The organism is Anaerococcus sp. HMSC068A02 (genome assembly GCF_001811125.1).
In the GTDB taxonomy this organism is placed as follows: Bacteria; Bacillota; Clostridia; order Tissierellales; family Peptoniphilaceae; genus Anaerococcus; species Anaerococcus vaginalis_C.
Genome location: NZ_KV803714.1, coordinates 160476 through 218146 on the forward strand (window position 1 = coordinate 160476; position 57671 = coordinate 218146).

At 27.2% G+C, this 57671-nt stretch carries 56 protein-coding genes (1 of these 56 only partly in view); 2 read left to right on the forward strand and 54 right to left on the reverse strand.

Going from position 1 to position 57671, the window contains the following annotated elements:
- A partial coding sequence (locus HMPREF2782_RS01955; protein ID WP_261668560.1) for a 1-deoxy-D-xylulose-5-phosphate synthase N-terminal domain-containing protein occupies positions 1–782 on the reverse strand: 782 nt, incomplete at its 3' end.
- Positions 782–1225, reverse strand: a complete 444-nt coding sequence (gene rpiB, locus HMPREF2782_RS01960; protein ID WP_019117649.1) for a ribose 5-phosphate isomerase B — start codon at positions 1223–1225, stop codon at positions 782–784. The genes HMPREF2782_RS01955 and rpiB, both read right to left, overlap by 1 nt.
- Positions 1226–1383: 158 nt before the next feature.
- Here rpiB and murC point away from each other — a divergent pair, with 158 nt between their 5' ends.
- Positions 1384–2775: a UDP-N-acetylmuramate--L-alanine ligase gene (gene murC / locus HMPREF2782_RS01965; RefSeq protein ID WP_070640517.1), complete on the forward strand. Its 1392-nt coding sequence runs from the start codon at positions 1384–1386 to the stop codon at positions 2773–2775.
- A 49-nt stretch (positions 2776–2824) separates the two neighbouring features.
- Here the strand turns inward: murC and HMPREF2782_RS01970 are convergent, their stop codons facing one another.
- From HMPREF2782_RS01970 to nth, 40 genes are all read right to left on the reverse strand, one after another.
- Positions 2825–3079 (reverse strand): MBL fold metallo-hydrolase, encoded by a 255-nt coding sequence (locus HMPREF2782_RS01970; protein ID WP_070640519.1) that lies wholly within the window; start codon positions 3077–3079, stop codon positions 2825–2827.
- The gene (locus HMPREF2782_RS01975) at positions 3079–3423 is read right to left on the reverse strand and encodes a type II toxin-antitoxin system PemK/MazF family toxin (protein WP_019117646.1); all 345 of its coding nucleotides are present in this window, start codon (positions 3421–3423) and stop codon (positions 3079–3081) included. Before HMPREF2782_RS01975 ends, HMPREF2782_RS01970 begins: the two co-directional genes overlap by 1 nt.
- The gene (alr, locus tag HMPREF2782_RS01980; RefSeq protein ID WP_070640622.1) at positions 3413–4516 is read right to left on the reverse strand and encodes an alanine racemase; all 1104 of its coding nucleotides are present in this window, start codon (positions 4514–4516) and stop codon (positions 3413–3415) included. Before alr ends, HMPREF2782_RS01975 begins: the two co-directional genes overlap by 11 nt.
- Positions 4517–4518: 2 nt before the next feature.
- Positions 4519–5706 carry an NAD(P)H-hydrate dehydratase gene (locus tag HMPREF2782_RS01985; RefSeq protein ID WP_070640521.1) on the reverse strand — a complete coding sequence of 396 codons (1188 nt, stop codon included), beginning with the start codon at positions 5704–5706 and terminating at the stop codon, positions 4519–4521.
- The gene (locus tag HMPREF2782_RS01990) at positions 5703–6983 is read right to left on the reverse strand and encodes an amidohydrolase (protein ID WP_070640523.1); all 1281 of its coding nucleotides are present in this window, start codon (positions 6981–6983) and stop codon (positions 5703–5705) included. The genes HMPREF2782_RS01985 and HMPREF2782_RS01990 overlap by 4 nt, the downstream gene beginning before the upstream one ends.
- A 30-nt stretch (positions 6984–7013) precedes the next feature.
- On the reverse strand, positions 7014–8435 hold the full coding sequence (gene gatB / locus HMPREF2782_RS01995; protein WP_070640525.1) for an Asp-tRNA(Asn)/Glu-tRNA(Gln) amidotransferase subunit GatB: 1422 nt from the start codon (positions 8433–8435) through the stop codon (positions 7014–7016).
- Positions 8425–9834, reverse strand: coding sequence for an Asp-tRNA(Asn)/Glu-tRNA(Gln) amidotransferase subunit GatA (gatA, locus tag HMPREF2782_RS02000; RefSeq protein WP_070640529.1), 1410 nt, complete (start codon positions 9832–9834; stop codon positions 8425–8427). The genes gatB and gatA overlap by 11 nt, the downstream gene beginning before the upstream one ends.
- A gap of 9 nt (positions 9835–9843) precedes the next feature.
- Complete coding sequence (gene gatC / locus HMPREF2782_RS02005; protein WP_004838849.1) at positions 9844–10122, reverse strand: Asp-tRNA(Asn)/Glu-tRNA(Gln) amidotransferase subunit GatC; 279 nt, start codon at positions 10120–10122, stop codon at positions 9844–9846.
- Complete coding sequence (ligA, locus tag HMPREF2782_RS02010; RefSeq protein ID WP_070640531.1) at positions 10123–12135, reverse strand: NAD-dependent DNA ligase LigA; 2013 nt, start codon at positions 12133–12135, stop codon at positions 10123–10125.
- Between the two features lie 2 nt (positions 12136–12137).
- On the reverse strand, positions 12138–14327 hold the full coding sequence (locus tag HMPREF2782_RS02015) for an ATP-dependent helicase (protein ID WP_070640533.1): 2190 nt from the start codon (positions 14325–14327) through the stop codon (positions 12138–12140).
- A 162-nt stretch (positions 14328–14489) separates the two neighbouring features.
- Entirely contained in the window at positions 14490–14810 is a 321-nt protein-coding gene (locus HMPREF2782_RS02020; protein WP_004838856.1) for a YerC/YecD family TrpR-related protein, read from the reverse strand.
- Between the two features lie 9 nt (positions 14811–14819).
- A complete protein-coding gene (locus HMPREF2782_RS02025; RefSeq protein ID WP_070640535.1) occupies positions 14820–16469 on the reverse strand; it encodes a formate--tetrahydrofolate ligase in 1650 nt (549 codons plus the stop codon).
- A 108-nt stretch (positions 16470–16577) separates the two neighbouring features.
- On the reverse strand, positions 16578–17228 hold the full coding sequence (locus HMPREF2782_RS02030; protein WP_070640537.1) for a type 1 glutamine amidotransferase: 651 nt from the start codon (positions 17226–17228) through the stop codon (positions 16578–16580).
- The gene (locus tag HMPREF2782_RS02035; RefSeq protein WP_070640539.1) at positions 17225–18556 is read right to left on the reverse strand and encodes a Mur ligase family protein; all 1332 of its coding nucleotides are present in this window, start codon (positions 18554–18556) and stop codon (positions 17225–17227) included. The genes HMPREF2782_RS02030 and HMPREF2782_RS02035 overlap by 4 nt, the downstream gene beginning before the upstream one ends.
- A 129-nt stretch (positions 18557–18685) precedes the next feature.
- Positions 18686–19387: a glucosaminidase domain-containing protein gene (locus tag HMPREF2782_RS02040; RefSeq protein WP_070640541.1), complete on the reverse strand. Its 702-nt coding sequence runs from the start codon at positions 19385–19387 to the stop codon at positions 18686–18688.
- An 82-nt stretch (positions 19388–19469) separates the two neighbouring features.
- The gene (gene pyrE, locus HMPREF2782_RS02045; RefSeq protein ID WP_070640543.1) at positions 19470–20039 is read right to left on the reverse strand and encodes an orotate phosphoribosyltransferase; all 570 of its coding nucleotides are present in this window, start codon (positions 20037–20039) and stop codon (positions 19470–19472) included.
- An 8-nt stretch (positions 20040–20047) separates the two neighbouring features.
- Positions 20048–20947, reverse strand: a complete 900-nt coding sequence (locus HMPREF2782_RS02050) for a dihydroorotate dehydrogenase (protein ID WP_070640545.1) — start codon at positions 20945–20947, stop codon at positions 20048–20050.
- On the reverse strand, positions 20947–21663 hold the full coding sequence (locus HMPREF2782_RS02055; protein ID WP_070640547.1) for a dihydroorotate dehydrogenase electron transfer subunit: 717 nt from the start codon (positions 21661–21663) through the stop codon (positions 20947–20949). The genes HMPREF2782_RS02050 and HMPREF2782_RS02055 overlap by 1 nt, the downstream gene beginning before the upstream one ends.
- Positions 21650–22516 (reverse strand): orotidine-5'-phosphate decarboxylase, encoded by an 867-nt coding sequence (gene pyrF / locus HMPREF2782_RS02060; RefSeq protein ID WP_070640549.1) that lies wholly within the window; start codon positions 22514–22516, stop codon positions 21650–21652. Before pyrF ends, HMPREF2782_RS02055 begins: the two co-directional genes overlap by 14 nt.
- Entirely contained in the window at positions 22491–23687 is a 1197-nt protein-coding gene (locus tag HMPREF2782_RS02065) for a dihydroorotase (protein WP_070640551.1), read from the reverse strand. Before HMPREF2782_RS02065 ends, pyrF begins: the two co-directional genes overlap by 26 nt.
- Entirely contained in the window at positions 23687–24115 is a 429-nt protein-coding gene (locus HMPREF2782_RS02070; protein ID WP_004838872.1) for an aspartate carbamoyltransferase regulatory subunit, read from the reverse strand. The genes HMPREF2782_RS02065 and HMPREF2782_RS02070 overlap by 1 nt, the downstream gene beginning before the upstream one ends.
- On the reverse strand, positions 24108–25037 hold the full coding sequence (pyrB, locus tag HMPREF2782_RS02075; protein ID WP_070640553.1) for an aspartate carbamoyltransferase: 930 nt from the start codon (positions 25035–25037) through the stop codon (positions 24108–24110). Before pyrB ends, HMPREF2782_RS02070 begins: the two co-directional genes overlap by 8 nt.
- Before the next feature lie 58 nt (positions 25038–25095).
- The gene (locus tag HMPREF2782_RS02080) at positions 25096–25629 is read right to left on the reverse strand and encodes a class IV adenylate cyclase (protein ID WP_070606974.1); all 534 of its coding nucleotides are present in this window, start codon (positions 25627–25629) and stop codon (positions 25096–25098) included.
- A complete protein-coding gene (locus HMPREF2782_RS02085) occupies positions 25629–26309 on the reverse strand; it encodes a metallophosphoesterase (RefSeq protein ID WP_004838875.1) in 681 nt (226 codons plus the stop codon). Before HMPREF2782_RS02085 ends, HMPREF2782_RS02080 begins: the two co-directional genes overlap by 1 nt.
- Entirely contained in the window at positions 26306–28216 is a 1911-nt protein-coding gene (locus HMPREF2782_RS02090) for an ATP-binding protein (RefSeq protein ID WP_070640555.1), read from the reverse strand. Before HMPREF2782_RS02090 ends, HMPREF2782_RS02085 begins: the two co-directional genes overlap by 4 nt.
- Positions 28197–29240, reverse strand: coding sequence for a metallophosphoesterase family protein (locus HMPREF2782_RS02095; RefSeq protein ID WP_070640557.1), 1044 nt, complete (start codon positions 29238–29240; stop codon positions 28197–28199). The genes HMPREF2782_RS02090 and HMPREF2782_RS02095 overlap by 20 nt, the downstream gene beginning before the upstream one ends.
- On the reverse strand, positions 29237–29806 hold the full coding sequence (locus tag HMPREF2782_RS02100; RefSeq protein WP_070640559.1) for a histidine phosphatase family protein: 570 nt from the start codon (positions 29804–29806) through the stop codon (positions 29237–29239). Before HMPREF2782_RS02100 ends, HMPREF2782_RS02095 begins: the two co-directional genes overlap by 4 nt.
- Before the next feature lie 51 nt (positions 29807–29857).
- The gene (locus tag HMPREF2782_RS02105) at positions 29858–33358 is read right to left on the reverse strand and encodes an FtsX-like permease family protein (protein WP_070640561.1); all 3501 of its coding nucleotides are present in this window, start codon (positions 33356–33358) and stop codon (positions 29858–29860) included.
- Position 33359: 1 nt separating this feature from the next.
- Positions 33360–34061: an ABC transporter ATP-binding protein gene (locus HMPREF2782_RS02110; RefSeq protein ID WP_070640563.1), complete on the reverse strand. Its 702-nt coding sequence runs from the start codon at positions 34059–34061 to the stop codon at positions 33360–33362.
- A gap of 4 nt (positions 34062–34065) precedes the next feature.
- Positions 34066–34509 (reverse strand): SsrA-binding protein SmpB, encoded by a 444-nt coding sequence (smpB, locus tag HMPREF2782_RS02115; RefSeq protein ID WP_004838881.1) that lies wholly within the window; start codon positions 34507–34509, stop codon positions 34066–34068.
- Positions 34493–36613 (reverse strand): ribonuclease R, encoded by a 2121-nt coding sequence (rnr, locus tag HMPREF2782_RS02120; RefSeq protein ID WP_070640565.1) that lies wholly within the window; start codon positions 36611–36613, stop codon positions 34493–34495. The genes smpB and rnr overlap by 17 nt, the downstream gene beginning before the upstream one ends.
- A gap of 77 nt (positions 36614–36690) precedes the next feature.
- Positions 36691–36918: a preprotein translocase subunit SecG gene (secG, locus tag HMPREF2782_RS02125; protein WP_004838883.1), complete on the reverse strand. Its 228-nt coding sequence runs from the start codon at positions 36916–36918 to the stop codon at positions 36691–36693.
- A 108-nt stretch (positions 36919–37026) separates the two neighbouring features.
- Positions 37027–38322: a phosphopyruvate hydratase gene (gene eno / locus HMPREF2782_RS09390; protein ID WP_019117622.1), complete on the reverse strand. Its 1296-nt coding sequence runs from the start codon at positions 38320–38322 to the stop codon at positions 37027–37029.
- A gap of 18 nt (positions 38323–38340) precedes the next feature.
- A complete protein-coding gene (tpiA, locus tag HMPREF2782_RS09395; RefSeq protein ID WP_019117621.1) occupies positions 38341–39093 on the reverse strand; it encodes a triose-phosphate isomerase in 753 nt (250 codons plus the stop codon).
- Between the two features lie 9 nt (positions 39094–39102).
- A complete protein-coding gene (locus HMPREF2782_RS02140) occupies positions 39103–40299 on the reverse strand; it encodes a phosphoglycerate kinase (RefSeq protein ID WP_019117620.1) in 1197 nt (398 codons plus the stop codon).
- A 47-nt stretch (positions 40300–40346) separates the two neighbouring features.
- Positions 40347–41354 (reverse strand): type I glyceraldehyde-3-phosphate dehydrogenase, encoded by a 1008-nt coding sequence (gene gap / locus HMPREF2782_RS02145; RefSeq protein WP_004838887.1) that lies wholly within the window; start codon positions 41352–41354, stop codon positions 40347–40349.
- Between the two features lie 77 nt (positions 41355–41431).
- The gene (gene trxB, locus HMPREF2782_RS02150) at positions 41432–42358 is read right to left on the reverse strand and encodes a thioredoxin-disulfide reductase (protein WP_019117619.1); all 927 of its coding nucleotides are present in this window, start codon (positions 42356–42358) and stop codon (positions 41432–41434) included.
- Positions 42359–42829, reverse strand: coding sequence for a tRNA (cytidine(34)-2'-O)-methyltransferase (locus HMPREF2782_RS02155; protein ID WP_019117618.1), 471 nt, complete (start codon positions 42827–42829; stop codon positions 42359–42361). It lies immediately after the preceding gene.
- Positions 42822–43655, reverse strand: coding sequence for a Cof-type HAD-IIB family hydrolase (locus HMPREF2782_RS02160; RefSeq protein WP_019117617.1), 834 nt, complete (start codon positions 43653–43655; stop codon positions 42822–42824). Before HMPREF2782_RS02160 ends, HMPREF2782_RS02155 begins: the two co-directional genes overlap by 8 nt.
- Positions 43652–44299, reverse strand: coding sequence for an endonuclease III (gene nth, locus HMPREF2782_RS02165; protein ID WP_019117616.1), 648 nt, complete (start codon positions 44297–44299; stop codon positions 43652–43654). Before nth ends, HMPREF2782_RS02160 begins: the two co-directional genes overlap by 4 nt.
- A gap of 97 nt (positions 44300–44396) precedes the next feature.
- Between nth and rodA the strand changes: the two genes are divergently transcribed.
- Positions 44397–45572: a rod shape-determining protein RodA gene (gene rodA / locus HMPREF2782_RS02170; protein ID WP_070640567.1), complete on the forward strand. Its 1176-nt coding sequence runs from the start codon at positions 44397–44399 to the stop codon at positions 45570–45572.
- 262 nt (positions 45573–45834) lie between these two features.
- Here the strand turns inward: rodA and HMPREF2782_RS02175 are convergent, their stop codons facing one another.
- From HMPREF2782_RS02175 to HMPREF2782_RS02230, 12 genes are all read right to left on the reverse strand, one after another.
- Positions 45835–46371, reverse strand: a complete 537-nt coding sequence (locus HMPREF2782_RS02175; protein WP_070640569.1) for a TIGR01440 family protein — start codon at positions 46369–46371, stop codon at positions 45835–45837.
- A gap of 69 nt (positions 46372–46440) precedes the next feature.
- Positions 46441–47064: a V-type ATP synthase subunit D gene (locus tag HMPREF2782_RS02180; protein ID WP_070640571.1), complete on the reverse strand. Its 624-nt coding sequence runs from the start codon at positions 47062–47064 to the stop codon at positions 46441–46443.
- Complete coding sequence (locus tag HMPREF2782_RS02185) at positions 47057–48430, reverse strand: V-type ATP synthase subunit B (protein WP_070640573.1); 1374 nt, start codon at positions 48428–48430, stop codon at positions 47057–47059. Before HMPREF2782_RS02185 ends, HMPREF2782_RS02180 begins: the two co-directional genes overlap by 8 nt.
- Positions 48427–50178, reverse strand: coding sequence for a V-type ATP synthase subunit A (locus HMPREF2782_RS02190; protein ID WP_070640575.1), 1752 nt, complete (start codon positions 50176–50178; stop codon positions 48427–48429). Before HMPREF2782_RS02190 ends, HMPREF2782_RS02185 begins: the two co-directional genes overlap by 4 nt.
- Positions 50162–50782 (reverse strand): hypothetical protein, encoded by a 621-nt coding sequence (locus HMPREF2782_RS02195; protein WP_070640578.1) that lies wholly within the window; start codon positions 50780–50782, stop codon positions 50162–50164. Before HMPREF2782_RS02195 ends, HMPREF2782_RS02190 begins: the two co-directional genes overlap by 17 nt.
- A 14-nt stretch (positions 50783–50796) precedes the next feature.
- The gene (locus HMPREF2782_RS02200) at positions 50797–51033 is read right to left on the reverse strand and encodes a V-type ATP synthase subunit F (protein WP_004838898.1); all 237 of its coding nucleotides are present in this window, start codon (positions 51031–51033) and stop codon (positions 50797–50799) included.
- A gap of 1 nt (position 51034) precedes the next feature.
- The gene (locus HMPREF2782_RS02205; protein WP_004838899.1) at positions 51035–51460 is read right to left on the reverse strand and encodes an ATP synthase subunit C; all 426 of its coding nucleotides are present in this window, start codon (positions 51458–51460) and stop codon (positions 51035–51037) included.
- 10 nt (positions 51461–51470) lie between these two features.
- A complete protein-coding gene (locus tag HMPREF2782_RS02210) occupies positions 51471–52886 on the reverse strand; it encodes a V-type ATP synthase subunit I (RefSeq protein ID WP_070640579.1) in 1416 nt (471 codons plus the stop codon).
- Positions 52887–52898: 12 nt separating this feature from the next.
- Positions 52899–53771 (reverse strand): V-type ATP synthase subunit I domain-containing protein, encoded by an 873-nt coding sequence (locus HMPREF2782_RS02215; RefSeq protein WP_070640581.1) that lies wholly within the window; start codon positions 53769–53771, stop codon positions 52899–52901.
- A 4-nt stretch (positions 53772–53775) separates the two neighbouring features.
- Positions 53776–54753, reverse strand: coding sequence for a V0D/AC39 family V-type ATPase subunit (locus HMPREF2782_RS02220; RefSeq protein WP_070640583.1), 978 nt, complete (start codon positions 54751–54753; stop codon positions 53776–53778).
- A 20-nt stretch (positions 54754–54773) separates the two neighbouring features.
- Positions 54774–56132 (reverse strand): tRNA (N6-isopentenyl adenosine(37)-C2)-methylthiotransferase MiaB, encoded by a 1359-nt coding sequence (gene miaB, locus HMPREF2782_RS02225; RefSeq protein ID WP_070640585.1) that lies wholly within the window; start codon positions 56130–56132, stop codon positions 54774–54776.
- A gap of 71 nt (positions 56133–56203) precedes the next feature.
- Positions 56204–57671 carry the 3' portion of a bifunctional 4-hydroxy-3-methylbut-2-enyl diphosphate reductase/30S ribosomal protein S1 gene (locus tag HMPREF2782_RS02230; protein WP_070640587.1) on the reverse strand. 608 nt of this gene lie beyond the right edge of the window, so only the last 1468 of its 2076 coding nucleotides appear in the window; its start codon lies beyond the right edge, outside the window; its stop codon occupies positions 56204–56206.

Below are 57671 nucleotides of genomic sequence, written 5' to 3' on the forward strand. Positions count from 1 at the left end.
ACTTTATTTGTTCCTTGATTTTTTGAACCATAACCAATAACTGTTTTTACTTCTATAAAAGTTGGACCATTTTTATTTTCTTTTGCTTTATTAATTGCATCATAAATTTCTTCAAGATTATTTCCATCTGAAACTTTAATATAATTCCAATTTTGAGCCTTAACTCTTTGTTCAATATTTTCTGAAAAAGATGTATTTAAATTTCCATCCAAACAAATATCATTTGAATCATGAAGAATTATTAATTTATTTAAATTTAAATGACCTGCTAAAGACATTGATTCATATGAAATTCCTTCCATCAAATCTCCATCTCCACATATTGCATAAGTATAATGATCAACTATATTAAATCCATCTTTGTTATACATTGCAGCCAAGTGTTTTTCTGCTATTGCAAATCCAACTGCATTTGCAATTCCTTGGCCCAAAGGACCAGTTGTTACTTCAACACCATCTGTATGTTTTCTTTCTGGATGACCTGGAGTTTTTGAGCCAATTTGTCTGAAATTTTTCAAATCATCAATACTCAAATCATAGCCTGATAAATGTAATAGAGAGTAAAGCATAGCTGAACCATGGCCAGCTGACAAAACAAATCTATCTCTGTTGTGCCAATTGCTTTTTTTAGGATTAACATTCATTATTTTATTCCACAAAACATAAGCCATAGGACTTGCTCCCATTGGAAGACCTGGATGGCCACTATTTGCTTTTTCAATTTGTGCTATTGATAAACATCTTATTGCATTTACAGCTTTTAAATCTTTTTTATCAAACATTAATTATTCTCCTCAATTTCTTTGATTTTATTTACTCTTTTAAGATGACGTCCGCCTTCAAATTCTGTTGTAGCAAAAATCTCTACAATCATTTTTGCAACTTCTGAGCCAATTACTCTTGAACCTATGCACAAAACATTACTATTATTGTGCGCTCTAGACATTTTTGCAGAATATGTCTCAGACACGCAAGCTGCTCTTATACCTTTAAATTTATTGGCAGCAAGACTCATTCCTATTCCTGTCCCACAAATTAAAACAGCAAAATCAGCTTCTTTGTTTAAAACTTTTTCGCATGCAATTTTTGCAAAATCTGAATAATCACAAGATTCTTTTGTAAATGTTCCAACTTTTTCAACTTCATATCCAAGTTCTAAAAGTTTTTCTTCTACGCTATCAACTAGATCAATACCACCATGATCATTTCCTATTATATATTTCATTAAAAACCTCTCTAACTATTTGCTTATAAATAAAGATTATCATTTTATGACTTTACTGTCAATTTAGTAAAAGTTGTTAGAAATATCAAATTAATGGTCTTTGTATAAATTTTATGGTATAATAGTTAGGCAAAAAATATAAAAACAAAGGAGCATCAATGTTCGAATTTAATATAAATGATTATAAATATAAAAATATACATATGATAGGAATTGGTGGAATTTCCATGAGTGGTATTGCTATTTTATTAAATAATAATGGTTATAAGGTTACAGGATCTGACATTTCAATTTCTGAAACAAGCAAACATTTAGATAAAAATGGAATTAAATATACAATTGGACAAAAAAAAGAAAATATTAAAAATCCAGATTTAGTTATATATACAGACGCAATCGCCGAAAATAATGAAGAATTAGTTGCAGCTAGAAAACTTGATATTCCTGTAGTAAGTCGTGGAGTTTTCTTGGGTGGTTTGATGAAAAATTACAAAAATTCTATCGCAGTTTCTGGTTCTCATGGAAAAAGCACAACTACAAGTATGATTTCTAAAATTCTTATGAATTCTACAAAAAATCCTACTATTTTATTGGGTGGAGATCTTGATGAAATTGAAGGAAATGTACATGTTGGCGATAAGGATATATTAGTAACAGAAGCATGTGAATATAAAGGAAATATAAGATATTATTACCCTTCAATTGGAATAATTTTAAATATTGACGAAGATCATCTTGATTATTATAAAGACATAAATGACATAGTTGAAACTTTTAAATTTTACTTGAGAAATCAAAGTAAAGATTCAAAAACAATTTTGAATTTAAATGAAGAAAATAATAAATTAGTTATAGACGCAGTTCAAGGAGAATTGATTACCTATGGACAAGATAATCCTGATGCTGATTATAATGCTACAAATATAAGCTTTGATGAAAGTGGTAAGCCTAGATTTGATTTGATAATGAAAAATGGAGATGTTGAACATTTTGAGCTAGCAATTCTTGGTAGACATAATATAAATAATGCTTGTGCATCAATTATTGCTACTTTAGAAAGTGGTGTTGACATAAAAACGATCAAAAAAAATATTCAAGCCTACACTGGTCTTGAAAGAAGAATGCAATTAATAGGAAATGTTAATGATTGCAATATTATTTTAGATTATGGTCACCATCCTTCAGAGATTCAAGTTAATTTAAACGCCTTGGCTGAACACACAAAAGGAAGACTTATTTGTGTATGGCAACCTCATACTTACACTAGGACTAAGAGATTATTTAATGAATTTGTTAAATGTTTTGATGAAGCTGATGAAGTTATAATTACTGATATTTTTGCAGCACGTGAACCATTTGATCCAAGTATATCTAGTAAAGATGTAGTTGATGCTCTAATTAAAACTGGAAAAAGTGCAAAATATATTCCTACATTTGAAAAGGTAAAAGAATACTTATTGTCTGATATTAAAAAAGATGATCAAGTTATAGTTACAGGCAGCGGAGATTCAGATCGTTTAGCTAGAATGATAGCAGGTGTTAGTGAATAAAAGAAATTAAAAAGCAAGTTAAAGAAAATTCTTAATTAAAAGATTTTCTTTAACTTGCTATTTTTTTATGATTTTTATTTTTAATATAAGTATAATAATATCTACTATTAGACCTGTTTCCCCCATCTATTAATAGACTTTTGTCCTTTGTTTTTACTAAAACTGCATTTCCTTGACCTACGTCTATATAAGTAATTTCTAATTCATCTAAATTTGTATATGTATTTTCTTTTTTGTTAACAAGCAAAAAAATTAAAATTGCTGACAGGAATACTATTAATAAGTTTTTAAAACTTATTTTCATTAATCTATTCCCACAGATATGGCAATTGCCGCATCAATTTTTAACATTACCGACTTATCAAAAGAACCTAATTTATCTCTTAGCCTTCTTTTATCGATTGTTCTTAGTTGTTCAAGAAGAGCAACACTATTTTTTGGCAAACCAAATTGATTTGCACTTAAAGAAACATGGGTTGGCAATTTTGATTTTTTTAATTGACTTGTAACAGGAACTACTATAATTGTTGGAGAATATTTATTTCCCATATCATTTTGCACAACAATTACAGGTCTTACTCCTCCCTGTTCGCTCCCTACAACAGGAGAAAGATCTGCATAAAATAAATCTCCTCTTTTAACTTTCATTATTTTCTCCTATAAATTTAGAATTGCATTTATAAATCCTAGGAACTCTTTTTGAAATTGAAGTCATTAATTCGTAAGGGATAGTATTAATTTTATTTGCCTCTTTGTAAATATCTGGATAAATTGTAATATAATCTCCTATTTTACAATCAATATCACTTACATCAATCATCATTTGATCCATACAAACTCTTCCAACAACTCTTGCTAGTTTTCCATTTACTAAAACTTCTCCTATATTTGAAAATGCTCTTTTAAATCCATCTGCATAACCTATTGCAACTGTAGCAACTTTCATATCTTTACTAGCAGTAAAGCTTCTGCCATAAGAAATGCTTGTTCCTTTTTTTACATTTTTTACAAAAGATATTTGTGCTTTAAATTCAAAAGACTGTTCTAATTTGATCTTTGAAATTTCTTTTATATAATCAGATGGATAAATGCCATACAAAGAAATACCCACCCTCAACAAGTCTGATTTAAAATCATATTCCATTGATGCAGCAGAATTTGCAATATGAACTAGATTTAAATCAAAATCATCTTTGATTTTATCTATTATATATGTAAATTTTTTATATTGTTCATTTGTATAAGTTAAATCTTTCTCATCAGCTGTTGCAAAATGAGAAAAAGCTCCTATGAAATTTAAATTTTCAAGCTCTTTTAATTTTTTTATTTTTTCTATTTCAAAATCTCTAAAACCAATTCTTGTATGTCCTGTATCAAGCCCAATATGACAATTTATTTTCGAATTTAATTTACTATTTATTTCTTTAGCATAATCTAAATCATAAATTACTACATCAATATCTAATTTTCCACATTGATCATATTTATCAATAGGCAAATATCCTAATATTAAAATAGGAGTATTAATTCCATTGTCTCTTAAATATTTTGCCTCTTTAAATTGAGCTACAGCTATGTAATCTATGTAATTTTTTATGTAATTTGCAACTTCTAAAGAACCTAGCCCATAAGCATCAGCCTTTAAAACTGCACAAAATTTTGAATTTTGAGATTTTTCTTTTATTGATTTGATATTATTTAATATTTTGTCTAAATCAACTAATAAATAATTTTCTTCCATCATTAACACCTCATTAATTTATAGGTCTTTGGTAAATTTTTTATAATATCACTAGCAATTAGTGAATCTTGAGAATTTTCTAAAGAATAAATATCTCCAGCAAGCCCGTGAATATAAACAGATAAAACAGCCGCATCATACGGTTTCATAATAGCTAAATTTGAAAGTAAAATTCCTGTCAAAACATCTCCACTACCAGCTGTCGCCATTCCATTATTTCCAGATTCATTTATGTAAATATTTACACCATCTGTAACAATTGTATTTTTTCCTTTCAAAACCAAAACAATATTATGTTTTTTTGCAAATTCAAAAGAAGCTTTTTCCCTATTATTTTTTATATAAGATAAAGGCAAATTTGAAATTCTAGAAAATTCCATTTCATGTGGAGTTAAAACAATATTTTCTTTCTTATCTATTATATCAATATTTTCTTTCAAAGCATTTAGTCCATCTGCATCAATTAATAGATTTTTATCAAAATTTTGAATAATTTTTTCTATTAATTTATAAAGATTTTTTCCCTTGCCCATACCAGGACCAATTCCTATTGCATCTTTATTTTTTATTAGTGATAAAATTTTATTGCTTATTTTTTCTGAATAATAAAAATAATCACAATCCACCTCATTTATTATACTTTCTGTAGATTTTATTTGTAAAATATCAGAAATAGATGAAGGACAAATAATATAAGAAAGACCACATCCCGAACGTAAAGATGCACAAGATGACAAATAAACAGAACCAGCCATTCCTTTTTGTCCACCAATTATTGCAACTTTTCCAAAATCTCCCTTGTGTCCATCTTTTGGTCTATCTTTTAATAATTTTTTTACAGATTTATTTATTTCAATATAATTTTCATTTTTTGAGCAAATAGCAAGAGCATAATTTCCGTCATGGCTTATACTCAAATTTAATTGTGCTTTATTTTTATCAATAAAAACAATCGGTTTATTACCTATATGTTTGATTTCTATTTTTTTTCTCAATATGTAGGCTAAATTAAAACCACAAGCCTTAATAATAGCTTCTTTTGCTGCAAAAATTCCAGCAAAAGTTTGTAATGAATTTTTATTTTTTTTAGAATAATGAATTTCATTATCAGTAAATATTTTACTCTCAAAATCTTTTTTTTCTAATTTTTCTTTAAATTTTTCAATATTTACTATATCAATACCTATCATTTTCTATTCCTCAATTTTTTAAATGATTCTTCTGCATTTTTAATTATTTCTTTCTCATTTAAATAAACAAATTTTTTATCATCATACACAAGATCACCATTAATTATTACATAAGAAACATCTTTATCAAAAGTTGAATAAGGCAAGGATGAAATCAAATTATTTTGTGGTGTATGGTTAGGATTATTTAAATCAATTAAAATAATATCTGCAAGTTTGCCTTCTTCCAAAGTTCCAATTTTATCATCAAGTCCCAATGCCTTAGCCCCATTTATTGTAGCCATTTTTAAAACATCATAAGCTTTTAAATTTTGAGGATTATTATATTTTGATACAAGAGATGTTAAAGAAATTTCTTTTATCATTGATAAATTATTATTGCTTGCAGATGAATCTGTACCCATAGCTAAATTTATTTTCTTATTAATCACTCTTGTACAATCTAAAAATCCCGATGAAAGTTTCAAATTACTTGAAGGATTGTGAACTACGCTAACATCATATTTTGATAAAATATCTAAATCTTTATCTGATAAATAAACTCCATGAGCTGCTATTGTTTTATTTTCAAAAATTCCACATTCTTCAAAAACTTCAGTAGGACTTTGATTAAATCTTTTCATACAATCTGTGTTTTCTGTTTTTGTTTCAGATAAATGAATATGAATTGGCATCTTATATTTTTTTGCGTATTTATTTATTTCTTTTAAGTAATTTTTATCTGTAGTGTAGACTGCGTGAGGTCCAAAAGCTATATTTATTCTACCATCTTGACTATTTTCATATTTATTAAAAAGATCAATATTTTCTTTTATTTTTGTACAGTCTTTATCTTCAAGAGTAAGTCCTCTTGAAATTTGCGCTCTCATTTTTGATTTTTCTAGGGCTTTTATAGTTTGATCTTCAAAATAATACATATCTGCAAAACTTGTTGTTCCTGTCATAATCATTTCAGCATGTGATAGAAGCGATGCCCAATAAACATCTTCTGCAATTAATTTATCTTCCAAGGGCCAAATTTTTTCATTCAGCCAAGTCATTAATTCCACATCATCGCTAAAATTTCTAAACAAACTCATTCCAACATGGGTGTGAGCATTTACAAAACCAGGCATAGCAAGATAATTTTTGCCATCTATTTTTTTATCATAAGAAAAATCAATTTTATCATTTGTAATCTTTTTTATTTTTTCATTTTCTATATAAATATTTCCATTTTTTATTACTTCCCCATCTGCCATTGTGAGGATTTTTACATTTTCTATAAGTATATTCATAATAAATAAGAGTAGCTAAAAAGCTTACTCTTATAATTCTCCTATTCTTTCTTTTAATAAGGTATTTATTTGTTGTGGATTAGCCTTTCCTTTAGTTTTTTTCATACATTGACCAACTAAAAATCCAAAAGCTCTATCTTTACCATTTTTTATATCTTCAATTGATTGAGAATTTTCGCTTAAAACTTCTTTAACTACATCTTCTAAGAAATTTTCATCATTAATTTGAAGAAGATTTCTATCTTTAGCAAGTTTTTCTGGATCTTCATTTGATTCGAAAATTTCTCTTAAAAGTTTTTTACCAACATTATTGTTAATTTTATTAGACAAAACTAAATTTATTAATTTAGAGAAATTTTCTACAGATAAATTCATTTGATCTGCTTCAATTTCACTTTCATTTAGCCTTCTTGAAAGCTCACTTAATATCCAGTTTGAAACTTCCTTGGGATTTTTTACCAAATCATTTGTTTTTTCAAATAAATTTGCAAGATTTCTATCGTTTGACAAAAGTCCTGCATCATATTCTGAAAGTTTATATTCTTGCATATATCTTTTTGCTTTTGCTTCAGGCAATTCTGGTAAATTTTCTTTTATTTCATTAATAAATTCTTTGCTAAGCTCAATTCTTGGTATATCTGCTTCTATAGAAAATCTATAATCATTAGCAGTTTCTTTAGTTCTCATAGAAATTGTAGTTTGAGAATCGTCATCCCATCTTCTAGTTTCTTTTACAGATTTTTTACCTTCTTTAAGCATTTTTTTATGTCTATCAGTTTCAAATAAAAGAGCATCTTCGATTGCTTTTATTGAATTTAGATTTTTAATCTCAGATATTGCTGTTTTTTCACCATTATCAAGATTTTCTAAATTTATGTTTACATCACAACGCATTTGACCTTCTGCCATTATACAATCTGAAACTTCCAAAAATCTCAAAGTTTGAGATAATTTTTCTACAAATTCTCTAGCTTGCTTAGCAGATTTTAAATCTGGTTCTGTAACAATTTCAATTAGAGGAAGCCCTGCTCTGTTATAATCCATTAGGGTGTTATTACTTTCATCGTGATTAGATTTTGCAGTATCTTCTTCCATGTGAATAGAATTTAGTCTAATTTCATCTCCATCGCTTAAAATAATATGTCCACCAACAGCATAAGGCTCGTCTTGTTGGGTTATTTGGTATCCCTTTACAAGGTCTGGATAAAAATATTTTTTTCTATCCATTTTCATTGATTCTCTTATTTCACAATCTAGAGCAAGACCTGCTTTTATTGCATATCTTACAGCTTCTTTATTTATTAAAGGCAATGTTCCTGGGTGTCCTAAGCAAATTGGACAAGTGTTTGTGTTTGGAACAGCTCCAAATTCATTTTTACAGGAACAAAACATTTTGGTTTTTGTAGATAATTCAACGTGAATTTCTAATCCTATAATAGTTCTAGTTTTCATTTATTTTCCTTTCGAAAGTTTCGCAAGCATTTATTATATCTTTATCCTTAAATCTATCTCCAATAATTTGAATACTTCCAGATATTCCATCTCTTACTGGAAAAGAAATTCCGCAAGAACCTGTTAGATTTACACAAACATTAAATATATCTGAAGAAAAATCTTTAAGCGGATTATCTGTATAAACTCCTAATTTAGAAGGTAAATCTACAGTTGTTGGAGTAATGAATAAATCATGATTTTCAAAAATATTCTTAAACTCTTCTATGATTAATGTTCTTAATTTTAAACCTTGTTTATAAATTTTTTGATCATCTTCACTTGATAAATACATAGTTCCAAGTGCAATTCTTCTTTGAACATTTTCTCCAAAACCTTCAGACCTATTTTTTATAAATAATTCTTCAACATTCTTATACTCATCAGTTTGGTGACCATATCTAATTCCATCAAATCTTGAAAGATTGCTTGATACTTCAGAGCTCATTACAACATTATAAACTTCGTTTGCGTATTTAGAATATTTTAAACCTATTGGACAAATTTCTGCACCCAATTCTTTTAAAATATTTATTGCATAATTGTAATCATCTTCTACTTCCTTATCTAAATTATAAATATTAGCTTCGTTTTTTATCACTGCAATTTTTTTACCAGAAAAATCAAAATTTTCTTTTTCAAAATTATAAAAATCTAGGCAAGAAGTCATATCTAACTTGTCAGGCGATTGACTTGCATTAGCAATTATTCTCAAATCTTCTACATTTTTTGCAAATAATGAAACTTGATCTAAGCTATTTGCCATAGAAACAACACCATACCTACTCATAAGTGAATATGTAGGTTTATAGCCAATAATACTACAATAACTTGCAGGTTGTCTTACTGACCCACCTGTATCAGTTCCAAGAGAAACTAAAACATCTCCTTTTGCAACACTAACAGCAGAGCCTGATGAAGAACCACCTGGAATTAAACTTTCATCTAAAGGATTTTTTATTGGGCCAAAATATGAAGTTTCTCCAGAGCCTCCCATTGCAAACTCATCCATATTTGTTTTTGCAATAATAATAGCATCTTCTTTTAATAGATTTTCTACAACAGTTGCATTATAAACTGGCTCGAAATCTTCTAACATTTTTGATGCACAAGTTAGTTTCATATTTTTATACGAAATATTATCTTTTACACTTACAGGAATTCCAAATAAAGCTCCAATTTTTTCGCCTTTATTTAATTTTTCATCTAAATATTTTGCTCTATCCAAACTATCTTGTTCATTAAAAGAAATATAAGCATTTAAATTATCATTTTTAATTTTTTCTAATACATTTTTTGTATTTTCATAGACTGAAATTTCTTTATTTATAAATTTATCTATAGTATTTTTAATATCCATAATAGCTCCTTATAATTTCCAATTCAATCTAAAATAACCATATTCTGTATCTTTTGCATTTTTTAGAGCATCTTGTCTATCTAAAGATTTTCCTTCAATATCTTCTCTTAATACAGCCTTATGATTATCTAACATTTCAGTCATTTTTACATCTTCACAATCCACATCAAAAATATGGTCAATAAAATCTAAAATTTTATTATATTTATCAGAAATTATATCAATATCTTGATTTGATAAATCAAGATTTGCTAATTTATAAATTCTTATAACTTCATTTTTGTCCATTTATTCCTCCTCTAATTTTTTTAAAAATTCAAATAATTCTTGATTTTCTAAAATTTTTACACCCAATTTTTCTGCTTTTTCTTTTTTACTTCCAGGTTTTTCGCCACACAAAACCAAATCAGTATTTTTTGATACCGAAGAAGTAACATCTCCATTATTTTTTATAATTAAATTTTTAATATCATTTCTTTTGTAATTTTCTATTGTACCAGTTATAACAATTTTCATTCCATCAAGTGAATTAGATTTTTCGCTAGTGTCAATTGCTTTAATTTTAATCCCCTTAGATAATAAAATATCTAATGATTTTTTGATATTAGAGTCGTTGAAAAAATCAACTATGTCCTCTGCTGTTTTTTCCCCTATATCTTCAATCTCGATTAAGTCCTCTTGCTTAGTTTCTCTAAGTTTATCAAAACTTTTATATTTTTCTGCCAAATCTCTTGCAGTTTTTATCCCTACATTTGGAATTCCAATTGCGTGGATAAAATGATTTAATTCGCAAGATTTGCTATTTTCAATGGCATTTAATAAATTATTGGTCTTTTTTTCTTTAAAAGATTCCAAATTAATCAAATCTTCATAAGTAATATCATAAAGGTCATAGATTTCTTTAATGCCTAATTTATTTATAAATAATTCAATGGTTTTTTCAGACAAACCTTCTATATCCATTGCATCTCTTGATGCAAAATGTACCATTCTAGCTTTTAATTGAGGAGTACATGAAATTGAATTTGGACAATAGATATGAACATTTCCCTCAATTAATTCACTGTGACAATAAGGACATTTATCCGGTTTTTCTATTTCTTTTGTGTTTTCTTGATTTTCATCAACAACTCCCAAAATTTCAGGAATTACATCATTTGATCTTCTAATAAAAACTTTTGAACCAATTTTTACTTTTTTTCTTAAAATATCATCGTAATTATTAAGGGTAGCTCTTTGGACAGTCACTCCAGAAAAGTCAACAGGCTCAAGGATTGCTGACGGTGTAACTTTTCCTGATCGACCTACATTCCACACAACATCTAATAAAGTTGTTGTGTATTCTTCTGGATCATATTTATAAGCAATAGACCATCTTGGAAATTTATTAGTATAGCCTAAACCTTCTTGAGTTTTTACATCATTAACCTTAATTACAACACCGTCTGTCAAAACATCAATATGATGTCTTTCTTCTTTTATAAAATCAATTTCTTTTACTATATCATCAAATTTTTTTATTACTTTTTTATAAGGATAAACTGGAAGTTTTTGTTCTTTTAAAAACTTTAATTTTTCTTCTTCAGTTTTAAAATCAAGACTATTTGTTGAAATTTGATAAAAATAAGCTTTTAAATTTCTTTTTTTTGTTTGACTTGTATCAAGATTTCTTATTGCACCTGCCGCAGCATTTCTTGCATTTTTTAAAGGTATTTCATTTTCTTCATTGTATTTTTTAAGACTAGACAAGGGCATCACAGCTTCCCCTTGAATTTCTAATAATGATTTTTCTTTTATTTTTGTTGGAATGGTTGGAATAGTTAAAACTTGTTTGGTTACATCCTCTCCTTCTATACCATTTCCTCTTGTAGCTGCAGTTTTTAATAATCCATCTTCATAAGTTAAATTTATAGTTAAACCGTCGAATTTATATTCTGTAATAAATTCTAATTCTTCTAATTTATCTTCATGGGTTTTATTATATTGGTCTCTTAATTTTTTAGTTCTTATAAGCCAATCTTTTAATTGAGTTATATTTTGCGATTTATCTTGGGAATATAATCTTGTAATATGAAAATGCTTTTCAAACTTATCTAATATTGCTCCACCAACTCTTTGGGTTGGAGAAAATTCATTTACATAGCCTGTATTTTTTTCTAGATTTAAAAGCTCATCATACAACTTGTCATATTCTCCATCTGAAACTATGGGATTATCTAAGGTATAATAATGATAATTTAATTCATTTATTTTATCAATTAACTCATCTATTTTAATTTTAATTTTATCTATATTATCCATTTTTAAATCCTCTTAATTGGAGCATAGTCTTGGTTTAGCTTTTTTAATCCTTTTTTATCAAAAGCTACAACAAGCTCATTGCCATCATCTGATTTTTTCACTTGAACTATCATTCCCTCTCCCCATTTAGTGTGAATAATTTTATCTCCAATTTGAAAATCTTCTTTTGATGATTCTTTTACAGTATTTTTCTTTAGAACACTCTCTCTTGCCTTATCTCTCATATAAGCTTCATTGCTTTTCATTTTTACATAAGGAGAGTAAGCAGGAGTTTTATCTTGGTAAATTTTTTTGATTGTAGATTTCACTTCATTTAAAAATCTTGAAGGCTTATAATATACAGCCTGACCAAATTGCCTTCTAATTTCTGCACTTGAAAGATATAATTTTTCCATTGCCCTTGTTATTGCAACGTAGCAAAGTCTTCTTTCTTCTTCAATATTTCCCTCATCAAGACTTCTTTTTGATGGGAATAAACCTTCATCCATTCCGACAACAAAACAAACTTTAAATTCAAGTCCTTTGGCTGAATGAATCGTCATAAGAGAAATAGCATCATCACTATTTTCAGTTTTATCAAGATCTGATAAAAGAGATAAATTTTCTAAATAATCATAGATATTATCTTCCGGATTATTTGACTGATATTCTGCGGCTGAGGAAATAAATTCATTTAAATTATCAATCCTTGACCTATTTTCTACAGAATAAGATTCTTCCAAAGCTTTTATGTATCCACTTTTATCAAGTATTTCTTCTATCAATTCCACAATGTCATAGTCTTTGTAATTGTCAAAAATTTCCGCTAATGGATTATAAAATTTTTCACAAGAACTTTTTAATTTTGAAGGAAGATTTGAAAATAAAGACGGATCACAAACAAGCTCTGTTAAAGAAAATCCTAATTTATTTGCTTCTTTTTCTAATTTTTCTACAGTTTTATCGCCTATTCCTTTTTTTGGTTCATTTATTATTCTTTTTAAACTAATATCATCTTTTGGATTTACTAAAATTTTTAGGTAAGAGATAAGATCTTTTATTTCTTTTCTATCATAGAATTTAAGCCCGCCAACAACCTTATAATCAAGTAGATTTTTCATAAGATATTCTTCAAAAATCCTTGATTGAGCATTCATCCTATATAAAATCGCCATATCTTTTAGCTTATATCCATCATTTAATAAGGAATTTATTTCATCTATTACAAATTTTCCCTCTTCTGATTCTACAGAAGATTTTTTATATAAAACTTCTGAGCCATCATTTTTTGATGTCCAAAGATTTTTTTCTTTTCTTTCGTTATTATTTTTGATTAGTTTATTTGCAACATTAATAATATTAGAAGTTGACCTATAATTTTCTTCAAGTTTTATAGTTTTTGCATCTTTAAAATCTTTTTCAAAGTCCAAAATATTATTAATATCAGCTCCCCTAAAACTATAAATTGATTGGTCTGCATCTCCAACAACTCTAACGTTATTGTGACCTTTTCCAATAAATTTAATAAGCTCATATTGGCTTTTGTTAGTATCTTGGTATTCATCTACAAAAAGATATTCAAATTTATCTTGATAGAATTTCAAAGTATTTGAATCTTCAGCAAATAATTCCAAAGTTTTTAAAATCAAATCATCAAAATCTAAAGAATTGTATTCAAATTTTTTCTTTTCATAATTTTTATAAATATTATAATATTCTTCTTGCTTTGCATAAAAAGTATTAATATTTAAAAATTCTTTTGGACTAATTGATTTATTTTTACAATAGCTTATAAGGTTTAAAGCCTCTTTTGGGCTAATATCATCTTTATAATTTAAATCATTAATAATTTCTTTGATCAAGGTTTTTTGATCATTTGTATCATATATAGTGAAATTATTATCATATCCTATTTTATTTATATTCATCCTAAGTATTCTTGCACAAATAGAATGAAAAGTACCAATCCATAAGTGAGAAACATCTTCATCTAACAGATCTGATATTCTTTCTTTCATTTCATTGGCAGCCTTATTTGTAAAAGTTATAGCTAAAATATTAACTGGATTTACATTTTTTTCTTTTATTAGATAAGCAATGCTTGTGGTTAATACTCTAGTTTTTCCACTCCCAGCTCCTGCAACAACAAGCAAGGGACCTTTGTCGTGTAAAACTGCCTCTTTTTGTTTATCATTTAAATTAGATAAGTCCATTTTTCACATCCTTTCATCCTAATAATTATACCACAAGAAACAAAGTAATCTAAAGCTTAAAATTTATCAAAAAAATAAATCAATCAAAAAAAATAATTTTAAAATAAAAAAAACGAATCTATCAAATTGATAAATTCGTCTTAATTTCTAAATTTTTTTAATTTATTTTTTATTTTTTTCTTCTTTTAAATTATTTTCAATTAATTTTTCCAAAACTAAATCATATCCATCAGTTCCATAGTGAAGTGATCTATTTACTCTAGAAATTGTTGCTGTTGATGCTCCAGTTTGTTCTTCTATTTCACTATAAGTTTTTCTAATTTTTAATAATTTTGCAACTTGTAGTCTTTGAGAAATTGATTGAAGTTCTCTTGCTGTGCAAGCATCTTCAAAAAAATCGTAGCACTCATCTCTATTTTTCAACATTAAAATAGCATCAAAAAATTCATCTAATTCTTTACTTTGTAATTTTGAATCTGTCATATTTATCTCCTAAAATAATCCCATGATATTACCATCATCATCAATATCTATATCGTATGCCGCTGGTCTTTTTGGAAGACCTGGCATTGTTAAAATATTTTGAGTTAGGGCTACTATAAAGCCTGCACCTTGATTTAATCTAATATCATTTATAGTAATCTCATATTCGCTATCTGGATTTAAATTTGTTGGATCATCTGATAAGGAATATTGAGTTTTAGCAATACATATTGGTAATTTATCAGAATTTAAATTGTTAATTCTTTTAATTTCATTTAAGGCTTTTTTTGAATATTTTACTCCACTAGCCCTATAAATTTCTTTTGCTATGATTTCAATTTTTTCTTCAATCGGTAATTTTTCATCATATAAAACTTTAAAATCATTTTCGTCTTTACTTTTTTCAATAATATAATTACAAATTTCAAGACATCCTTCAGAGCCTTTGTGGTAAACATCGCATTCAAATGCTTTAAGCGATAAGTTTTCTACGAGATTTTTTAGAGTTTCTAATTCTTTATTTGTATCTTGATCAAATTTATTTATAGCGACAACTATATTTTTTGAAAATTTCTTTAGATTTTCAAGATGAATTTTTAAATTTTCAAATCCTTTTTTTAGACTTTCAATATTTTCTTCATCAATTTTTTTCAAATCTTGTCCACCATGATATTTTAATGCTCTTATTGTAGCTACAACAACTGTCATATTTGGTTTTAGTCCAGCTTGTCTACATTTAATATCATAGAATTTTTCAGCTCCAAGGTCTGCACCAAATCCTGCTTCTGTTACAGCAAAATCTGCCAAAGATAGTGCGGTTTTTGTTGCAATAATTGAATTACAACCATGAGCTATATTTGCAAATGGTCCACCATGAATGATTGCTGGTGTGTTTTCTAAAGTTTGACATAAATTTGGTTTTAATGCATCTTTCATTAATACACAAACAGGACCTGTTGCTTTTATGTCATCAACAGTTACAGCATTGCCATCTGTATCATAAGCTACTATCATTTTTGCAACTTTTTTCTTAAAATCGTAAAGATCATTACTTAGACAAAATACTGCCATCATTTCTGTTGCAACAGTTATATCAAACCCATCTTGTCTTGTAACTCCATCAGTTTTTTTGCCCAAACCTACAACAACTTCTCTAAGAGCTCTGTCGTTTAAGTCAACGCATCTTTTCCATAAAATATTATTTAGATCAATATTTTTTTCATTTCCTTGGTAGATATGATTGTCAATCATAGCAGCTACTAAATTAACTGCACTTGTTATTGCATGAAAATCTCCTGTAAAATGAAGATTTATATCTTCCATAGGAATAACTTGAGAATATCCTGCTCCACAAGCTCCTCCTTTAATTCCAAAAGAAGGTCCCAAAGATGGCTCTCTAAGCACTGAAATAGATTTTTTGCCCAATTTATTTAGTCCCATAGATAAAGCAACATTCATAGTAGTTTTTCCCTCACCAAAAGGCGTTGGAGAAATTGCTGTTACTAAAACAAGTTTTGAATCTTTTTTTTCATCAAAGCATGGATTAATTTTGGCTTTGTATTTGCCATATTTTTCATAATCACTAATTTCAAGATAATTTGCTATTTCTTCAATATCTTTTATCTTTGCTTCTCTAGCAATCTCAATATCTTTTTTCATTTAAACTCCTATAATTATAATTACAATACGTTTTGCTTTTCATGTATATTATATCAACTTATTACATTCAGTGCAATAGTCGATTAAAGCGAATTAAAATTTATTTATTTATCTTTTGTTACACTCTATAATCTTAATGAATGTATTTGCCAAATTTTCATTTCTAGCAAGAAGTGGTCCGTGTAAATAAGATGCAAAAGTATTTTTATATCTAAATCCTTCTGTTAAATCCTCACCATTATTTCCATTGCCTGACACAACACTTGCAAAAGCTTCGTTTTTATCATTTAAAATAGTTATTCCACCGTGGTTTTCGAAACCATGATAAATTTCTCCATTTTGCAAATCTTTAATTTCAATATTTCCAACAAATCTATTTCCATTTTCTTGATTTTTTGTGTAATAATCGAATATTTTTAAGCCTTCAATTTTATTATTGTAAGCATCAAAATAGTATTGTCCCATTAATTGATAGCCACCACAAATCGCTAAAAATAAGCCATTATTTTCAATATATTTTATTAGATTTTCTTTTTTACTTTCCAAATCTTTTTCTACAATTGATTGTTCATAATCTTGTCCTCCACCAAAAAAAACAAAATCATATTTTCTATAATCAAATTCATCTTTTAGACTTACTACTTCAATATTTACTTCGTGACCTTTTTTTTGAGCAAAATATTTTAAAGCCATAATATTTCCTACATCACCATAAGTATTTAATAAATTTCCATATAGATGACAAATATTTATAATCATTTAAGTTTTAGTACCTCCCTAAGTCTTAGCATAGCTGTGTAAGTAGAAAGTATATAAATTTTTTCTGTTGGTTCATTTTTTATATTATCAAAAATTTCATTTTCATAGTCTATTTCTACGATTTCTCTACCATAAATATCAGCTATTTCAAGTCTTCTTTTCATATCAGTTTTTCTAGTTCCTGAAACTTTTATGCTTTTAATATTTAATTTTTTAAGTTTTTCATAATAAGAATCATATATCCAAGAAACGTCAGTCCCATCAGCGTAGTTATCATTTAACAAACAATATAAACTAATTGGCTCTTTTTCTAATAGCATTAGATTAATAATTTGATTTAAGCCTGTAGGATTTTTGACAAGATTTATTATCACTTCTTTATTTTCAATCTTAATTATTTCTTGTCTACCAAATACGTGTTCTTGAAATTTTAAGCCTTCATAGATTTTTTCATAAGGGATTTCCAATTCTTTAGCAAGAGCTATTGCACTTAACGCATTATAAATATTATAAAATCCTCCAATTTGAGTTTCATAAATTTCTCCATTTACTTTAAATTTTGAAAAATTTGCATCCATAGAAATAATCTCTCCAATATTATAAGATAATTTAGGAGAATGAAAATCACATTCTGGACAAGAAAAATCTCCCAAAGAAGAATAATTAACTAATTTATATTTTAAAATTGAATTACATTTTGGACATAAAATTCCATCACTATTAAATTCTGCCTCAAGATTATAAGAATTAAATTCTTTATCATCTTCTCTTATTCCATAATAAATAAGCTCATATTTTTTTAACTCATCGTATGAAAAAATTGGCAAATCTCCATTGGCAATTATTTTTACATCTCTACATTCGCTAAGTCCATCCATAATTTTTTTATAAACATTATAAATTTCTCCAAACCTATCCATTTGGTCTCTAAAAATATTGGTTAAAATAACATAATCTGGTTTTAAAAATTTACTTATCCTAACAAGATTAGCTTCATCTACCTCCAAGATTGCAAGTGCATTTTCATTTTTAGGAATATCCAACAAAACTGTTATTATACCTTGAATCATATTAGAACCAGAATCATTTGTAAAAACATTTTTATAGTGCTTTCTCAAAATATTTGTAACAAAATGAGTTGTCATAGTTTTCCCATTAGTACCAGTTACAAAAATAAATTTTGTATTTTCGCTTAAAGCATCCAAAATATCATTATCTAAATTATAAGCGATTTTCCCTGGCAAGCTTGTAGCTTTATGATTTGTAAGTTTTAGTAAAAATTTACTAAATTTTGCAATTTTAATAATTAATTTATCTTTTATATTCATAAAATAAATTATATCAGATTAAAGGCTAATAAGTCTATAAAATTTTTATTCAAATTATTTTAAATAATAAAAGAGTTAAATTTATTTTTAAAATTAAATAAAAAAATAGACTAAAACTTTTAGTTTAGTCTATTTTTCCTGAAGAATATTTCTACAAACTTCTCTCATCATATAATCTACCTTATTTGACCATTCTGGATCACTAGCATATAACTTTCCTATAGATTTTGTAGATATTCCATTATAATATTTTCCATCTTCACTTAAATAATTTTCTTTTAGAAATTTAGCAACGTGATCTATTGATTCGCCCTTATCTTTAAAAGTATTTGCACTGTTAATAGGATCTTGGTCGATAGCATTAAAGCCAAATAAATTATTTTTTGTTTTAGCAAGGTATGAATGACCATTTCCAGTTTCGTGTTTTGCCATTCCCATCAATAAAATCGCATTTACTTCATACTTTTCTTCTGCTTTTTTGAAATCTTTTCCAAGACCTTGTAAATTTGTATTTTTAAGACCATATTCAAGTTCCTCAGCAGTTAAATTAGTTTTGTTTGTTAAATATAACATTGATGCTTTGCTTAAATCATCAGATCCTTTATCGTTTAGTTCTTTATAATCTTTTTCTAATTTTTCAAATCTTTCAATTCTAGATTGTCTTAAAGTTAAGGTTTCATTGCTAATTTCATTTACTCCGTTAATCAAGCTATCTCTTTTACCTTTGTTTTTTGCAGCTAGAGATGATTTTTCCAATCCTGTTGAAATAACTAGCACAAGAACAATAGCTAAAAAAGATAAAAATGAAATTTTAAATCTATTTTTTTTCATCCTTTATCTTCCTTCTTTCATAAATAAATAGTAACAAAACAATTACAACTACTATATCATTTCTCATGCTAGATTGCAAATTTTATTTTCTAGAACCTGGTTTTACAGCTGGTGTATCTTTTAAATCTTCTGGTAAATTATCAGGATCATAAGTTTCAATGTTAAGCTCAGTTGCAGATAATAATTTTAAACCATTAATTTCTTTTTTTCCAGATCTATTTACTATTGATGTTAAAGCATTTACTTTTGCTCCATAGCTTTCAATTACATCAACAGTTTCAAAAGAAGATTTTCCTGTTGTAACTACATCTTCAACTATAATTACATTCATGCCTTCTTTTATTTCAAATCCCCTTCTTAAAGTCATAATATTATCTACTCTTTCTGTAAAAATTGCATTAACTCCCAAAGCTCTTGCAACTTCATAAGCTATAATTATTCCGCCCATTGCAGGTCCTACACACAAATCTACTTTTATTCCAGATTCTTTTATTTTTTCAGCAATTATTTTTGAAACTTCTTCACAATAAACTGGGTTTTCTATTAATTTTGCGCATTGAATATATTTTTTTGAATGTTTTCCACTTGATAATAAAAAATGTCCTTCTAGTAGTGCATCAGATTTTTTTAATAATTCAATTGTTTTATCCATATCTTCTCCTATATAATTTTTCTTATTTCTTCTAGCGAATTTAAATTTTCTTTTTGCATATATTTTTCTAAATCATCAACTATATTTATCATTGTGTTAAAATCTACAAAATTACTTGTGCCAACTTGCACTGCACTTGCTCCTGCCATAATAAATTCTAAACAGTCCCTGTAATTTGAAATTCCACCCATACCAATTATTGGTAAATTTGTAGCATTACTTGCTTCATAAACCATTCTTAAAGCAATTGGTTTTATACAAGGTCCAGAAAGACCTGCAGTTTTATTTTCAAAAACAGCTTTTTTATTATCAACATCAATTGCAAGGGCATTAAAAGTATTTACTAGAGAAATACAATCAGCTCCTGAATTTTCTGCAATTTTTACAAATTCTTTTATATCTCCAACATTTGGAGAAAGTTTTACCATCAAAACTTTTTCTGTACTTTTTCTTACCTTTTCTATAACTTCACAAGCTTTTTTGGGATTTGTTCCAAAAGCCATTCCACCTTCCTTTACATTTGGGCAAGAAATATTTAATTCAATTATTGGGACAGATGTTTTATCAAGCAAGATTGCTCCCTTAACATATTCATCTACACTGTGCCCCCCAAGATTTGCAATTGTTACAGCATCTTTCGTTTCCAAAAATTGCAATTCTTCTTTTATAAAATATTCTATTCCAGGATTTTGAAGTCCAATTGAATTCATAATTCCAGCAGCAGTTTCATAAATTCTTATTCCCTTGTTTCCCAAATTTTTATGTAGGGTTAGTCCTTTTGAAGAAATTCCTCCAAGTTTATTTATATCAATATAGTCTGCAAATTCTTTTCCAAAACCAAAAGTTCCACTTGCAGCTATGACTGGATTATTAAATTCAATTCCACAAATATTAACTTTTAAACTCATTAGAAAATCTCCTTTGAATCAAAAACAGGACCATCTTTGCAAACTCTTATAAAATCGCCTTTTACATTTTCTACTGTGCAACCAAGACATGCACCAATTCCACAAGCCATGTGGGCTTCCATTGAAATTTGAATTTCAGAATTTTTATTTTTATGTGCCAAAGTTTTTAGCATTTGATTTGGGCCACAAGCATAAATTACATCGTATTTTTCTGTATCAATTTTTTCTGTTATAAAAATTTTATCTTTTTTATCGATAGTTACAGTTGTAGAATTTACATAATCTTTAAAATAATCTGTAAAATATTCTTCATCACTAAATCCCGCGTAAAAATCCGCCTTTAAATCTAATGATTTTGCCAAATATAAAAGTGGAGCTATTCCAATTCCACCAGCAACTATTGCAGATTTCTTTCCTTGTTTTATTTCAAATCCATTCCCCAAAGGTCCTAATATGTTTACTTTTGAACCCTCTTTTAAATCACTTAAAATTTTTGTTCCAACGCCTTTTACTTGGTATAAAAAAGACATAGACTCATCATCTTGGTCACAAACACCAAAGGGTCTTGAAAGAAGGGGCGAATTTCTAAAGCTATCGCATCTTAACATAAAAAATTGACCAGCTTTTGCATTTAATTTGGTTTTTATTTTACAAAAATAAATATCATCCTTTATTTTTTTATTAAAAATTATAGAAGCTTCCCTATAAGATTCCATTATCTTGGATTTCCTTTCTAGTTTCTATACATTTTTCTCTTGCATAATATCCTATTTTATCTTCCCCATCATCATAGTTTAAATAATTTTTAAGAATTGCTCTTGAAGAATTTACAACTCCTCCGTTTAATGAATTTAACAATTTATAAACATTTAAAGAATCGGCTTTTTGTGCTCCAAAACCTGGAATCAAGAAAAACATATTCTTATATCTTTGTCTGATTTTTTCAACTTCTTCTTTGTGAGTTGCACCAACTACAAGTCCAATAGGTCCGTATCCTGAATTATCAATCAATTTATCATTTAATTCTTTTAATTTATCTCCAATTGTATAAAATAATTCGCTGTCATCTTTTAATCTTAGGCATTCAAAATCATTTGCTCCTGGATTTGAAGTCCTTAAAAGAACAAACACTCCTTTATCTTTATTTTTTATAAATTCAAGATATGGAGAAATTGAATCCATTCCCATATAAGGATTTAAAGTTATAAAATCAGCCTCAAAATCTCCAGAAAAATGTGCTTTTGCATATTGACTTGCACTTTGAGCAATATCTGATCTTTTTACATCAGCAATTGATAACAAATCATTTTCTCTTAAATATTTTAAAGTATTTTTGTAAGCAAGCATTCCTTCAATACCGTATGATTCGTAGTAGGCAATTTGAACTTTATAAATTGCACAAACATCTTTTGTATTGTCAATAATTTCCTTATTGAAATCAAATAATTGTTCGCTTACACTTTTATTTTTCTTCATTTTTTCTGGAATATAATCTAGTGATGTATCAAGACCAACGCAAACAAATCCATTTTCTTCGATTTTTTTATAAAGTCTTTCCATTAAGGTCATATTTCAAAATTCCTTTCTTGTAAACTCTTACTATTTGTCCTTGGAGTTTTTGATTTATAAATAATGAATTTTTTGATTTTGATAAAATATCTTCTTCTTTATATTCATATATTTTATCCAAATCTATAATAGTAAAATCAGCCATGTATCCTTCTTTGATTTTTCCTTTTTTTATTTCAAGAAGTTTTGAAGGATTTGTTGACATTACCCTGATTAAATCATTTAATGAAATAATTCCAGATTTTACTAAAGTCATATAAGAAGTTGAAAAAGCTGTTTCAAGTCCAATAAAACCTGGCTTGCCATTTTCTTTTTCCTCCTTTGAATGAGGTGCATGGTCTGTAGCTATACAATCAACATATCCTTTTTTTATCATATCTAATAAGGCCAATCTATCTTTTTCTTTTCTAATTGGTGGATTTACTTTTAAATCTTCTCTATCAGAAAAATATATGTGATGAGGTGTTACTTCGCATGTAATTTTCGCTCCCAAATCTTTAAAATATCTTATTGCCTCAATTGCTCCTTTTGTAGAAACGTGAGAAAAATGAATTGGCATATCCATCTTATAAGATAAATAACAATCTCTCAAAGTCATCACATCTTCTGCTATTTCATAATCATATTTTGAAATTTCCTTACATTCTTCATGCAAGGTAAATTTTAAATTATTTTTCTTTGCGATTTTTATAGCTTGATACATGGAAAAATCATCATCAACGCCCTTACCATCATTTGACAAGAACAATAGTCCTTCTGGTAAATCTTTTAAATGAGATAGGTCATCGCTTTTAAAATCTTTTGTTATTGAATAAACTTGTTTTATATCTATTAAATCTAAATCTTTTGCTCTTTTAACAATATCTTCATATACTTCTTTGCTTGATACAATTGGATTTGTATTCGGCATTAAATTTACAGTTGTATATCCACCTTTTAACGCTGTCATTGATCCTGTTTTTAAATCTTCTTTGTAGGTAAATCCAGGATCTCTAAAATGAGTATGCATATCCACAAAAGAAGGAACCAAGACAAGACCATTACAGTCTATAATCTCAGTTTCCTCATCAGATTTAAATTCAGTTGTTATAAATCCATCTTCTACAAAGATGTCCCTTTTTGATATATTTATATCATCAATGGCAACAAGATTTGTAAAAATTTGTTTCATTATTCCTCCACATCATATATGTGATCGCAATAAGCACATTTGTACATTTTTTCTTTTTTATCTATCAATATAAATTTGCTTTCAATATTTCTTTCTGTGGTTGATACGCAAGTTGGATTTTGACATTTTAAAATTCCCTTGCTAACTTCAGGTAATTCTAATTGTTTCTTTTCTACAACTTTTTCTTCTTCAATAAAGTTTACTGTTGCACTTGGGTCTATTATTGATACAGCATCTAAATTAATATCTAAGTTATTTGCAATTTTTACTATATCTTTTTTTCCTTGAGAGGAAGAGTTTGCGTTTAATATTAGGGCAACTTCATCATCAAGTTGGTCTAGATTTAAAAGATTAAAAATTTTTATTCCTAATCCTGGTTTAATATGGTCTATTACAATTCCATTTTTTAATGAAGTAATCTCAATCATTATTAGCCTCCAATAATTTTATAATTAGTGCCATTCTAGCATACATTCCGCATTTAACTTGTTGGAAATATAAAGCTCTAGGATCATCATCCACATCTTTGTCAATTTCATTTACTCTTGGAAGTGGATGTAGGATTGCAAGATCTTTTTTTGCATTTGCTAATTTTTCTCTATTTAATACGTAAGAATCTTTTAATCTTGTATATTGGTTGTCAGAGAAAAATCTTTCTTTTTGAATTCTTGTCATATACAAAATATCTAGATCATCTATTGAATTATCTAATGATCTTTTTTCAACATAGTCTATATTATTTTTTTCAAAAACACTTTTTTTAATGTAGTTAGGAAGTTTTAATTCTTCTGGAGAAATTAGAACATATTCATTATTATCAAATAAGGTCATAACTTTAAGTAAAGAGTGAACTGTTCTTCCATATTTTAAATCTCCACAAATTCCTATCTTTAATCCTTCAAGTCTTTTTTTATAAGTAGAAATTGTCAAAATATCTGTAAGAGTTTGAGTTGGATGTTGATGTCCACCATCTCCTGCATTTATTATTGGACAATCTGATGTTTCTGATGATAATTTTGCAGCTCCTTCTTGTGGATGGCGCATAGCAATTACATCAACATATTGGCTTACAGTTCTAATTGTATCTTGTAAGCTTTCTCCCTTAGCTTGGCTTGATGCTTTTGGATTTGAAAATCCTTCAACACTTCCTCCAAGTCTTAACATTGCTGATTCAAAAGAAAGTCTTGTTCTAGTAGAAGGCTCAAAAAAAAGAGTCCCTAATAACTTTCCATTACAATAATTGGAAAATTTTTCAGGACTCTTCATTATGTCTTCTGCTAAATCAATTATTTCAAGTAAATCATCTTTAAACAAATCTTCTGCACTTAACAAATTTTTAATCTTTAGCATTTGACACTCCTTTTTTTGTTTTTACTATTATACCAAAAGCATATAGACTCGTCAATAATTATTTACGTTTTTCGATTAACTCGTTAATTGATTCATTTGTCACATTTTTTCTATCAATTTCAAATTCATCTAGAATTTCTTCCATTAAATTTACATTTGTAAACTCAATTTCCATATAAGGATCAGGATAAACATCTTTAGACCAAATATCTATATCAAATCTTTGTCCCCTATAATTATAAGAAATTCTTTTTTTATCGCCAACATATCTTTCAACCAATCCAATTTCTTCTAAAATTTTTATCATATTTGAAGTTGAATTTATTGTTGTAGTGTATTCATTATTTACTCTTATATTATCTTTGTTATCAACAACTTCTTTAAAGGTTAGCTCTGTTGCTTCTCTTTTATCATCTACAGTTTTTTCTCTAATTCTCAAATAACCATTAGAAAATTCTTTAGCGTTTTTTGGAGCAAAGGTATGATTTTTTTGAATTTCTACTCCCAAAAATTCTGCACCTTTAGCTTTTAATTTTTCTTCCATTTCTTCGATATTAATATTTAATACCTTGATTTCTAATTCTCTATCCATTAACTTATCCTTTCTGGCAAAAAATTTATATAATCTCCTGCCACACATTTTATTTCTATACCATCTACTATACCTTCAAAAATTTGTTTATGCCCTGGTCCATGTAGATGTCCATACAATACACATTCTACTTGATACTCTTTACAAATTCCAAAAAATTCATTCAAAGACTTATCGCTATTAAGAGGTGGATAATGTAATATAACAATTTTTTTATTATTTGTCTTACTAGAGTCCAATGAATTTTTAAGTCTTTGTAGCTCTCTTTTAAAAATTTTCTCATCGTGTTCTGTAAATTCGCTGTTATCCCTACTAATCCATCCTCTTGTTCCACAAATTTCATAGCCTTGTTCAAAAAAAGAATTATTTTGCAAAAATTTAATAGATTTTAAATCTAATTCATTGAGTTTTTTTAAGGATGACCACCAATAATCATGATTGCCTTTTAGCATTATTTTATTTCCGTTAAGATCATCGATTTTTTTAAGATCAATGTAGGCGTCTTCTATATTCATAGCCCAAGAAATATCCCCCACAATCAAAACTGTATCATCAGAATTTACAATCTTATTCCAATTGTTAAATATTTTTTCTTGATAATTAAGCCATGATTTGCCAAATACTTCCATGGATTTTTCTTCTGTATAATCAAGATGTAAATCTCCTATTGCATATATCATACTTGCTCCATATTTTTTATATCTATATTAATAGCCTCTGCATCCAAAATATCTTTTTCTCTTTTGTGACATGTAAAATAAATAATTTGAAATGTATTTGATAAATCCAACAAATTTAACAAAGCCATCCTCAACCTATCATTGTCATAATTTATAAAAGCATCATCAAAAATCAAAAATAAATTATCTAATAATTCTTCACAAAGAGCAAATCTTAGAGAAAAATTAACTTGGTCAAAAAAACCTATTGAGACTTTATCAATATCAATTATTTCATTATCAGAACTTATTATGATAGGCTCTAGGTTTTTGTCAAAATCAATTTTTTTATATTTCCCCTTTGAAATTTCTCTAATTATTTGACTAATAAATTGAGATAGAATTTTTTTATTATAAATAAATTTATCCTTGTTTGAACTTATAATATCTATAGCTTTATTGCACGCAGAAATTTCTATTTCTAAATTTTTTAATTTTTCCTTTAATTGATTAATTTCATCAATCAAATCAACTTCTTTTGATATTTTTTCCTCAATACTTACAAGCTTTTTTTCAAGTTTTAAATTATCATCTAAAAGTTTATAATATGAATTTTCGTAAAATTTAATTTTATTTTCTAATTTCAAAATATCAATTTCATCACAAGAAAAATCAACAGGCACATCATATTTTTCCTGTTTTTGAAGAATTTTTAAAATTTCTAAAGTCTTATCTCTTTCTATAATTAATTTTTCATAGTCTTTGTATTTGTTTTTTGCATTTTGATAAGAAGATTTAGAATTTACAGAAATTTTGGAAAATTCATTTTTTATTTTTATATTTAAATTACTAATTTCTTCCCTACTACTTATATCTGAAATTTTATCTTTAAAAAAATAAAATAAAAAAAGTGGAAGTAGGAATAATAAAATAAAATATTTTTTTGTAAAAATTGATACAAGTAAAATTATAAATCCTAATAGAAAATAAAATAAATTTATCTTATTATCTTTTTTATTTTTATAAAAATCATCCTGCTTTTCCAAAAGCTTATCAAGATTATCAAAAAATACTTTGTCAATTCCTGAAAATTCCTTATATTCTTCTAATTTTTTATCAATTATTTTAAGCTGGTCTTTCCTAGATTTTTCTTCAATATAATTAGAATTTGCTTTAAATTTTCTATAATTATCCCTATCTATTTTTGATTTTTTGAGTTTTTCTTCTAAGAGTTTTATTTCTTCTCTTTGTTTTTTCAAATTTATTATGTCGTTATTATAGGATTTTCTAAGATTTCTAATATTATCCAATTTATCATTTTTATTTTCTAATTCTTTTAAAGTTTTTGCATAAGGCTTTGTATACGCCCTTGAACTTCCAATTTTATTTAGCCAATCTTTTATATTATCAATAGCTTTTAATTGAGAAAAAATTATATCATTTGAAGGATTTTTTAAAAAATCTATTACAACTTTTTTTGAATTCTTATCGAAACTTTGAAGTTGGTAATTGTTTGCTATACTCTTATACAAAGAATAATTTAATTTTAAAAAATATTCTCCAGGGAAATTCAAATTTGATTTTTTGCTCAAGATTTCTTTTTTCAAAGACAAGTTATATATTTTATATGAACCATCATCAAAATTTCTTTCTATCCTAAAATCCTCATCATTAGATGATAAGATCAAATTTCCAAAATATTTATAAGAGCCTAAAGGTTTGTATTTTTCTTTTTTATAGGAGAAATGCCTTTTATTATTTCCATCATCAAAACTATAAAATACTCCTTCAATAAAATCAGAAATTGTAGATTTACCACTTTCATTATCCCCATAAATCAAATTGAAATTTTGATTTAATTTTATGGATTTATTTTGAAATTTACCAAAAGAAATTAAATTCAACTCTTTAATAAAAATCTTGCTCATCCTTGCTCCTCAATATGGCATCAAAGCCAATTTCCAAACATCTTTTATTAATAGGATCTTCCATATCCAAATCTTTAACATTTTTATAAAAATCTCCAAGCAAAGAAGATTCGTAAATTTTTCCTAAATTTTCATAATAATCTATGCTTTTTTCCCTATTAATTTTAAGATAAGTAATATCTAATTTTTCCTTTAAACCTTTCTCATCAAAAGCAAATTTATCATAATTTGATAAATTTATTGATAAAAAATTATATTTTTTATCCAAAAGATTTGCCAAATATTTTTCTAATCCATAAAAATTTTCAAAATTGTTTAAGTCAATTTTTAAACTTTTAAAACTCATTTGTGAAGAATCTATAAAATTTATGCCATAATCATCTACTAAATTATAGCCAAAATCGCCCTTATCTTTAAAGCTAACAGGTTCTATACTTCCTACATAAAAAATATTTTTAAAAAACTCTTCTCTTTTGTGAATATGACCTAAACCAACATAATCAAATTTAAGATTTTTTATTTTTTCCAAATCTAAATTCATATAAGTTGAATTATTTTGATTAAATTCCCCATGACCTAAAAAAATATTATAAAAATTGTAATCAAGCCTTATATTATAGTTAAAATTTTTATCAAATATCCTATCATTATAAGAAATTCCATAAATTCTCACATTTTCATATTCAAAAAAGTCAAATTTTTTACTAGAAAATATGTGAAGATTTTTAGGTTTATCTAAGAAAAATATTTCATTTTTTGAATCTATATAATCGTGGTTTCCGCAAAGATAATATATATTTTTGGAAAATTTTTCAAATATTTCAAATAATTTTTGATAATCCTTTAGACTAAAATAATCTCTTTCAAAAAGGTCTCCCGAAATTAATAAGAAATCTACATCTTTATTTTCATTCAAAATTTTTTCAAAACTATCCCATTTTATTTTTCTTATTAGCTTGCTATATGAACTATCAAAATCCAATTTATCAGCCAAATGTATATCAGAAATATGGATAAATTTCATATCAAATTCACACACTCAATCATTGTTTTATTTTCATTTATGTCAAAAACTGTAATAGAACCATTATCAATCCAAAAATTTTTGAAATTATTTAAATCTTTTAAGACTGTAAACAAACTTGATCTAATTGCAATTCCATGACTTACACACAAAATATTTCCATCATAAGTAGATTTTTCTTTTATAAAATCATTTATCCTTTTTATCAAATCTTCAACGCTTTCTCCATTAGGATATTTAGTTGAGTAAGGATTATTTTTTAAATTTTCATAGAAATCTTTATATTTTTCTTTTGTTTCTATAACTTTTTGTCCCTTAAAATCCCCAAAATCTAATTCGTTTAATCTTTCATCTTCAATAAATTCATCAAAGCCCAAATATTTTGCAGTTTCTTGACTTCTTAATAATTTTGAAGTGAAGACCTTATCTATTTTGTAATTTTTTAAATTTTTTTTGCTTTTATCCAAATCAATATAAGCTTTTTTTGAAAGTTTTGTCTTAGGAGTTGAAAATTTTAATTCTTTATTTGATTCTGTTAATCCATGCCTTAAAAATATTATTTTCATATTATCACCTATTTTATTATAACATATAAAAAAAGCAGGCTCGAATGCTTTTTATTCGCCTGCTTTCATTGCTTCTGCCATATTTATTTTTTTTAATTTAAAATGAACAATTAACATTATCAAAAATGATGTAAATAATGTTATAAAGGCAGAAAATATATATGATGATAAATGAGTTTTGTAAGAAATAAAAATTCCATCTGGTGCTGCTACAATCAAAACATATCTTAGCATAATATATCCCAAAACATATCCAAGAATAATGCCAAAAAATGTCAAAATATATGTTTCCCTATAAATATAGGAAGTTGTTTCTCTAGGATAAAATCCCAAAACTTTTGTAGTAGCAAGTTCTTTTTTTCTCTCGCTCACATTAATATTAGTCAAATTATACAAAACTACAACAGCAAGTAGCATAGAAACCACAGTAATAATTCCAATTACTAGATTTAAATTTGCCATTAAAGTGTCCATCGTTTCGTAAAATTTACTTGGCTCTATAATAGTTTGACTTATTTTATTTTCCAATATTTTATTTTTGATTTGACCGCCTGCTTTAATAAGATCAGCATTTGCAATAAAATCTTTGCCAAATTTATTTTTATATGCATCTTTTGTCATATAAATATAATCATCAATATAATTTTCGGCAATATCTTTAATGTCCATTTCTACTATTTTATCATCTAATTCAAATTTTAATTTTTTGTTTGATTTTAAATTATTTGATAAATTTTTACTAATTACAACTTTATTATTATCAAGTGAAATTTTTTTCTTATTTTTATCCCTAATTTTTATAAAATCATCTATTTTTTCTTTATCATCAAAAACGATTAAATTAACTTTTTTATTTTTATCTTTCAAACTTACATCTACATTCTCATAGATAATTTTCATAGATTCTGTGTTTTTTAAAATATTTTCGTAAGATTTTTTATCTTCTATTTTGGCATTTTTATCAAAAATTGATATAAAATCATATTTTGTAATTTCTTGTTTTTGCAATTTAGATGTATCTTTAACAGAATCAATCATAGCAAAACCAAAAAATAAAAGTGCAGTACAACCACCCACTCCAAAAATCGTCATAAACATTCTAGATTTATACCTAAATAAATTCCTAAATGTAATTTTTGTCATAAAAGATAGCCTATTCCAAATAAATTTTATTTTCTCAAGAAATATCCTAGATCCATTTTTTGGAGCTTTAGCTCTTAATAAATCTGCTGTTTGCTCTTTTACTTCGCTTATGCTTGTAAAATAAACAGTTAGTGAAATTAAAAAAGTAGATAAAAATATAGTAAATAAAATTATCCAAAACGAATTTATAAATTCCAAATCTAAAACTCTAAATCCAGTTGAATATGCTTTAAAAATAACTTTACAAACTATATATTTTCCAATTAATGAACCGATTAAAGAACCAAAAATCGTAGGAATTAATCCGTAAATAAAAAATTTTCGACCAATATCAAAATTAGAATAACCCAAAGCTTTCAAAGTTCCATTTTGTATTCTTTGTTCTTCAATATATCTTTTTATTGTTGTAAGAGAAACAAGAAGGGCGATAAAATAAAAAAATGTTGGAAAAACTTTTGATAATTCGTCCATATTTAAACTATTTTTGTAATAGCTATCGATAGATTTATTTAAAAATATGTTTTCAAATTCATAAGTAGGGTCAATTAAATTTACCAAATTTTCTCGAGCCTCATCAATTTTTTCATATCCATTTTTAATTTTATTTTTAGCTTTTTTTTCTTCGTCTTCAAACTTTTTATTTGCCTTATCAAGCTCACTTTCTTTTTCTAAAAGTTCATTAAAAGCAAACTTTAACTTTTCTTCTCCCTTAATTTTCTCATCATCTAATTTTCTTTTTCCATTTTTATAAGAAATCAAAGCAGACTTTAATTTTTTTTCATTATTATCAAGTTCTATCTTGCCTTGTTTTAATTTATTTGATGCATTGATTTTTTCTTTTTCAAATTTCTCTTTTGATAGCTTATACAAAATATTTTTTTCATCCAAATCTTCTTTTGCTTTATCCAATTTTTTCAAATTTTCATTTATTGGCTCCATAGCCTTTTGGTAAGCTTCATCATATTTATTTTTATTTGATAGATATTCTTTATTTAACTTATCTAATATAATTTCACTTTGAGAAATTTTAATATTTAAATCTTCTTTTTCTCCATTTAAAGAAAGTAATTCTTTTTTTATATTTTCAATTTCTTTTTTATTTTCTTCATTATCACTCAAGTTTAATAATACTTCTAATTTTTTCTTTAAATTTTCTATTTTTAAATTTATTTCATTTAATTTAGATTTATAATTTGTTAGATTTGTATTTTCCTCATTTTTTTTATCTTCTAAATTTTTAAGCATAGATTTTTTTTCTAAAAAAGAATTTTCAATTAAAGACTTACTTGAATTTATCTTTTTATAATTTTTATCAATTTCTTCATAAGCCTTATCTATTTTTTCTTTTGAATCGTTTAATTTTTCTTCATTTTTTTTCATTTGCTCATTAAAAGAAAGAAAATTTTTATTGTAGCTTTTTTTACCACTATTTAATTTAGAAAATCCTTGGTCAATTTGTTTTTTTGATCCGCCTAACTTTTCATAGGCATCGTTAATTTTAACCTTAAATTCATCTTCTGCCTTGTTATATGAATTTATACCATCTAACAATTTTTCGTTTGCATCTATAAGTTTATCTTTTTGTTCTTGTAATTTTTTCTCACTAGAAGAGAGTTCATTTTCTTTTTCATTAAGTTTTTTATTAGCATCAGCTTTTACTCTTTTTAAAACTTGACTAGGTCTGTTTTTAAAATCCTTTTTTAGACTTTCTCTTTTTTCTTTTACGAAAGATTTATATTCATCAGAAAATCTATCCATATTTTTTGTTTTTTTATAGCTAATATCTACTTCACTAATCTCATCAGTTTTAAAATTATCTTTGTTTATATAAGCAAAAGAAAAAACCATTTCTTTTCCCTTATAAGAAACATCCCTTACTTCATCCATCAAATATTCAGAAGAATTTGCAAAACCTACGACCTTATACTTTTTATATTTTAGTAAATCATCTAATTTATCATCATCTATTGACTTAAAATATATATAATCGCCTAGTTTATAATTTTTTTTCAATAATTCATCTAAAATTATTTCTTCATCATTTTTGATTTTTCTTCCCTTTATTATATTTAATTTTTCAATATCTTTATCATAAGATTTTACAGAAATAAGCTTATCTTTGGCATATAAATCCAAATTTTTTTTATAAGCAAGCTTATCAATATCCTCATCCTTTTCAATAATTAACTTATCTTCGTTTTTAATTCCATAAGTTGCTTTAATAATTATATCTGGATGTTTATTTTTATTTAAAGTCTTATTTAGTGTTTTTCTCATTGAAGGCCCTGTCATAAAAAGGGCAACAACAACCATAGAAGCAAGCATTATCATAACAAAAATCGAAAAAATCTTGCCTTTGGTTTGTTTTATATCCCTAAAAATTGACCTATAATAATTATTTTTTTTCATTTTACCACTCTATATTTTCAACATTTTCTGGATTTTCATTGACGTAAGAATTTACAATTGTACCATCTTTTAGCTCAAAAACCTTATCTGCTATATCTTTTATTGCACCATTATGAGTTATAATAATTACAGTAGTGTTTAAATTTTTTGCAGTATCTTGCAATAATTTCAAAATTGATTTTCCTGTTTTATAATCCAAAGCTCCTGTTGGCTCATCGCACAATAAAAGTTTTGGGTTTTTGGCAATTGCTCTAGCAATTGCTACTCTTTGTTGTTCCCCACCTGAAAGTTGAGAAGGAAAAGAATTCTTTCTATGAGAAAGTCCTACCTCATCCAAGGCTTTTTCAGCATCCATATTATCTTTTGCGATTTCACTAGCAAGCTCAACATTTTCGATACTTGTAAGATTTGGTATTAAATTATAAAATTGAAAAACAAAACCTACGTCATCTCTTCTATATTTGGTCAATTCTTTTTCATTCATTTTTGCTAGGTTTTTCTTATCAACAATTATTTCTCCATCACTTAAAGTATCCATTCCACCAATTAAATTTAAAAGCGTAGTCTTTCCTGCTCCGCTTGCTCCTACAATTATAACAAGCTCGCCTTCATCTATATTTAAATTAATATTATCATTTGCAACAATCTTATTTCTACCAACTTCAAAATACTTGTATACATTTTTTAATTCTATATATGCCATATCATTAATAATTTTTGAGTGCTCTTTCTATTTTTCTTTTAGCATCATTTTTCTTTATAGTTTCTCTTTTATCATAGATTTTTTTACCCTTTGCAAGAGCAATTTCCGCCTTAATAAGTCCTTCTTTTAGGTAAATTTTATTTACAATCATAGTATAACCTGCTTGAGAAACTTTTCCAATTAATTTATCAATTTCTTTTTTATGAAGCAAAAGCTTTCTAGTCCTAATTGGATCAATATTTTTTTCGTAGGATTGTTCATAAGGTGTAACATTCATATTATAAATAAATAATTCTCCCTTATAATCCCCAACGTGAGATTCCTTTATCGAAACTTTTCCTTCTCTTATACTTTTTACTTCATTTCCCTTTAATTCAATTCCAGCCTCATATTTTTCTTCCAAAAAATAATCATGTTTTGCTTTTTTATTATTAGCTAAAATTTTCAAATTCTTCCTCCAACAAATCGAAATCTATATTTCTTTTTTCAAGATCTACATTTTTAACTTCAATCAAAACTTTTTGTCCAATTTTATATCTTTTATTATTATCTCTATTTACACAAGATAGCTTTTGTTCAATATATTCAAAATGATCGTAAGAAAATTTATACATAAAACATCCTTCAACCGTATTTTCAAGTTCAATAAAAATCCCAAAATCTGTTATTGATGAAATAATTCCTTGAAATTTCTCTCCAATATATTTTTTCATATATTTACACTTGTATAAATCTTCTACATCTCTTTCACATTCTTCGCTATTTCTTTCTGTAATTGACAAGTGTTCTGCATTTTTTTCTAATTGTTTTTCTAATGATGATTGGCTTATATTTTCCAATTTATTATCAATAAAATCTTTTACAAGCCTATGAACAATTAAATCAGGATACCTTCTTATTGGAGCTGTAAAATGTGTATAATATTTTGTTGCTAACCCAAAATGAATATCCCTATAATTTGTATATTTAGCTTTTCTCATTGTCCTAAGCATCAACATATTTACAAGACTTTCATCATCTTTTCCTGAAACTTCTTTTAAAATTTCTTGGAAATCTTTTGGATGAAGTTCTTTTCCCTTAATATTATAGCCTAGGGTGTTTAAAATATTTTTGAAAGATTCTACCTTTTCATCTTTTGGCTTTTCATGAATTCTATATAATGATGGAAAATCCATATAAGCAAATAAACTAGCTATAGTTTCATTTGAAACTAACATAAATTCCTCTATCATTTTATTTGCAGAACCTCTTTCTAATATCGAAATATTTAAAACATCTCCTTTTTCATTTACATCTATTTGGCTTTCCGTAAAATTAAAATCTATAGAACCTCTTTTTTCTCTTTTATTTTTTAAAATTTTGTATAAGTTGTCAAATAATTCTAATTTTTCTATCAAAATTTCATCATCATAAACTTTGTCTTCATTATCCAAATAATCATTTACATCATCGTAGACTAACCTATAGTTAGATTTGATTATAGACTTATATATTTTATAATCAACAACTTTACCTAATTTATTAATTCTCATTTTTAAACTTAAAGCAAGTCTATTTTCATTTGGATTTAAAGAACATATTCCATTAGATAATTCCTCTGGTAGCATAGGCAAAACTATATTGTATAAATAAGTTGAATTTCCTCTTTGATAAGCTTCTTTATCAATTTCACTATTTTCTCTTACATAATGGCTTACATCTGCAATATGAACATATAAAATAAAATCTTCTTCATCTTTTTCTATAGATATTGCATCATCAAAATCTTTAGAATCCCTACCATCAATTGTAACTGTAAATAAATCTCTTAAATCTTTTCTATCTTTTTGTTTTGAAATATCTACTTCTTTTTCAATAAAAATAGCTTCTTTTTTTGTTTTTTTAGAAAAATTATCTTTTAAGCCGTAGGACCTTATTATTGATAAAACATCAACATTAAAATCATTTTTATTTCCTAAAACTTCTACAATTTTTCCTTCTGGAGAGCCATTTTTTGGATATTTTATAATTTCACAAACTACCTTGTCATTATTTTTTGCTTTTTTTGAAAATTTTTCATCAATATAAATATCTGAAGATAAGTTATCTCTATCGCTTATTACAAATCCAAATCCCTTATTTTTTTTATAAAGTCCAACAATTTGATTTGTATTTCTTTGAAGAATTTCTACTACTTTTCCTTCAGCATTTTTCCCATATTCTTTTTCTTTTATAATTTCAATTTTAACCCTATCTTTGTCATTTGCTGAATTTAAATTATTTTGAGAAATAAAAACATCCATATATTCATTATTATCAGAAATAAAAAATCCATATCCACCTTGAGCGAGTGAAATTTCTCCCATAAGTGATTTATCATCATTACTTAATGGATGAATTTTATTTTTTGAGCTTATTTTGATTTCATTTTCTTTAGCAAGTTTTTTAATAATTTTTTTTACATCTTTTTTTATATACTTATCACAATCCAAATATCTTAACATCTCATCAATAGTCATTGGCTTGTAATTTTTATCGTTTACTATATTTATAATTAAATCTTTAAAATTCATATTTTCTCCTATTAAAAAAGAGGCTAGTGAAAGCCTTCTTAACTTGCCTTACAAATTAAAAATCTTTACTAAACCCCTTAGTTTATTGCAAGAAGTATTGTACTTAATAAAAATAAGACAACACCTGCAAAAATTACAACCTTATCTAACATTTCGTTTTTTGATTTATGAGCGCTTCTACCAAATACATTTGTTTCTTGACCAGCTAAGGTTCCAAGCCCATCAGTTTTTGGTTCTTGTAAGGTTACTGCTATAACCAAAATTACAGAAGCTATCATCAATAATACTGATAATACTGTTGTCATCTGACACCTCCGTTTTCATACTATTTTATAATATCACAATTATATAAATTTTACAATAAAAAGAGGGGCTTTCTATTATTTTACCCCTCTATTTATTAAATAATAATATTATTTATTAATATTATAGAATGCTTTAAGTCCTTTAAACTTAGCTGTATCAAATAATTCATCTTCAATTCTTAGAAGTTGATTATATTTTGCAACTCTATCAGTTCTTGATGGAGCTCCAGTTTTAATTTGTCCAGCATTAACAGCTACAACTAAGTCTGAAATTGTTGTATCTTCAGTTTCTCCTGATCTGTGAGAAACAACTGCAGTATATCCTGCTTCTTTTGCCATTTCAATAGCATTTAATGTTTCAGTTAAAGAACCTATTTGGTTTACTTTGATAAGGATAGAGTTAGCAACGCCTTCTTTAATTCCTTTTTCAAGTTTTTTAGTATTTGTTACGAATAGGTCATCCCCTACTAATTGAACTTTATTTCCAAGTCTTTTTGTAAGTTTTGCCCATCCTTCCCAGTCATTTTCATCAAGTCCATCTTCGATTGAAATAATTGGATATTTTCCTACTAATTCTTCTAACCAATCAATCATTTCATCTTCTGTTTTAACTGTGCCTTCTCCATCTAAATGATATTTTCCATCTTCTTTGTTGTAAAATTCACTTGATGCACAGTCCATAGCTATATAAACATCTTTTCCTGGTTCATAGCCTGCTTCTTTTATAGCTTCACAGATAATTTCTAGAGCTTCTTCATTTGATTTTAAGTTTGGAGCAAATCCACCTTCATCACCTACAGCTGTATTGTAGCCTTTGTTTGAAAGAACTTTTTTAAGGCTGTGGAATACTTCTGCGCCCATTTGTAAAGCATGTGAAAAACTTTCAGCTCCTAGTGGGAAAATCATAAATTCTTGAATATCTACAGAGTTATCAGCGTGTTCTCCACCATTTAAAATATTCATCATTGGTGTAGGAAGAAGCTTTGCATTAGCTCCTCCAATATAATTATATAGAGAAACACCTTGTTCATCTGCTGCAGCTTTTGCTACTGCAAGAGAAACTCCAAGAATTGCATTTGCACCTAATTTTCCTTTATTTTCTGTTCCATCAAGTTCAATCATTGCTTTATCTATTCCGATTTGATCAGAAACATCATAAGTAAATTCTAATTCTTCAGCTATGATTTCATTTACATTATTAACAGCTTTAAGAACAGATTTTCCTAAATAATAATCTTTATCGCCATCTCTTAGTTCAACTGCTTCCCATTCACCTGTTGATGCGCCTGATGGTACGCTTGCTCTACCGAAACCACCTTCTTCTGTTACTACTTCAACTTCTACAGTTGGATTTCCTCTTGAATCTAATATTTGTCTAGCATATACGCTTGAAATTAAGCTCATCTTATTCTCCTTATATTTTTATTTTTTGTGATTAATTAATTGTTCAAAGTCATTTGCTTTAAGGCTTGCTCCACCTATTAGTCCACCGTCAATATTTTCTTTTGCTAATAATTCTTTAACATTAGCTGGTTTCATTGAACCACCATATTGAATTCTAATTTTTCCAGCACAATCTTCACAGAATGCTTCTTTTATATAATTTCTAATAAAAGCACACATGTCATCAGCATCTTCTGCAGATGCAGTCTTGCCAGTTCCTATAGCCCAGATTGGTTCGTAAGCAATAATAACTTTTGTTATATCTTTACCTTCAATTCCTTTAAGATCTTTTTCAAGTTGTTCTTTAACTTTTTCTTCTTGTTTATTAGCTTCTCTTTCTTCTAAAGTTTCGCCAACACAAAGAATTGGAACTATATCATGATCAAGTGCTGAAAGGACTTTTTTGTTGATTAGTTCATCGTCTTCATTAAAATATTCACGTCTTTCAGAGTGTCCCAAAATTACGTAATCAGCTTTTATGTCATTTAACATTTTTGGAGAAATTTCTCCAGTATAAGCTCCACTTTCTTCAAAGTACATGTTTTGAGCACCAAATTTTATATCTGAATCTTTTAAAATCTCACTTGCAAGTAAAAGGTCAATCGCTGGTACACAAACACCTTTTTCTACGCTTTCATCAAGGTCAAGTTCTACTAATTCTTCTAGCAAAGATTTAGCTTCGCTAGGAGTCATATTCATTTTCCAATTTCCTACTATTACAGGTGTACGCATATCTACTCCTTATTTTTCATCTATACAATCAATTCCTGGTAGAGTTTTTCCTTCTAAAAATTCTAGACTTGCTCCACCACCTGTTGATACGTGAGTAATTTTATCCTTATATCCTGCTTCTTCTATAGCAAGTGCACTATCTCCACCACCTACTATTGTTGTTGCAGAAGAATCTGCCAAGGCTTTTGCTACTTCATTAGTTCCATTAGCAAATACTTTTACTTCAAATACTCCCATAGGTCCATTCCATACAACTGTTTTTGCTTTCTTTATAATATCAGCATATTCTTTTGCAGTTTTTGGTCCAATATCTAAAGCTTCTTTATCTTGTGGGATATTATCAATATCAACTATTTCAGTTTCAGCATCTTCTTTTATTTCATCAGCAATAACTACATCTTTTGGTAAAAGTATTTTTACATTATTTGCTTCAGCTTTTTTAATTAATTCTAAAGACAAATCCATCTTGTCTTCTTCAAGAAGTGATTTTCCTATTTCTTTTCCTTGCGCTTTTAAGAAAGTATAAGCCATTCCTCCGCCGATTAAAATATAATCAACTTTTGAAATTAAATTTTCTATTACGCCAATTTTATCTGAAACTTTTGCTCCACCTAGGATTGAAACGAATGGTTTTTCTGGATTTTCCAAAGCTTTGCCCATTATTTCAATTTCTTTTTGAATTAAAAATCCTACAGCACTTTCAAGATTACTTGCTACACCAACATTAGAAGCGTGAGCTCTGTGGCTTGTTCCAAAAGCATCATTTACAAACAAATCAGCAAGTGATGATAATTCTTTTGCAAATTCTGGGTCATTTTTTGTTTCGCCTTTTACATATCTTGTATTTTCAAGCAAAGCAAGATTTCCATTTTCAAGCTTTTCTACTTCCTCTTTTACTTTTTCATCAACTACTACATCTGATGGTAAAAAGTGGAATTTTTCTCCATAGTGATTTTCTAACCACTCTGCTACTGGTTTTAATGAAAATTCTGGATTTGCTTCTCCTTTTGGTCTTCCCAAATGGCTCATCAAAATAACTTTTGCATTATTTTCTAATAGGTAGTCAATTGTTGGAAGGGCAGCTTTTATTCTTGTATCATCAGAAATTGTATGATTTCCGTCTTTTGATAAAGGAACGTTAAAGTCTACTCTTACCAAAACTTTTTTACCTTCAACATTTAAGTCTTTTACAGTTTTTTTATTCATAATTCTCCTCTAAAAAAGGCGAGAATAATATCTCGCCTGTCTAACTCTTAAAGATTTGCTAAGTAATCAAGTGTTCTAACTAGGTTAGATACGTATCCCATTTCATTGTCATACCATGCAACAGTTTTAACAACTTGAGTTCCATCTGTTCCTTCAACTATTTTTGTAAGTTGAGAATCAAATATTGAACCTGCTGGATAACCTATTATATCGCTTGATACAATATCATCTTCTGTGTAAGCAAATGCATCTGATGAGTATTTTTTCATTGCTGCATTAACTTCTTCTACTGTAACTTTCTTTTCTAATACTGAGTATAGTTCTGTAATAGATCCTGTAATTGTTGGAACTCTCAATGCAGAACCGTCAATTTTTCCTTCTACTTCTGGAAGTACTTTTCCTACAGCTTTTGCAGCTCCTGTTGATGCAGGAATTGTATTTTGTGCTGCAGCTCTACCACCTCTTAAGTCTTTTTTAGAAGCTGGTGTATCTTGAATAGCTTGTGTAGCTGTATAAGCATGGATTGTTGACATTTGTCCTGAAACAAATCCAAATTCATTTTTTAGAACGTTAACCATTGGTGCTAAGCAGTTTGTTGTACAACTTGCTCCAGAAACTACAGTTTCAGATCCATCAAGTATTTCATGATTTACTCCAAATACTATTGTTTTTAAATCTCCTTTTCCTGGTGCAGAAATAAGAACTTTTTTAGCTCCAGCTTTTATGTGTGCTTCTGCTTTTTCTTTTTCTGTAAAGAATCCTGTACATTCAAGCACTATATCAACACCTAATTCTTTCCAAGGTAAATCTTCTGGATTTCTTTCAGCAAAAACTTTGATATCTTTGCCATTGATTTTAAATCCATCATCTGTTAGTTCAGCATCTCCGTTAAATCTTCCTTGAGCAGTATCATATTTAAATGCATATAATAAACCTTTTTTATCAATAAGGTCATTGATTGCTACTACTTCAATATTTTCTTCTACTTCAGAAATTCTTCTTAGTGTAAGACGTCCTATTCTTCCAAATCCATTAATAGCTACTTTTGTTGTCATTATTTCCTCCTAAGTGCTTTTTCAATGTGTTTTACAATAATTATTTTACTAATTGACGTTTTTTTGTCAAGTTAGTTCTACCAATTACCATTTTCAATATACTTATTTGCCATTTCGCTAGCAATACATCCATCACTTGCAGCTGTTACCATTTGCCTAATTTTTTTGACTCTAGTGTCTCCTACAGCAAATACTCCTTTAACATTTGTTTTCATATCCTCATCTGTTGGAATATATCCATTTTCTAATTCAACTTGGTCTTTAAACAAATCTGTTTGTGGAACATTTCCTATATATACAAAAACTCCAATTGGACTATCGTCGTCATTTTTTATTGTTTTTAATTCATTAGTTTGTGTATTTTTCAAAACTAATTCTTTTACTTCGCTATCTCCTTTTATTTCTTCAACTGTATAATTTAATAAGAAAGAAATTTTTTCATTATCTTTGCATCTATCAATAACAGTTTGACTTGCTCTAAGTCCTTCTCTTCTGTGAATTATTGTTACACTTTTTCCAAATTTTGTAAGGTACAAAGCTTCTTCAAGGGCAGCTTCTCCACCACCTACTACATAAATATCTAGTCCTTGATAAAATGGACCATCACAAGTTGAACAATATGAAACTCCAAGATTTGCAAATTCTTTTTCGCCTTTTACATTTAATTTTCTATGGCTTGCTCCTGTTGAAAGGATTACAACTTTCGTTTCATAAACTTCATCTTTTGTATAAACTTTTTTAACATCGCCCAAAAGTTCTACTTTTGTTACTTCTTGATATTTTATATCGCAAAACTGTTTGGCTTGTTCTTCCATTCTATCAGATAGGGCAAGTCCACCAGCATCTTTCATTGATCCTGGATAATTTTCTACATGTTCTGTTGTAGCAATTTGTCCACCTGCTATATCTTTTTCTAAAATTAATGTTTTTAATTTTGCTCTTCCTGCATAAAGACCTGCTGTAAGTCCCGCAGGGCCTGCTCCTATAATAATTACATCAAACATTTAATCACCTCTATTAATTAAAAAATTATTTTGCCTAAGACCTTCATATAAAACTATTGCAACTGAATTGGCTAAATTAAGTGACCTATCCATATTTTTTGTCATTGGAATTGTATAAACCCTATCTTTAAATTTTTCTATTATTTTTTTATCAATTCCTTCTTTTTCCCTGCCAAAAATCAAATAATCTCCATCTTTGTAAGAAATATCTGCATAATTTTTATCACTACCAGTTTCAATAAGATAAATATTTTTCCCTTTTATATATTCCAAAAATTCTTCCATTGAGTCGTGAACTACTAAATCAAGTTTATCCCAATAATCAATGCCTGCTTTTTTTAAACTTTTATCTGAAAAATCAAATTTAAATGGTCTTATTAAATGGAGTCTTGATTCGGTTAATACACAGGTTCTTGAAATATTTCCTACATTTCCAGGATGTTCTGGTGAAATTAAAACTATATTAAACATGGGAATTTTTCTCCAATACTATATTTATTGCCTCAACTAAGCCAAAATTTTCATTTGTTGAAACAGTATAGTCGCAAACTTCCTTTACCTTTTCAATAGAATTTCCCATAGCAAATGATAGTATTGAATTTTCTAACATAGGAATGTCATTATCTTGATCTCCAATTGCTGCAATCTCATTTTTATTTATACCCAGAAAACTTCCTATCTCACTTATTCCATTAAACTTGTTTACATCTTTTTCCATAATCTCAATAACTTTATCATTTGAGCTTGTAGCATAAAGGTCTAACTCTTTAACTTTTTCTAAAACCATAATCTTTTCTTCTTTTTTTTCTACATCTGGAAAAATTTGAAATTTTAAGGCGGTATTTTTTCTATTATTTAATTCTTTTAATGGATTTGTTGAAAATGAAAAATTCACTTGATAATTCATTCCGTACTGACTATCTTTTTTCAAATGATTAAATCTTTCTGGTCTAATTCTGTTTGAATAGTATGTATCTACGTCATAAAATTGATAGGAAAGCTCATAGTTTTCGCTAAAATTTATAAGCTCTTTGATTTTTTTATCTTCAATTCCTTTTGTGTATATTGGTTTTTCTTTATTTATCATAGCAAGTGCTCCATTGTTTGTAACAAATGGATTATCAATGCCTGTTAAAGACATTAAATATCTAACTGAAGGCATAGCTCTGCCTGATGTAAATACAAATTTAATTCCATTTTCATCTAATTTTTTTAGGGCATCTATTGTTTCTTTTCTTAAAATTGAATTATTGTCAAGACTTGTTCCATCCAAGTCCATTGCAAATAATTTTATCATCTTCTCTCCTTATAATCTTCGCATAAATCTCTTAAATCACATTCTTCACATAAGGGATTTCTTGCCTTACAAATTTTTCTTCCATGAGCAATTATTTGGTGATGAAGTTTTGACCATTTTTCTTTTGGCAAATTTTTTCTTAAATCTTTTTCTGTATTCAAAACATCTTTGCTAGCTGCAAGTCCAATTCTATTTGAAACTCTTTGAACATGAGTATCTACTGCTATTGCATCAATGCCAAAAGCATTGCTCATTACAACATTGGCAGTTTTTCTTCCAACGCCTGGAAGTTTTGTTAAATCTTTCATATTATTTGGAACTTTTCCATCAAATTCTCTAATAAGCATTATTGAGGCATTTTTTATATTTTTTGCCTTATTTTTATATAAACCACAAGTTTTTATATAAGATTCAATTTCTTTTATATCCATATTAGAAAAATCTTCTGGAGTATTTGCGAATTTGAACATATTGCTTGTAACTTTATTTACCCTAACATCTGTACATTGGGCAGACAAAATTGTTGCAATTAAAAGCTCAAATGGCGTTGTAAAATCTAAAAAACTTTTATCTAAATTTGGATACATTTGATCTAATCTATCAACAACTTCATTAATTTCACTTTTGTTTAAAATAATTATCACCTCTTTATCGTTTTATCATTATACCCTTAAATATAAAAATATTAATTGAAGAAATTTTCTGTCTATTATATAATTATCTTTGAATTGGAGTGATTAAATGTTTAATATAAAGAAAAAAGAATTCAAAAAATTTGATTGGCTTTTGTTTTTGAGCACAACTTTTTTGAGTATATATGGACTATTTGTCCTTTATTCTGCTTTTTCTGGAAATTTTTCAGAAATTAAAAGCCAAATTATTGCAAGTATTTTAGGATTTTCTTTTATAATACTTATTTGCACAATGGATCTAGATGTTTTAAAAAAAGCAGCTTACCCAGTTTATGGAGTTTCTCTATTGCTTTTGATTTTAACTATTTTTTTAGGACAAGGTGCTGAAAGATGGGGTTCAAATTCTTGGCTAATTATTGGACCCGTTCAAATCCAACCATCAGAAATTACAAAAATAGGAATTATTTTTGCCTTAGCAGCATATTTAGAAAAATATAAGGACGAAATTAACAATCCATCAAGATTGATAAAAACTTTAATTTTTGCATTTTTGCCAATAGTTTTTATTTTGTTACAACCAGATTTTGGTACAGCCATGGTTTATATTTTCTTTATAGCTGTAATGCTTTTTTTGGCTGGACTTTCTTGGAAATGGATTGTTGGACTTTTAGCTGTGTCAGTTTTGGGAGCTTTGTTTTTATTATTAAATCTAAAAGGCTATAAGGCTGATAGAATTCACGATTTTTTAGACCCATCAAGAGATACATCAGGAAGTGGATGGCAACAACAACAAGGTTTAATAGCTATTGCTTCAGGAATGTTATCTGGTAGAGGATTTATGCAAGGAACCCAAGCACAATATGGTTATATTCCAGAAAAAGAAAGTGATTTTATATTCTCAGTTCTTGCAGAAGAATTAGGATTTATTGGAGCTATACTAATGTTAATTGCCTTTGTAATAATGATTTATAGACTTTTAACAATAAGCAAAAATTCAAAAAACTCCTTTATTTCTTTAATGGTTGCTGGAATCTGTGCAATGTTTTTTGTCCATATTTTTGAAAATGTGGCAATGACTATAGGACTTATGCCTGTAACAGGAATTCCACTTCCATTTTTTTCATCAGGAGGAACATTCTTACTAATATGTTTTATAAATATAGGACTTGCCCTATCAGCATCAATGCAAAAATCATCTTATGATATTGAAGACACAAGTTATTACGAAACTATAAAATTTAAAAATACACCTAATAAAAATATAAATTTATCTGAGAATAAATAAAAAAAATCCTTGCAAAAATTAATTTGCAAGGACAGACTATTAACAAAGTATACAAATCCTCATGCTAAGAATATCATACGTAAAAAATTGATTTGATTTCAAATTTAAAAATTCGTCAAAAATCGCATTGTTTGAGAGCGTAGCTAGAGTTTGCGATTTTAGAATTTTGAAATTTAGAAATCAACAATTTTTGGAGTCAGATATTCGTGCTTGAGGGTTTGTCTACGATCTGTCCTTGTAAAATTTAATTGCAAGGATTTTTTTATTCGTATCTTGCCCTAATTCCTCCAATCAATTTTGGTCTAGATTTTAAAGCAGTCAAATGAGCATTTCCAATATTTTTAATTTCTAACCTAAGAGGAACTTGGACAAATTTTATATGCATTCCAATATTTGCATCTCCAATATCCATACCAAAATCTCCACTTATATGTTCTATTACAACAGGATCTTTAAAATATTTATAAGCAGCAGTTGCAAAAGAACCTCCTGCGTGTATTTGAGGAACAACAGATACAATTTCATATCTATCCCTAAAAGCAAGCTCTCTTTCAACAACAATCGCCCTATTTATATGTTCACATCCACCAACACCAAGATAAATATTTTTATCCTTTAAAATTTCAAGTAAAGTTTTAACAACTTCTTCTCCAACTTCTCCACTCGAATGCGAACCAATTTTATATCCCAAAATTTCAGAAGATGAACCTCCAAGAATAAAAACATCTCCCGCTTTTGCCTTAGATTTTTCAAGAATTTCCAAACAAGCTTTTTTAACTTCATTTTTTATATCTTCCATAACCCCTCCTAATCACTCTATTAAAAATATACCCAATAAAAAAAGATAGATGACATAAGCACCTATCTTTTACTTATTAATTTTTTTGTCTTTAATCATTTTTGTTTTAGAAAATTCTTCTCTTTCTCTTTCTTCAATTTGACTAGAAATTGATTTGATTATAGCCTTATAATTTGGAATTTGAACTTTTTCTAATGAATTTACTTTTTTGGATGTCTTTTTTATTTCTGTATCCAAATTTTTAATAGTTGTATCAAGCTCTGCAAGTTTATATACTTTTTCTTTTAAATCATTCAATGACAAAAGAGCCTCATCAAATAAAGAATTAGTCAAATTTAATGAATACGATAAGTCCAATTTTTTTGAATCAAAATCAATTTCAAAAATTTTTGTTTGCATAAACTTTTTTTCTTTCAAAGTAATGGATTCATCTAGGGGAACTGATAAGGCTATCGATTTTAACCTATCTTCCCCCGTTGTTACAATTGCTTTTTTTATATTTTTTTTAACATCTTTAATGCAAGAATTAACAATTTTATTCAATTCATTTCTTTGATTTATTTTTGCATTATATTGACCTATCAAAGCTTTTCTTTTTTTATCAAGAATATCATAACCTTCATTGATTAGGCTTAATTGATTTTTTGCCTTCATCAAATTTGCCTTAGTTGGGGCAAATTTTGTTTCAGTCATATTTAGCTCCCAAATATTTTTCCTTATTTTCCTTGCTTACCCTGTGAATTTCTTCAATTGGTAAAATTTTTAAAATATCCCATCCCAAATCCAAAGAATCTTCCAAACTCCTATTTTCATAAGAATCTTGGCTTAAAAATCTATTTTCAAAATTTTTACCAAAATCCAAATATTTTTTATCCAAATCTGATAAGTCATCTTCTCCAACTATTTGAGAAATATTTCTAATTTCTTGAACTTTTGAATAAGATTCGTAAAGCTGATTCATCAAATCATCATGATCACTTCTTGTAAAGCCTTCTCCAATTCCATCTTTCATAAGTCTTGATAAAGAAGGAAGAATATTTATTGGAGGATAAATTCCTTTTTGATCTAAGCTTCTATCAATTACAATTTGTCCTTCTGTAATATATCCCGTTAAATCTGGGATTGGATGAGTAATATCATCGTTTGGCATTGTCAAAATTGGAATTAAAGTTACAGAACCATTAACTCCATCAATCATACCAGCTCTTTCATATGAGCTTGCAAGATCTGAATATAAATACCCAGGATAGCCTTTACGAGAAGGAACTTCTTGTCTAATTGAAGACACTTCACGAAGAGCTTCTGCATAAGATGTAATGTCTGTAATTATTACCAAAACGTGTTTATTTTTTTCAAAAGCCAAATATTCAGCAGCTGTAAGGGCACATTTTGGTGTAATTAATCTTTCCATAATTGGATCATCTGCCAAATTTTCATACATTACTACCTTATCTTTAACTCCTGCTTTGGTAAAAGCATCTTCAAAAAACATAGCTTCATCTTTTTTAATTCCCATTGCAGCAAAAACAAAACAAAAATCCTCATCGGTTTTTAATTTTGCTTGCCTTACGATTTGGGCTGCAATTTCGTTGTGTGGCATTCCTGATCCAGAAAAAATTGGAAGTTTTTGTCCACGAATTAATGTCGTAAGAATATCTATTGATGAAATTCCCGTTTGGATAAAATTTCTTGGATATTCTCTTGCAACAGGATTTAGTGGATTTCCTTCAACCGAATAAAATTTATCAGAATAAATTTCTCCACCATCATCAATAGGTCTTGCAATCCCATTAAAAGTTCTACCTAAAATAGATTCGTTTAAAGGAATTTCTAAAGGCTTTTCTTCAAATTCTACAACAATATCATTTAAAGAAAAATCTTGTGTATTTCCAAAAACTTCTACTGTAACTGTATCATCATCAATTTTTACAACTTGACCAATAAAATTTTCTCCCAAAGTGTTTACTTTTACCACAGCATTGTAAGCAATATCTTCTACCTTATCAAGTTCAATAATTGAGGCCTCAATTTTTTTGATTTTTGTATATTGCTTTTTCATCTATTACCTTCTTTCACACTTTGAAAATATGATTGAATATTGTTATTTAGTGATGCAAATTTTTCAATTTCATCATTTTTAATATCATATTTCATTGAATTAATTTTGGCTATTAATGTTTTATCGTAAATATTTTTATAAGATATTCCTTCTTCGATTAAATTTTTTGAAATATTATAATAATTTTCTATAACTTTTAGCATTTGAATTTGCTTATTTAAAGGAACATATTTATCGGTATCATTAAAGGCATTTTGTTGAAGAAAAGCAATTTTAATCATACTTGCTACATCTAAAAGATTTTTTTGTTTATCTGATAGGGAATCTTTTCCTACCAGCATTACTATTGATTGTAACTTGTCTTCTTCAGTTAAAATTTCCATCATTTTATTTCTTAGCGAAACTATATCTTCCCCACTAATATTTTCATAATAATTTGCCATTTGATTTAGGTAATTTGAATATGAATTTAACCAATTTATAGCAGGATAATGTCTTGAATAAGCAAGATTTTTATCAAGTCCCAAAAATACATTTACACTTCTTCTAGTGTTTTCTGTTACAGGCTCAGAAAAATCTCCACCTGTTGGAGAAACTGCTCCAATAAGAGTAACAGAACCATGACTTCCATTTAAATTTATAAAATCGCCTGCTCTTTCATAAAATTGCGAAAGTCGTGAGCCAAGATAAGCTGGGTAGCCTTCCTCTGCCGGAATTTCTTCAAGTCTTGCAGAAATTTCTCTCAAGGCTTCTGCCCATCTTGAAGTTGAATCTGCCATCAACGCTACATCATATCCCATATCTCTAAAATATTCAGCCATAGTAATTCCAGTATAAATACTTGCCTCTCTTGCAGCTACTGGCATATTTGATGTATTTGCAATAAGAATTGTTCGCTCCATTAACCCTCTTCCTGTATTAGGATCTATAAGATTTGGAAAATCTTCGAGAACTTGAGTCATTTCGTTACCACGTTCTCCGCAACCAATATAAATAATTATATCTGCGTTAGAATATTGAGCCAATTGATGTTGAAGCATAGTCTTTCCAGTTCCAAAACCACCAGGAATTGCAACTGTTCCTCCCTTTGCGATAGGAAAAAATATATCCAAAACTCTTTGACCAGTAAGTAAAAGTTCACTTAAAGGTTTATTTCTTTTAATCGGTCTTTGAACTCTTACAGGCCAATATTGATACAATTTTAATTCTTCAATTTTTTCTATAGTTTTAACTTTTACAATTGTATCTTCAATACAATATTTTCCATCATCTAAAACTTCTACAATTTCTCCATCAAAATTTGACATTAACCTATGTTCAATTATTAGACTTTCATCAATAGTTGCATATATTTGACCTTTTTTTATTTTATCGCCAACTTTTACTTTGATTTTTACATCCCATTTTTTCTCTTCATCAAGATTTGAAAGTCCAAGTCCAGAAGGAATAAAAGAGCCATGATTTAAAGCAATTTTATCTAGCGGTCTTTGGATTCCATCAAACATATTTCCAATCATTCCAGGTCCAAGTCTTACTGATAAGGGTCTGTTTGTTTTTATAATTTCATCATTTATTTTCAAACCTGAAGTATCTTCATAAACTTGAATTATAGCATAATCCCCATCTATTGAAACAACTTCTCCAATAAGTTTGAGTTTACCTACAGTTACCATCTCTCTTATTTTTAAATCTGACGCATTTCTAGCCTTTATTACAGGACCATTTATAGATTTAATTGTTGGAGTCATTCTTATCCTCCATTTCTTTTTCAAATTCATCAGAAATTATTTTATAAAATTTGCTTCCTATTTCATATTTATAATTATCTAATTTTTTTTCTAAGGAATAATCATATTGATAAGTTAAATCTTTATTTTTTATAATAAAGCCACCTATTTTCGAATCATCCATTTCTTCTGTTTTAAAATCAAATAATTCTTGGTCAGATTTTTTTACACACAATATCAAATCATTATCATTTTCTGATAAATTCTTATATATTTCATTTGCCTTTATTGCAAGTTTTTTCTTATATTCATTAGTATTTGAATAATTTTTTAACTCATCTTTAATTTCTTCAATTAATTCATCAAGCAAAGATTCTTTGAATTTGTTATATGAAGTTTTTTTATTTTGAGAAATATTTGCAATTTTTTCATTTTTTCTTGCATTGGCAAATTCTTTTCTTTTTTCTATATAAAGCTTATAATTTTTATCTAAGTTATCCTTAATTTCATTTAAAGTTTTTGAAGAAAAGTCTGTTGAATCATATAATTCTTTTTCGCTTTTTCTTTTTTCATTTGACCAAACCATCTTCCTAAAGCTTGAAATTTTTGCACTTAAATCTAGCATTTAAGTCTCCTTTACTAATCTAAAACTACTACTAAAGGAGTAGCATTTTCTACCCTATAATTTTCTACCTCATCTTTTATTTTCTCATAGCAATATTTTGAAAATATAATTAAAGCTAAGTCTTTTTCTTTTGTAAAATCTTTAAAATTATAAGATATTTCTTCTTCATTTTCTAAAATCAAACCATCAATTCCTCCAAGCCTAAAGCCAAGAAGAAAAGATAAGTCATTTGTAATTACTTTTGCTTTCATTTTAAGCAAATAAAATCATTATAGAAATAATTACACCAAAGATTGCAATACCTTCAGCAAGTCCTACGAAAATTATTGTTCTTCCAAGAATTGATGCATCTTCTGAAATTGCTCCAAGAGCTGCTGAGCCTACTTGACCTACTGCATATCCTGTTCCTATTGTTGCAAGACCTGTTGATAAGGCTGCCCCAATATATTTCAAGCCACTTGCTGTTTCACTAGCACTTCCAGCTGTAGCTGCTTTAACACCGTTTGGTAAAACTAAAACCAAAATCATAACCATTATTGGAATAAATGTAGATAAATTTATTTTTAAAGCTTTTCTTATTTTTTCTTTAGAGCTATCTTCATTATTTTTTAATAGATATAAACCTGAATAAATTGTTATAACAACGCATGCTAATGCTAATATTGAAATTAAAATCATTATTTTCTCCTTATAATTTACTTATTGGACTAAATTTTTGTCCATCTCCCTTATAATATTTACTAAACATTTCATAAAATTCTAATCTTAAACCTTGAATAAATACAATCATTCCTTCAAGTCCTATTATTAAAATATTTCCAAATATTAAAATAATAATTCCTATAATTCCTCCGCCAACAAGCTTACTCATAACTTCAAATGCCATGTATAAACCGACGTGGTTTATAGCAAACGCACCTACTCTTGTAAAAGAAACAAGATTTGAAAATACAGAAAGCAAAGCTTCAATTATAGAAAATGAACTTTCTATATAATAATCAGCAGAAGATTGATCATATATTGGATTAATTCCTAACATTTTTCTAGAAATTGGTTGTTTAAATATCATCAATATAATTGATAATACAAGTAAAATTATTGAAAATTTCATTGGCAATGGATTAATTTTTACAATATTTAAAATGATTAAAATAAATGAAATCATCATAATTAATCCTGCTATACCTTCTTTTCCAAAAACTCCTTCTTCTAAATCTTTTTGCTTGTGAAGTTTATTATAAATTCCTAAGATATAGGATATAAAAATTAGAATAACTCCAAAGGCGACTGAAGCAACTAATACTTTTAAAATATTATCAAATGGTTTAATTAATAATGTTGGTATTAAATCTTCTATTCCAAAAAATGATCCATACATTATGCCAAAAAAGCAAGCAGAAAATCCTATTCTTCTTACTAATTGACCAAATATTTTATTTTTCTTTTCTACTAGAAAACTAGCTAAGATAAAAATTAATCCTTGTCCTAGATCACCAAACATCATTCCATACAAAAGCATATAAGTTATTGCAAAAAATCCTGTCGGATCTATTTCATTGTAGTTTGGTGCTCCATACATATTAACCAAAAACTCAAAGGGCCTAGTTAGTTTATTATTTTTTAATTTAGTTGGTGGGTTTGCTATTGTCTGGCTATTTTTTTTTTGATCTACCAAACTATCTTCATATTTTTCTACAGAATCTTTTACAACTTGTAATTTTGATTCTGGTACCCAACCTGAAAGATAAAAATACTTTCTACCTTTTAACATTTTATCTTTTATTTTAGAAGACTTCTTATAAAAATCTATAGTCTTTGGAAGGTTTTTTAATTCGTCTATATTGTCATTTTTGATTTTTTCTAGATTTTCATTTATCTTTTTAAGCTTAATTTTATTTTCTTGGTATTCTTTTTTTATTTCTTCTAAACTTTTATTTTCTGGAATATCCTTATCAATAAAACCCAAAGATGAAATTGTTCTATTTACTTCATCTTCAACGCTTTTTGGATAAACTAAAAGATAATCTTCATTCCCACTTTCAATAGATTGGTTTATATTATTTTTATTCTTATCTTTAAAGCCTAATTTTTCCAATAATTTCATAAAACCTGCCTTCTAATCAATAATCTTTTCAAAGAATTCTTTTACTAACTTATCTTTCTTTTCATTAAAAACTTTTTTACTTTCTAATTTTTGCTCTTCGTAAAATTCTTCTATTTCTTTTTTCTTATAATCCGCTTCTTTTAAAATATCATCATAAATTTTATTGGAATCATCCTTAGTTTTTGAATCATAATTTTTGTTTAGTTCAAGACTAACTTTATTAACATTATCTTTTTCATTTTTTAATATTACATCAGTATCATTTCTTAATTTTGTCGTTTCATCATCAATACTATAAATACTTTTTAAAGCTTCCTTATTAGTTTTTATATTTGGATCATTTTTTTGTAAATGAATAATTAATGACGGTATCGATTCGTAATTATTTTTTAATATAAACCTACCGTCTTTACTAACTTCTCCCAATCTATAATTAAAATAATTTAAATTTGTTATTTTATTTATATTTATTTCTTCATTTTCAAGTGCTTGTAAGTTATTTATATATTCTTCAAGTTTTTTGTTTCTTTCTTCTAATTCTTTTTTCTTTTCTATATTATCTTCAAGCATTTTTAGCAAATTTTTAAGTTTTTCATCATTAATTCTTTTTCCATTATCGGAATCTTCTAAATTCAAAAATTCTTTAATATCTTCAAGATTTTTTATAAAAGTAGAATCTATTTTTTCAAAGCTATCTAGCTCATTAAAATCTTCAGTTTTATCGATATTTTCTTCGCTAGCTTTTATAGAAAACTCCCTATTTTGTACTTGTCTAAAAGCATCAACTTGATCGAATTCATCAATGTTGATTAAATCTTCAAGAAAATCATCTAAATTTTCAAGTTTTGCCATTATATTAACTAAGTGCATTTTTTCGACAGCCATTTTATCACCTCTTTATTATATAACGCTTCTTTTCATCCTTATCAAAAGTTTCATCAAATTCAAGCATACTTATGATATTTTTATTAGAAATTTCCATCATATCAACTATATAAATTAATTTTAGTAAATCATATTTTGAATTATTTAACCTTTTTGAATTATCACTCAATAAATCTTGCTTTGCCTTGTAGAAATTAGAAGAATTATTAAATAATGAATTATAAGGACTTCCTAATATTTTTTCCTTAACTTTATCTAGACTTAATTTTGATAATTTTTTTAAATCTTCTGTTTTTAAATATTTGCCACCTTCAATTAAATAATTAAATATTTCATAATCATTTAAAATAAAGTAGTTTTTTAATCTAAATAACATTTCAATATTAAAAATATCAATTTTATTACCTATAAATTCTCTAAGCTCCTTGCCAAGATTTTTTGGAAGTTTTTTAGTTTCTTCTAAAAGGTCTCTATAATAAAATTTATTTAATGAATTAGATATTAGAAAAATTATAGAATCTTTTTGCATATTTTCATTTAAAAATGGATAAAGAGTTCTATAGTACCTAGTTGACTTAGATTTTTCCACAAAAGTTTGAAAATCATCGTCTTTTGATACATTTATATTTTGAGAAAATTTTTCTCTTTTTATAATATCTAAACTGTCTTTCAAATGCTCATTTAAAATTGCCTGAACAATTAATTGAATTAATTGTAGTTCGAATTTTGAAATATATTTTATAAAGAAATTTTTCTCTTCTCCTTTAAGAAATTTCAAAAATGAATTTAAATCGTCGTATAAACTATTGGAAAGAAAAATTTCCACATCTTTTTTAGAGTAAATATTAGGTATTTCACTTTTATTTGCTCTAATAATATCTAATTTTCTTTCCAAACTGTCTTCGTACAACAAATCTCTACAAATTTCTTTACTAGGCAATTTCCCAAGTTTAGCTTTTGCTTTTACTACATAAGCTTTCATAATGCCTTCTTTCTTGATATTTAATCTTGGACTAGTTCTCCTGATATTGTAAATGAAGTGTTTTCTGTGATTTTTACTTTTACGATTTGCCCTATTAAATTTTTATCAGCTTTAACATGAACTAATTTAAAAGTATCTGTCCTGCCTGTTAGAACATTTTTGTTATTTTTACTTTCAGATTCTAACAAGACTTCAACAACTTTACCTACATATTCCTTATTTTTTTCATTAAATATTGGATAAAGAGTATCCAGTAATCTATCAAACCTATCTTGAACAATTTTATCGTCAATTGGATCCAATTTAGCAGCTTTTGTTTTTGGTCTTGGAGAATATTTAAAAGTAAAAGCAGTATCAAATCCTACTTTTCTACAAACATCTAAAGTTTCTTGAAAATCTTCTTCTGTTTCAGTAGGATAACCTACAATAATATCCGTAGAAATTGCAATACCAGGAATTTCTTCTTTCAATTTTCTAGCTTTTTCTAAATATTGTTCTTTATTATATTTTCTATTCATATCTTTAAGAACTTTGTCAGAACCTGATTGTATAGGAAGGTGGAAATAATTACATATATTATCATTTTCTTTAATAACTCTAATTAAATCATCCGATAAATCTTTTGGATGACTTGTTGTAAACCTTAATCTTTCAACCCCTTCAATTTTTGCACATTTTTCTAAAAGTTCTGGAAAAGTTACATTAAAATCTGATTTATTTCCATAAGAATTTACATTTTGTCCTAAAAGTGTGATTTCTTTATAGCCATTTTTAACTAAATTTTCAATTTCTTCAATAATATGAGATGGTCTTCTACTTTCTTCTCTTCCCCTTGATTGAGGAACTATACAATATGAACAGAAATTATCGCAGCCTCTCATTATATTTACATAAGCTTGAAAATCATTTTTGCTATTATAATTTACGTAATCATCTTTTACATTATCTTCTGAAACATCAATTACTCTTTCGCCTGTTTCTAAATATTTAAATAAAAGATCTGGCAAAGAATTTATATTTTTAGTTCCAAAAATTATATCAACTTCTTTGTGTTTTTTTTCTATAACTTCTCTAGCAACGCTAGTTTGCATCATACAACCTGATACTGCTATAATTTTTTCAGGATTTTCTTCTTTTAATTTTTTTAAACTTGATACTTGACCATAAAGTTTTAATTCAGCATTCTCTCTTACAAGACAAGTGTTAAATAAAATAAAATCAGCATCATTTCTATCATCAGTTTTTGTATAACCTAAATCTTCTAATATATAAGAAATTCTTTCAGAGTCATGTTCATTCATCTGACAACCAAAGGTTGTTATATTATATTTTTTATTTTCAAAATAATTCTTATATTTTTCATTATTTTTTAATTGCATATATCTCCTTACAGCTAAAAAAGAGATGATCTAGACCATCTCTTTTTTGTATAATTGTAATTTATCAGATATTATTCTTCAGTAGAATCTTCGTCTTCTATTTCTATACCTGATAGTACTTCTTCTATAGCAAATCCAATGTTATTATTTAAATCATTATCGCCAAATTCGTTGTTTGCTTCTTTCTTTTCAGCTTTTCTTTTAGCTTTAGCATTAGATCTGTTTTTGTTTTCTTCGTTATTTCTTCTTGGTTTTCTTTCAGTTCTTTCTGGAGCTTCTTTTAAAGCTTTAATTGAAAGACCAATTTTTTCTTCTTCTGGATCGATGCTTAAAATTTTAACTTCTACTTCATCTCCAACATTTAATTCATCAGATGGTTTTTCAACATGATCCCATGAAATTTCAGAAACGTGAATTAATCCTTCAACTCCTTCACTAACTTCAACGAAAGCACCAAAGTCTAAAAGATTTACAACTTTTCCTGTTATAACATCTCCAACTTCGTGTTCATTTGTAAATTCTGCAAATGGTTTTTCAAGAAGTTGTTTTCTTCCAAGTGAAATTCTATTTTTTTCTTTGTTTAATTTTAAAATTTTAACTTCAATATCATCGCCGATATTTAAAACATCCTTTGGATGTTCTACTCTTGTCCAAGCTATATCAGATACATGAAGTAATCCATCAAGACTTCCTATTTCAATGAAAGCACCAAAATCTGTAAGTCTTGCAACTTTTCCTGTTATAACTTGTCCTTCTTCTAATTCATCCCATTGTTCATCAAGTTTTTCTTCAACAATGTCTTTTCTTGATAAAACTAGACGATTTTTTCTCTCATCTATTGAAATGATTTTAAGATCCCAATGTTCTCCAACAAATTTTTTGAAGTTTTTAACAAAATATGGAGCTATTTGGCTTGCAGGAACAAATCCATTGATTCCCATAACTCTAGCTGTAAGACCACCTTTGTTTGCTCCTGTTACATCACCTTCAACAGTTTGGTCATTTTCGTAAGCTTCTCTAAGGTTTTTCCAATTTTTCATTCCTTCTACTCTTCTAGTAGATAATGAAACATTGCCTTCTCCATCATCAAGTTTTATAACATAAACTTCTACTTCTTGACCGATTTCAAAATTATCTTTTGGATTTTCTCTTTGTTGTTCGGTCATTTCATCTAATTTTACAATACCATCTGCACGATATTGAATGTCTACGAAAACTTCATCATCTTTCACATCAATAATTGTTCCGTTTACAACATCTCTAGGATATATTTTTTTCATACTATCTTCAATGCTGTTCATTAATTCTTCATTTGTTAAATCATCCATCCTATTAACTACCTCCTCGATAACCTGATCTGGTGTGGACGCACCAGCGATTACCCCTATTATATTAAAATTTGAGAGCTTTTGCAAAGGTAGATCTTTAACAGTTTCTATTCTTTGAACATTTTCACAATACTTTTGTGCTATTTGATAAAGCTTGTTTGTATTCGAACTATTAAAACCACCAACAACAATCATACAATCAACTTCTTTT

Excerpts from the sequence above, each read along its gene's own strand:
- murC (WP_070640517.1), top strand. The coding sequence starts at position 1,384 with ATGTTCGAATTTAATATAAATGATTATAAATATAAAAATATACATATG.
- HMPREF2782_RS01975 (WP_019117646.1), bottom strand. The coding sequence starts at position 3,423 with ATGAAAGTTAAAAGAGGAGATTTATTTTATGCAGATCTTTCTCCTGTT.
- pyrB (WP_070640553.1), bottom strand. The coding sequence starts at position 25,037 with ATGCTAAAGATTAAAAATTTGTTAAGTGCAGAAGATTTGTTTAAAGAT.
- HMPREF2782_RS02020 (WP_004838856.1), bottom strand. The coding sequence starts at position 14,810 with ATGACAGATTCAAAATTACAAAGTAAAGAATTAGATGAATTTTTTGAT.
- HMPREF2782_RS02160 (WP_019117617.1), bottom strand. The coding sequence starts at position 43,655 with ATGATAAAATTATTTGCAATGGACTTGGATGGAACAAGTCTTGACAAT.
- rnr (WP_070640565.1), bottom strand. The coding sequence starts at position 36,613 with ATGAATTTTAAAGATTTAATTATAAATATAGTAAACGATAAAAATTAC.
- HMPREF2782_RS02215 (WP_070640581.1), bottom strand. The coding sequence starts at position 53,771 with ATGGCTGTCGAAAAAATGCACTTAGTTAATATAATGGCAAAACTTGAA.
- HMPREF2782_RS02140 (WP_019117620.1), bottom strand. The coding sequence starts at position 40,299 with ATGAATAAAAAAACTGTAAAAGACTTAAATGTTGAAGGTAAAAAAGTT.
- HMPREF2782_RS02220 (WP_070640583.1), bottom strand. The coding sequence starts at position 54,753 with ATGAAAGCTTATGTAGTAAAAGCAAAAGCTAAACTTGGGAAATTGCCT.
- HMPREF2782_RS02085 (WP_004838875.1), bottom strand. The coding sequence starts at position 26,309 with ATGATATATGCAATAGGAGATTTACATCTTGATTATACAGAAGAAAAA.
- HMPREF2782_RS02175 (WP_070640569.1), bottom strand. The coding sequence starts at position 46,371 with ATGGAAGATATAAAAAATGAAGTTAAAAAAGCTTGTTTGGAAATTCTT.
- HMPREF2782_RS02210 (WP_070640579.1), bottom strand. The coding sequence starts at position 52,886 with ATGAAATTATTGGAAAAATTAGGCTTTAAAGATAAGAATAAAAATAAT.
- HMPREF2782_RS02065 (WP_070640551.1), bottom strand. The coding sequence starts at position 23,687 with ATGAAACAAATTTTTACAAATCTTGTTGCCATTGATGATATAAATATA.
- eno (WP_019117622.1), bottom strand. The coding sequence starts at position 38,322 with ATGAGCTTAATTTCAAGCGTATATGCTAGACAAATATTAGATTCAAGA.
- gatB (WP_070640525.1), bottom strand. The coding sequence starts at position 8,435 with ATGAAAACTAGAACTATTATAGGATTAGAAATTCACGTTGAATTATCT.
- miaB (WP_070640585.1), bottom strand. The coding sequence starts at position 56,132 with ATGCAATTAAAAAATAATGAAAAATATAAGAATTATTTTGAAAATAAA.
- HMPREF2782_RS02110 (WP_070640563.1), bottom strand. The coding sequence starts at position 34,061 with ATGGCATATATAGAATTAAAAAATGTATACAAGTATTTTGAAGTTGGT.
- HMPREF2782_RS02055 (WP_070640547.1), bottom strand. The coding sequence starts at position 21,663 with ATGGAATCTTATAGGGAAGCTTCTATAATTTTTAATAAAAAAATAAAG.
- HMPREF2782_RS02190 (WP_070640575.1), bottom strand. The coding sequence starts at position 50,178 with ATGACTCCAACAATTAAATCTATAAATGGTCCTGTAATAAAGGCTAGA.
- HMPREF2782_RS02185 (WP_070640573.1), bottom strand. The coding sequence starts at position 48,430 with ATGAAAAAGCAATATACAAAAATCAAAAAAATTGAGGCCTCAATTATT.
- HMPREF2782_RS02105 (WP_070640561.1), bottom strand. The coding sequence starts at position 33,358 with ATGAAAAAAAATAATTATTATAGGTCAATTTTTAGGGATATAAAACAA.
- HMPREF2782_RS02100 (WP_070640559.1), bottom strand. The coding sequence starts at position 29,806 with ATGAAAATAATATTTTTAAGGCATGGATTAACAGAATCAAATAAAGAA.
- HMPREF2782_RS02070 (WP_004838872.1), bottom strand. The coding sequence starts at position 24,115 with ATGATTGAGATTACTTCATTAAAAAATGGAATTGTAATAGACCATATT.
- trxB (WP_019117619.1), bottom strand. The coding sequence starts at position 42,358 with ATGTTTGATGTAATTATTATAGGAGCAGGCCCTGCGGGACTTACAGCA.
- HMPREF2782_RS02025 (WP_070640535.1), bottom strand. The coding sequence starts at position 16,469 with ATGAAAAAAGATATTGAGATTGCTAGAGAAGCAAAGATAAAAGATATT.
- alr (WP_070640622.1), bottom strand. The coding sequence starts at position 4,516 with ATGGAAGAAAATTATTTATTAGTTGATTTAGACAAAATATTAAATAAT.
- HMPREF2782_RS02040 (WP_070640541.1), bottom strand. The coding sequence starts at position 19,387 with ATGAAAAAAAATAGATTTAAAATTTCATTTTTATCTTTTTTAGCTATT.
- pyrF (WP_070640549.1), bottom strand. The coding sequence starts at position 22,516 with ATGACCTTAATGGAAAGACTTTATAAAAAAATCGAAGAAAATGGATTT.
- tpiA (WP_019117621.1), bottom strand. The coding sequence starts at position 39,093 with ATGCGTACACCTGTAATAGTAGGAAATTGGAAAATGAATATGACTCCT.
- HMPREF2782_RS02050 (WP_070640545.1), bottom strand. The coding sequence starts at position 20,947 with ATGAGTTTAAAAGTTAATATTTGTGGAATTGAATTTAATAATCCAGTC.
- HMPREF2782_RS01970 (WP_070640519.1), bottom strand. The coding sequence starts at position 3,079 with ATGAAAATAAGTTTTAAAAACTTATTAATAGTATTCCTGTCAGCAATT.
- pyrE (WP_070640543.1), bottom strand. The coding sequence starts at position 20,039 with ATGGATAAAACAATTGAATTATTAAAAAAATCTGATGCACTACTAGAA.
- HMPREF2782_RS02080 (WP_070606974.1), bottom strand. The coding sequence starts at position 25,629 with ATGGATAGAGAATTAGAAATCAAGGTATTAAATATTAATATCGAAGAA.
- HMPREF2782_RS02030 (WP_070640537.1), bottom strand. The coding sequence starts at position 17,228 with ATGATTATAAATATTTGTCATCTATATGGAAATTTATTAAATACTTAT.
- secG (WP_004838883.1), bottom strand. The coding sequence starts at position 36,918 with ATGACAACAGTATTATCAGTATTATTGATGATAGCTTCTGTAATTTTG.
- HMPREF2782_RS02035 (WP_070640539.1), bottom strand. The coding sequence starts at position 18,556 with ATGAATATAAAAGATAAATTAATTATTAAAATTGCAAAATTTAGTAAA.
- HMPREF2782_RS01990 (WP_070640523.1), bottom strand. The coding sequence starts at position 6,983 with ATGAATATACTTATAGAAAATGTAAAAATCCTCACAATGGCAGATGGG.
- gap (WP_004838887.1), bottom strand. The coding sequence starts at position 41,354 with ATGACAACAAAAGTAGCTATTAATGGATTTGGAAGAATAGGACGTCTT.
- HMPREF2782_RS02155 (WP_019117618.1), bottom strand. The coding sequence starts at position 42,829 with ATGTTTAATATAGTTTTAATTTCACCAGAACATCCTGGAAATGTAGGA.
- rpiB (WP_019117649.1), bottom strand. The coding sequence starts at position 1,225 with ATGAAATATATAATAGGAAATGATCATGGTGGTATTGATCTAGTTGAT.
- gatC (WP_004838849.1), bottom strand. The coding sequence starts at position 10,122 with ATGGACAAAAATGAAGTTATAAGAATTTATAAATTAGCAAATCTTGAT.
- HMPREF2782_RS02090 (WP_070640555.1), bottom strand. The coding sequence starts at position 28,216 with ATGAGCAAGATTTTTATTAAAGAGTTGAATTTAATTTCTTTTGGTAAA.
- gatA (WP_070640529.1), bottom strand. The coding sequence starts at position 9,834 with ATGGATATTAAAAATACTATAGATAAATTTATAAATAAAGAAATTTCA.
- HMPREF2782_RS02200 (WP_004838898.1), bottom strand. The coding sequence starts at position 51,033 with ATGAAAGCAAAAGTAATTACAAATGACTTATCTTTTCTTCTTGGCTTT.
- ligA (WP_070640531.1), bottom strand. The coding sequence starts at position 12,135 with ATGGATAATATAGATAAAATTAAAATTAAAATAGATGAGTTAATTGAT.
- rodA (WP_070640567.1), top strand. The coding sequence starts at position 44,397 with ATGTTTAATATAAAGAAAAAAGAATTCAAAAAATTTGATTGGCTTTTG.
- HMPREF2782_RS01985 (WP_070640521.1), bottom strand. The coding sequence starts at position 5,706 with ATGATAGGTATTGATATAGTAAATATTGAAAAATTTAAAGAAAAATTA.
- HMPREF2782_RS02015 (WP_070640533.1), bottom strand. The coding sequence starts at position 14,327 with ATGGACTTATCTAATTTAAATGATAAACAAAAAGAGGCAGTTTTACAC.
- HMPREF2782_RS02195 (WP_070640578.1), bottom strand. The coding sequence starts at position 50,782 with ATGCTAGATTTAAGTGCAAAAATTTCAAGCTTTAGGAAGATGGTTTGG.
- HMPREF2782_RS02095 (WP_070640557.1), bottom strand. The coding sequence starts at position 29,240 with ATGAAATTTATCCATATTTCTGATATACATTTGGCTGATAAATTGGAT.
- HMPREF2782_RS02180 (WP_070640571.1), bottom strand. The coding sequence starts at position 47,064 with ATGACTGAAACAAAATTTGCCCCAACTAAGGCAAATTTGATGAAGGCA.
- HMPREF2782_RS02205 (WP_004838899.1), bottom strand. The coding sequence starts at position 51,460 with ATGATTTTAATTTCAATATTAGCATTAGCATGCGTTGTTATAACAATT.